The sequence below is a fragment of the Cupriavidus sp. NPDC089707 genome (genome assembly GCF_044748965.1).
Classification (GTDB): Bacteria; Pseudomonadota; Gammaproteobacteria; order Burkholderiales; family Burkholderiaceae; genus Cupriavidus.
Map to the genome: position 1 here is coordinate 112,261 of NZ_JBIVHB010000004.1, position 56,119 is coordinate 168,379.

The following is a 56,119-nucleotide window of genomic DNA, read 5'->3' on the forward strand; positions in this document are numbered from 1 at the left end:
CAAGGTCGAGTTCGGCCAGCGTATCGGCGTCGCGGCCCGGATGCGCCAGTTGCGCCAACGCGGCGGCGGCCAGTTGGTCGATCAGCTCGCTGGCCTGCGCGAAATGCGCGGCGGCCTGGACCACGCTGGCGCGCAGCGCGGGAAAGGCCGACACCAGCGCCGGCAGGTGTGCACGCAGGGCGTTGCGGGCATAGCGGGCGTCGGCATTGGAAGGATCGTCGATCCAGCGCAGCGCATTGGCAGCGCAGTAGACATCGATCTCGTCGCGGCTCACGTCCAGCCACGGCCGCAGCAGCATTACGCCGCTGTGCGCATCGAGCCGCCGCATGGCTGGCATGCCGGCCATGCCAGCCACGCCCGCGCCGCGAAACAGCCGCAGCAGCACGGTCTCGACCTGGTCGTCCTGGTGATGCGCGAACAGCAGCAGGCGCGCCCCGCTGTCGGCGCACATCGCCGCCAGCGCGGCATAGCGCGCGCGGCGCGCGGCAGCTTCCACGCCCTCGCCCGCCGCCCGCTGTACCGCGACCCGGCGCACGAAATAGCCGACCTGCCACTGCGCGCACAACGCCTCGCAGAAGCGGTCCCATTCGTCGGCGGCATCCTGCAGGCCGTGATGCACGTGCAGCGCCACCACGCGCGCCGCCGTGCCCTGCGTGGCGGCGCACGCGGCATGCAGCAGCGCGACTGAATCCCGACCGCCCGACAGCGCCACCGCGATCACCGGCGCGCCTTCTCCAGAAACAACAAAGGCCGCACCGCCCTGCAGGGCCTGTGCGACCTTGTCGGTCAGCCGGGCGGACGGATCATTCCGGGGCGCCGGTTTCCTTGAACTTGCCATAGGCCAGCAGGCGCTCGTAGCGGCGCGCCTGCAGCTCCTTCACGCTCATGCCCTGGAACTGGCGCAGCGACTCGGCCAGCGTGCGCTTGAGCAGCGCCGCCATGGCCTTGTGATCGCGGTGCGCGCCACCGAGCGGCTCGTTGACGATCTTGTCGATCAGGCCCAGCGCCTTCAGGCGGTGCGCGGTCAGGCCCAGCGCCTCGGCGGCTTCCGGGGCCTTCTCGGCGGTCTTCCACAGGATCGAGGCGCAACCTTCCGGCGAGATCACCGCATAGGTGGCGAACTGGAGCATCTGCACCACGTCGCCCACGGCGATCGCCAGCGCGCCGCCCGAACCGCCTTCACCGATGATGGTGGCGATCAGGGGCACCTTCAGGCCGGCCATCACGTACAGGTTGTGGCCGATGGCCTCGGACTGGCCGCGCTCTTCCGCGTCGATGCCGGGGAATGCGCCCGGGGTGTCGACGAAGGTGAAGATCGGCAAGCCGAACTTGTCGGCCAGTTCCATCAGCCGCTTGGCCTTGCGATAGCCCTCGGGCTTGGGCATGCCGAAATTGCGCAGGGCGCGCTCTTTCGTGTCACGGCCCTTCTGGTGGCCGATCACCATGCACGCCTGGCCGTTGAAGCGCGCCAGGCCGCCGACGATAGACAGGTCGTCGGCAAAATTGCGGTCGCCGTGCAGTTCGTGAAAATCGGTGAAGATCTCGCGCACGTAGTCCAGCGTGTAGGGACGCTGGGGATGGCGGGCGATTTGCGCAACCTGCCACGGGGTCAGGCTGGCATAGATGTCTTTGGTCAGCTGCTGGCTCTTGCCGGCCAGCCGCGAAATCTCTTCGGAAATATCGACAGCCGAATCGTCCTGCACGAAGCGCAGTTCTTCGATTTTTGCCTCGAGCTCGGCAATGGGCTGCTCAAAATCCAGGAAGGTGGTTTTCATAAAATCACACGTACCTGTCTGTGAAGGGGCGCATTCTACCGGAAATTGGCCGCTATCTTAGCGCCTGCCAGATAGCGTGCAATGCACCTGCTTCGGATTTTTATTGTTCCGATGCCTAGTACGTCACAGGCAGCGGGTCCAGACTACGCCACATATACCAGGTTGCCACTGTCCGCCACGGCTCCCAGTTTGCTGCCACCTCGCGCGCCTCGCTGCGCGTGACCGGCTCGCCACTGAAATAGTTGGTGGAAATCGCATTGATCAGGCCGATGTCGTCGAGCGGCAGCACGTTGGGCCGCATCAGGTTGAACATCAGGAACATCTCGGCAGTCCAGCGGCCGATGCCGCGGATCTGCGTCAGCTCCGCGATCACCGCTTCGTCGTCCATCTGCGCCCATTCGGCCACGTGCACCCGGCCCGCCTTGAAGTGATCGGCCAGGTCGATCATGTACTCCGCCTTGCGCTTGGACAATCCGCAGCCGGCCAGCTTCTCGGTGCCCGCGCGCAGAAACTGTGCCGGCGTCAGCTTGGGGCAGGCCGTGTGCAGGCGCTCCCACACCGACTGCGCCGCCTTGACCGAGATCTGCTGGCCCACCACCGCGCGCGCCAGCGTGACGAACGGATCGCCGCGCGACACCAGGTGCGCCGGGCCATAGCTCGGGATCATCTTGCGCAGGATACGGTCGCGCTTCATCAGGTCGGCGCAGGCTTCATCCCAATAGGCGGGACGAACCGCGTCGATGACGGTCTCGACCGGCAGCGGTACCACGTCGGCCTCGGGCAGTACCGCCTTGGCGTTGCGCGTGGCCTTGGCCGCCGCCTTGCCGTCGGGCAGGGGTGCCTCGCTGGCGCCCGCCTTGGCCGGACGCGGGCCGGCCGCCTTCGACCGGTCGGCGGCTGCCGGCGCGGTGGCGTTGGCGGGCTTGCGCGCGGCAGCGTTCAAGCACGCCTCCACTCGGTCGCACCACCCGGCTTGTCCTCCAGCACGATGCCGGCCGCAAGCAGTTCGGCGCGGATGCGGTCGGCTTCGGCAAAGTTGCGCTCGGCCTTGGCCGCCTTGCGCGCGGCGATGCTGGCTTCGATTTCCTCGGCGCTGGGGCCGTCTGCGGACTTGCCGCCTTGCAGGAAGGTATGCGGATCGCGTTCGAGCAGCCCCAGCGTGCCGGCCAGCCCCTTGAGCTGGCGCGCGGCCGTGGTGGAGCCGGTGCGGTTGATCTCGCTGGCCAGGTCGAACAGCACCGACATCGCGATCGGCGTGTTGAAGTCATCGCCCATGGCTTCGGCGAAGCGCTTCGCGTGCGGCTCAGCCCAGTCGACCGCGCAGCCGCCGGGCTGCGTGTCCTTCAGCGCGGTGTACAGGCGCGTCAGCGCATGGCGCGCGTCGTCCAGGTGCGCGTCGCTGTAGTTGAGCGGGCTGCGGTAGTGCGCGCGCAGGATGAAGAAGCGCACGACCTCGGCGTCGTACGCCTTCAGCACTTCGCGGATCGTGAAGAAATTGCCGAGCGACTTGGACATTTTTTCGTCGTTGATGCGCACGAAGCCGTTGTGCATCCACATGTTGACGAACGGCTTGCCGCTGACCCCTTCCGATTGCGCGATCTCGTTCTCGTGGTGCGGGAACTGCAAATCCGCCCCGCCGCCATGGATGTCGAAATGCTCGCCCAGCAGCGCGCAGCTCATGGCGGAGCATTCAATGTGCCAGCCCGGGCGGCCGCTGCCCCACCTGGAGTCCCACTTGGTCTCCGGCGGCTCGCTGGCCTTGGCGGATTTCCACAACACGAAGTCGAGCGGGTCCTGCTTGGCGTCGTTGGCGCTGACGCGTTCGCCCGCGCGCAGGTCTTCCAGCGACTTGCCGGACAACTTGCCGTAGCCGTCGAATTTGCGCACCGAGTAGTTCACGTCGCCATCGCTGGCCTGGTAGGCCAGGCCCTTCGCCTCCAGCTTGCCGATCATGTCGAGCATCTGCGGCACGTAGTCAGTCGCGCGCGGCTCGTGGTCGGGACGGATCACGCCCAGCGCGGCGGCGTCTTCATGCATGTACTGGATGAAGCGTGTGGTCAGCGCGCCGATGGTCTCGCCATTCTCGGCGGCGCGGCGGATGATCTTGTCGTCGATATCCGTGATGTTCTGCACATACGTCACCTCGTAGCCGGCGGCACGCAGCCAGCGATGCACCATGTCGAACACCACCATCACGCGAGCGTGGCCGACGTGGCAGTAGTCGTACACCGTCATGCCGCAGACATACATGCGGACCTTGCCGGGTTCGATGGGCACGAATGGCTGCTTCTCACGCGCGAGCGTGTTGTAGATGTTCAGAGGCTGCATGAAACGAAGTGAATGGTCAGGGGAGGCGGCACTGGCGCAATTCCGCCGCGCCCCATATCTTACCGGAAGGCGATGTGCCGGTAGGCCGCGCGCCGGGGGACTTGCCGCGGCCGCCCGCGCTTGCCAACGCTTGCCCGGGCCATGGCTTTAGTGCCGGCCGTGCCGCTTTGCTAGAATGCCGCCGAGTATAATGGACCAGTCTTCAATGAGCCTGCTGCTGCCCTCCTCGCCTATTTCCGCGCTCGCCGCCGCGCTCCCCGCCGCGTCGACCGGCGCGCCTGCGCGCCCGCTCCGCCCGCGTCCCGCACTGGCCGCCGCGGCCGCCCTGGCCCTGGTCGCGGCGCTCGCCGGCCCCGCGCAGGCACAGCACGGACCGCTGTCGCTGCCAGCGCCGACGTCGCCGACGGATGGCATCCGCTCGACCGACCCCGGCATGACCGATGCCCAGCAGGCCGCCAACGCGCGCCGCTATGACGAAGCCATCAAGGGTTTCGACCGCGTGATCGCGGCCAATCCACGCAACGCCCAGGCCCGCTTCCAGCGCGCCTGGGCGCTGGCGCAGTCCGGGCGCGAGGACGCCGCCATCCAGGCCTTCACGGAAATGGCCGCGGACTTCCCCGAACTGCCCGAGCCCCACAACAACCTGGCGCTGCTCTATGCCAAGCGCGGCGACCTGAAGCGCGCCGAGGCCGAACTGCTGTTGGCCACCGAGGTCAAGCCGGCGTTTGCCATCGCCTACACCAACCTGGGCGACGTCTATCGCCGCCTGGCCGAGCAGGCCTACACCGAGGCGCTGCGCCGCAATCCGGCCGATACCCGCGCCAGCGCCGCCCTGCGCCAGCTGCGCCCGGAGGCAGCCACCGGCACGCCTGCGGCGACGGGCACGACCGGGACCTCCGCTGCACCGGCCGGCAACCGTAAGCCGGCTCCGGCACAGCGCCCGGCCCCGGCGAGCGCCCCGGCAGCCAACTGACGCCTGCCAATCATGTCCGGGCGCGCTTGTGTCCGGGCCGTTTGCATCCCGACTCACCGGAGTTCCATCCATGATCCGTTCCCGTCGCATCGCCCTGGCCGCGCTGACCGCAGGCGCACTCGCCTTGTCGTCATTCAGCGCGCTGGCGCAGCAGAAGGCCGCCGAGCGCGTCCAGTTCGTCACCAGCGCCGGAAAGTTCACGGTCGAGCTGTACCCGGACGCGGCGCCCAAGACCGTGGCCAACTTTCTGGAATATGTGAAGAGCGGTTTCTATAGCGGCACCATCTTCCACCGTGTAATCAACGGCTTCATGGTGCAAGGCGGCGGCTTCGACCGCGACATGAAGGAAAAGCCCACGCGCGCGCCGATCCCGCTGGAAGCCCGCGGCGGCCTGAAGAACAAGGCCGGCACGCTTGCCATGGCGCGCACCAGCGACCCCAATTCGGCCACCGCGCAGTTCTTCGTCAATGTGGTGGATAATCCGAATCTCGACTACCCGCAGCCGGACGGCAACGGCTACGCAGTCTTCGGCAAGGTGGTGGAAGGCATGGACACGATCGACAAGATCAAGAGCGTGCCGACCACGGCCTACGGCCCCATGCGCAATGTGCCGGCCTCGCCGATCGTGATCGAGTCGGCCACTGTCGTCAAATAACACACCGTACAGAGGAAACCATGTCCAAGGTCCAGCTCCAAACCAACCAGGGTGTCATCACCATCGAACTCGACGCCGAGAAGGCGCCGAAAACGGTCGAGAACTTCCTGTCGTACGTCCGCAAGGGCCACTATGACAACACCATCTTCCACCGCGTGATCAAGAACTTCATGGTCCAGGGTGGCGGCTTCGAGCCCGGCATGAAGCAAAAGGGCACCGACGCGCCGATCGAGAACGAAGCTGGCAACGGCCTGAAGAACGACCGCTACACCGTGGCCATGGCACGCACCAACGCGCCTCACTCGGCCACCGCGCAGTTCTTCATCAACGTGGTCGACAACGACTTCCTGAACTTCACCTCGCCGACGCCGCAGGGCTTCGGCTACGCCGTGTTCGGCAAGGTGGTGGAGGGCACTGACGTGGTGGACCAGATCAAGGGCGTGCGCACCGGCAGCTCGGGCTTCCACCAGGACGTGCCGCTGGAAGACGTGGTGATCGAGAAGGCCACCGTCGTCGAATAATCGTCGAGCAAGCCATGCACCCCGATTGCGGTTACGCGCGCCCGGCCCTGCCGGCATCTCCCTCCCGACCCCGCGCATGACCGCAATCCCCCACACGCCGGTGGCCGGTCCTCTCGAGGTACAGGCGCCGGCGTGGTTCATTTCAGACCTCCACCTCACACCCGGCATGCCACGTACGCTGGCGGCCTTCGAGCGCACGCTCGAGCGCGCCGCGCACGGCGCTCGCACGCTGTTTATCCTGGGCGATTTCTTTGAGTTCTGGATCGGCGACGAGGAAACCGACTCGCCGTTCGCACAACACGTGGCCGGCGCCCTGCGTGCGCTGGCCGCGCGCGGTGTTGCCGTCTACCTGATGCACGGCAATCGCGACTTCCTGCTCGGCGCGCGCTTTGCCGCCGCCGCTGGCGCGAAGCTGCTGCCCGACCCCATGCTGATCGATTGTGCAGGCCAGCGCGTGGTGCTCAGCCACGGCGACATGCTGTGCATCGACGACGAGCGCTACAACCGTTTCCGCCGCTGGACGCGCAAGGGATGGGTGCAGCGGCTGTTCCTGGCGCTGCCGCTGCGTACGCGATTGGGGATTGCACGCAAGCTGCGTGCGGACAGCGAAGGCAACCGCGCGCGGCAGGCCGCCGAAGGCAACGGCGTACCGATGGTCTACGGTGACGTGGCGCCCGCTGCCGCGGCCGAACTCTTCGGCATGGCCGGGGCCAGGCTGATGGTGCATGGCCACACCCATCGGCCGGCGCGCCACGAACACGCTGCGGGCGTGCGCTGGGTGCTGACTGACTGGGACCTGGACGGGCGCCATCCGCGCGCCGCTGTGCTGCAGCTCGACGGCGACGGATTCCGGCTGCTGCCGCAGACGGACTGAGATCTCGCTTCAAAAAAAAGCGGCCGTTGCCGGCCGCCTTCTTTCATTACTTCATCAGCTTGCGCAACTCGCTCGCATCGAAGCGGTCGTTCGGCGTGTTCTCCAGGTGTTCGCCGAGCCGGTCAAGCGCCGCCAGCACGGTCTCGATGCGCTCATGCTGGCGCGCCGCATTGTCGATCAGGCTCTTGAGCGCCAGCGACACCGGATCGTCCGCATTGGGCGTGATGCCATAGGCCGAGAACTCCTGCTTGGCCCCCTGCTGCTCCGCCGGCGCATCGGGCAGGATGATACGGGCCGGCACGCCCACGGCCGTCGCGCCCGGCGGCACCGGCTTGAGCACCACCGCATTCGAACCCACGCGCGCGCCGTCGCCCACCACGAAACCACCCAGCACCTTGGCGCCCGCGCTCACCACCACGTTGGCACCCAGGGTCGGGTGCCGCTTCTGGCCCTTGTACAGCGAGGTGCCGCCCAAGGTCACGCCCTGGTAGATGGTGCAATCATCGCCGATCTCGGCGGTCTCGCCGATCACCACGCCCATCCCGTGGTCGATAAACACCCGGCGCCCCAGCTTCACCGCCGGATGGATCTCGATGCCGGTCAGGAAGCGCGACCAGTGCGAGATCCAACGTCCCACCCAATGGAAGCCCCCGTTCCAGCAAGCGTGTGCAAAGCGGTGGAAGACCACGGCATGCAGGCCGGGGTAGCAGGTCAGGACTTCCAGGCGGCTGCGCGCGGCGGGATCGCGCAGCATGATCGTGTCGATATCTTCCTTAAGGCGAGAGAACATCTTGGTCGTGTCGTGTTGCCGCGCCGTGCGCCGCGCCACGCAAGGCTTGCGCCTGGGGCTGGGTCGCCGGCGAGGTCGGTGGCCGGTGAGGACGGGATCAGGGAGTGTAAGTGATTTGCGGCCGGCACTCTGGCACCGGCCATTGGCCCTTGATCCGTCAGGGATTTTGCAGCGGCAGTGCGACGATCAACATCGCCCCGGCACGCGCCAACCCGCATCGACGGGCCGACAGCGTGCGCGCTTGCCGCTTGCGCCTGCGTCGTCCAGCCTCGAAATGCTGCGGGTTGCTGCCACTGTGCTTGCTCCTCTACTCGCTTACTCTTTCCGGCCCGGCCCAGGCCGATGCTGCGTCATCAGCATGTGCTTGGCGATGCCGCGCAGGATGTTCACTTCCTCGCGCTCCAGGCCGCTGCGGGCCAGCAGCCGGCGCAGCCGCGACATCAGCCTGCGCGGATTGGCGGGATCGAGAAAGCCGATCGCTTCCAGGCCTGACTGCAGGTGTCCGAACATGGCCTCGACCTGCTCGGCCGTGGCGGGCTCACCAGCATAGCCGATCTTGGCGCCCGCGTCCGGCGCCGCCGCGCCGGCTGGAGCGGCATCCAGCAGCGCCAGCCGCATCTCGTAGGCGACCAGTTGCACCGCCTGCGCTAGGTTGAGCGAGGTATATGCGGGGTTGGCGGGGATATGCGTGACCGCCATGCAGCGCTCGACCGCTTCGTTAGGCAAGCCGTAGCGCTCGTTGCCGAAGACAAAGGCGATGTCGCCGCTGCCGGCCAGCGTCTGGCAGGCGCGCGCTGCCGCGGCGCGCGGCAGCAGCCGGGGCGGTCCGAACTCGCGCTGGCGCGCGGTCATGGCGACGGTCAACGCCGCGCCGGCCAGCGCCGCGTCGATCTGGTCGACGATGACGGCACCAGCCAGCACATCGTCTGCGCCGCTGGCCATGGCGATGGCATCGGCATGCCGCAGCACGTCAGGCTCGCGCGGCGAGACCAGCACCAGGCTGCCGAAGCCCATGGTCTTGATCGCGCGCGCCACCGAGCCGACGTTGCCCGGATGGCTGGTCTCGACCAGCACGAAGCGCACGCGGCCGAAGGCATCGGCGCCGGCCGTGGGTGACGCATCAGGCCGGCCGGCGGGCTGGCTCGTATCATTTGCCGGGTTCATATACAATTCGGGATTCTTCTTTGGCACGGCGCCAGGTTTTTGCTCGCCTGCGAGATTTTCGCGGCACATTTTGCACAAGACCGGCGACGGGCCGACGTTCTTCTACAATCCGTTGTGTTGTCAGCTGCCCATGGGCGGGCGCGCGGTGCCATGAGCACCCCACCGCTTCGTCGTGGACGGCCTGGAGAGATTCATGCATCCGATGCTCAATATCGCCGTCAAGGCGGCCCGCAAGGCGGGATCCATCATCAACCGCGCGTCGCTCGACGTCGATCTGGTACGCGTCTCGCGCAAGCAACACAACGATTTCGTTACCGAGGTCGACCGCGCCGCCGAAGCCGCGATCATCGAGGTCATCCGCACCGCCTACCCGGAACACGCCATTCTAGCGGAAGAGTCCGGCCAGTCCTGGGCCGAAGGCGAAGACGCCCACGAATACACCTGGGTCATCGATCCGCTCGATGGCACCACCAACTTCATCCACGGCTTCCCGCAGTACGCGGTCTCGATCGCCCAACTGCACCGCGGCACGCCGGTGCAGGCCGTGGTCTACGATCCGACCCGCGACGAGCTGTTCACCGCCAGCAAGGGCGCCGGCGCCTTCCTGAACAACCGCCGCATCCGCGTGACCCGCCGCGACAAGCTGGCCGACTGCCTGATCGGCACCGGCTTCCCGTTCCGCGACCTGGAAGGCGTGGATGAATACCTCGAGGTCTTCTCGCTGATGACGCGCAGCTGCGCCGGCCTGCGTCGTCCGGGCGCCGCCGCGCTGGACCTGGCCTATGTCGCCTGCGGCCGCCTGGATGGCTTCTTCGAGCGCGGCCTGAAGCCGTGGGACATGGCCGCCGGCATGCTGCTGATCACCGAGTCGGGTGGCCTGGTCGGCAACTACAACGGCGAGCCGCGCCAGATGGAACAAGGCGAAGTGCTGGCGGGCAACCCCAAGGCCTTTGCCCAGATGGTGCGCCTGCTGTCGCCGTACTCGCTCGACAACGTCAAGCCGGCTACCAACTGAGTCCGCAGCATGGCCTGAAGGCCACGGAACGACCGGAACGCCCGCCCGTAACCGGCGGGCGTTTTTGCTTTCCGGCACCCGCATTCGCCGGCGCGCAGAGACTCTTCCTATTCTTCCGCCCGCCCCGGCCGGCCATGATTTACATCAAGGTCTTGTCGCCCCGCCCTCTCCAGAATGAATCCATGCGCCACGCCCCGTGCGCGCGGATCAAGCCGAGGAGAGCCCGCATGTTTCCCGAATATCGCGACCAGATCTCGCTCCTGAAGACGCAGGACGCCCACTTTGCCCGCCTGTTCCATCGCCACAATGCGCTGGACCAAGAGATCCAAAATATGGAGTCCGGACTGGTCCCGTCTTCGGGCTTCGAGATCGAGCGGCTGAAGAAGGAGAAGCTGCAGATCAAGGACCAGCTCTATCAGATCCTCCGCCGGCACGCAGCCTGAACGGAGGACCGCACATGACAGATCGCGACACGCCTGCCGCAAAGTCCCACACCTCTTCGCAAGCCCGTACTTCGCAAGCCCGTACTTCGCAGGCCCGTAGCCGCCCTGCCGCACGCGGCGATGTACTGCCGACCAACACGGCCCTGTCGGCCGAGCGCAATGAAGTCAGCGGCGCCGTTGACGCTGCCGTGCAGGTGGCCGCCAGCAGCATGCAGGACATTCTCGCCAGCCGCGCCGGCCAGGGCGCCGGCATGCTCGACGCCATGCGCACGCTGCTCGATGGTCTGGCACCGGATGAGGCCGCCCAGTTGCGCAGCCTGATCCTGGAGGGCGATCCCGGTGCCTGGCAGGCTGGCCACCGGCGGCATCCCGACGACGAGCTTGCTGCCAACTGGCGCGACGGCGCCTACCCATATCAGAACCTGATGTCGCGCCGCAATTACGAAAAGCAGAAATACCGTCTGCAGGTCGAGTTGCTCAAGTTCCAGGCCTGGGTGCGCGAGACCGGGCAACGCGTGGTGATCCTGTTCGAGGGCCGCGATGCCGCCGGCAAGGGCGGCACCATCAAACGCTTCATGGAACACATGAACCCGCGCGGTGCCCGCGTTGTGGCGCTGGAAAAACCGACCGAATCCGAACGCGGCCAATGGTATTTCCAGCGCTACGTGCAGCACCTGCCGGCCGCCGGCGAGATCGTGCTGTTCGACCGCTCCTGGTACAACCGCGCCGGCGTCGAACACGTGATGGGCTTTTGCTCCTCGCGCGAGTACCAGGACTTCCTGCAGCAAGCCCCGGAGTTCGAGCGCCACCTGGTACGCAGCGGCATTCACCTGTTCAAGTTCTGGTTCTCGGTCAGCCAGAAAGAGCAGCGTCGCCGCTTCCGCGAACGCGAGATCCACCCGCTCAAGCAGTGGAAGCTCAGCCCGGTCGACATTGCCTCGCTCGACAAATGGGATGAGTACACACGCGCCAAGGAGGCAATGTTCGCGCATACCGACACCGCCGACTCGCCATGGACGGTGATCCGCTCCGATTGCAAGAAGCGCGCGCGGCTCAATGCGCTGCGCTACATCCTGTCGCGCTTTCCCTATGCAAACCGGGACACCACCGCCATCGGCCAGGCCGACCCGCTGATTGTCGGGCGTGCACTGGCCAACTGACTCCCAGGCGGCAACGCAGGACGCCGCCTTATCCCTGTCGACTCACTCACCAGTAAAGGACCCAATGTTCAAGCACATCCTGCTCCCCGTCGACGGCTCCGAGCTTTCGCACAAGGCCGTTTCCGCCGCCATCCAGTTTGCCCGCACCACGGCGGCGCGGCTGACGCCCTACATGTGCGTGGAGAACTATCCGTATGTACTGTCCAGCGACAGCTCGCACGAAAAGCGCGAGGTGTACCAGCAGCGCGTGGAAGCCGAGGCACGCCAGGAACTCGCCAAGGTCGAGGCCGCTGCAGCGCTGGCAGGGGTGCCCTGTTCCGGCCACGTCTCCAGCGCCTCGGTGCCGTACCAGGGCATCATCCACGCCGCCAAGGAGCTGGGCTGCGACGTCATCTTCATGGCCTCGCACGGTCGCAAGGGGCTCAGCGGGCTGCTGCTGGGTAGCGAAACGCAGAAAGTGCTGACCCATAGCGACATACCTGTGCTGGTGTTCCGCTGATCCAGGGCCGGCACGCCCGTTTGCCGCACATCCGCGGCGGCACCGTGCTGTACCATATCGCCCATATTCGAAAACGCCCCTTCGTGCCGCGGCCACAGGCCGCCGGACCAGCGCCCGGCCGCTCCCGCGGGGGCGCTTTTCCGCAACACGCAAGGCGGCGCTCCGAGCGGATCGGGCGGCACAATGCAGGCCCACCGCCAGACAGGCTAAATGGCAATGGGATTGCAGAAGAAAACCGACCCTGAACAGACACAGGCAGACGCCGCAGGCAGCCGCCACACGCCCATGATGCAGCAATACCTTCGCATCAAGGCAGACCACCCCGACACCCTGCTGTTCTATCGCATGGGTGACTTCTACGAGCTGTTCCACGACGACGCCGAAAAGGCCGCGCGCCTGCTCGACATCACGCTGACCGCGCGCGGCGCCTCGAATGGCGTGCCGATCCGGATGGCCGGCATTCCGTTCCATTCGGCGGACCAGTACCTGGCCCGCCTGGTGAAGCTGGGCGAGTCGGTGGCGATCTGCGAACAGATCGGCGATCCCGCCACCAGCAAGGGGCCGGTGGAGCGCAAGGTGGTGCGCATCGTTACGCCGGGCACGCTGACCGACGCGGCGCTGCTGCCGGACAAGGTAGACACTTTCCTGATGGCGGTGCACCAGCAGACGACGCGCCGCGGCATCAGCAAGACCGGGCTGGCGTGGCTGAACCTGGCCAGCGGCGAGCTGCGCTTGATGGAGTGCGAGGTAGCGCAACTGGGCCGCGAGCTGGAGCGCGTCCGCCCCGCCGAACTGCTCTATGCCGACGGCATCGACCTCCCGGCACTGGCTTGCGCGCGCACGCGCCTGCCCGAATGGCATTTCGACCAGGATGCCGGCTCGCGCCGCCTGCGCGAGCAGCTGGGTGTGGCCAGCCTCGATCCATTTGGTTGTGCCGGGCTGGGCGCGGCGATCGGCGCCGCCGGCGCGCTGCTGAACTACGCCGCTACCACGCAGGGCCAGTCGCTGCGCCATGTGCAGGGCCTGAAGGTCGAACGCGAGTCGGAATACATCGGCCTGGATTCGGCCACGCGCCGCAACCTGGAACTGACCGAGACGCTGCGCGGCGGCGAATCGCCGACGCTGTTCTCTCTGCTGGATACCTGCTGCACCACGATGGGCAGCCGCGCGCTGCGCCACTGGCTGCATCATCCGCTGCGCGACCCGGCCGTGCCGCAGGCGCGGCAACAGGCCATCGGCGTGCTGATCGACCAGGGCACAGATACGCTGCGTGCCGCGCTGCGCCGGCTGGCCGATGTCGAGCGCATCACCTCGCGCCTGGCGCTGCTGAGCGCGCGCCCGCGCGACCTGTCCTCGCTACGCGACACGCTGCGCGCGCTGCCCGACGTGCAAGCCTGCATCCGCGACGAGCAGGACAGCCCGCTGCTGGTGCAGACGCTGCAGGACCTGGCAGTACCGCAGGCGTCCCTGGACCTGCTGGTGCGCGCGGTCGCCGAAGAACCCGCGACCGTGGTGCGCGACGGCGGCGTGATTGCGCGCGGATACGACACCGACCTGGACGAGCTGCGCGATATCTCCGAGAACTGCGGCCAGTTCCTGATCGACCTGGAAGCGCGCGAACGCACGCGCACCGGCATCGCCAACCTGCGCGTCGAGTTCAACCGCGTGCATGGCTTCTATATCGAGGTCACCAACGGCCAGGCCGACAAGGTGCCCGACGACTACCGCCGCCGCCAGACGCTGAAGAATGCCGAGCGCTATATCACGCCCGAGCTGAAGGCGTTCGAGGACAAGGCGCTGTCGGCGCAGGACCGCGCGCTCGCGCGCGAGAAGCAGCTCTACGACGGCCTGCTGCAGGCGCTGTTGCCGCATATCTGTGAACTGCAGCGCGTGGCCGGCGCGCTGGCGCGCCTCGACGTGCTGGCGGCACTGGCCGAGCGCGCGCAGACGCTGGACTGGTCCGCGCCCGAGCGCGTGCGCGAGAACGTGGTCGATATCGTGCAGGGCCGCCACCCGGTCGTGGAAGGCCAGCTGGCGGCGGAATCCGTGGCGTTTATCGCCAACGACAGCCAGCTCAATGAAGCGCGCAAGCTGCTGCTGATCACCGGCCCCAACATGGGCGGCAAGTCGACCTTCATGCGCCAGACCGCGCTGATCGTGCTGCTGGCCTGCGTGGGCGCCTACGTGCCGGCGCGGCGCGCCGTGATCGGCCCGATCGACCGCATCTTTACCCGCATCGGCGCGGCCGACGACCTGGCGGGCGGGCGCTCCACCTTCATGGTGGAAATGACCGAAGCCGCCGGCATCCTGCACCACGCCACGCCGTCTTCGCTGGTGCTGATGGACGAGATCGGCCGCGGCACGTCCACCTTCGATGGGCTGGCGCTGGCGTGGGCGATCGCGCGCCACCTGCTGTCGCACAACCGCAGCCATACGCTGTTCGCGACGCACTACTTCGAGCTGACGCAGTTGCCGCAGGAATTCCCGCAGGCCGCCAACGTACACCTGTCCGCAGTGGAGCACGGCGACGGCATCGTCTTTCTGCATGCGGTGCAGGATGGCCCCGCCAGCCAGAGCTATGGCCTGCAGGTAGCGCAGCTGGCCGGCGTGCCGCAGCCGGTAATCCGCGCCGCGCGCAAGCACCTGGCATGGCTGGAGCAGCAATCGGCCGATGCCACGCCGACGCCGCAGCTCGACCTGTTCGGCGCGCCAACAGTACCGGACGCCGATGACGACGAGGGCGACAGCCGTACCCCAGCCACGCCGCAGCCGGCCGCACTGGCGCCGGAGCATGCCGCGCTGATCGACACGCTGGCCGACCTGGACCCGGACAGCCTGACGCCGCGTGCCGCGCTCGATGCGCTGTACCGCCTCAAGGCGCTTGCAGGCGAGGCGATCGGCACGGCATGAACGCCAGGCGCCGGCACGCCGGCCGGATCCTCGCCACGGCATTGCTGCTGTGCGCGGCCAGTACCGGATGGCCGGCACCGGCCGGCCGCGGGGGCAAGGCCGCGCCCAAGCCGAAGCTGATCCGCGTCGCGCTGATCGCCGACCTGCCGCAATGGCCGGCCGCCGAAGCCAACACCACCGCCCTGCTCGACAGCTTTGCCGAACGCAGGCTCGACCTGGTGATCCACGCCGGCGGCATCAAGGGCGATACCGAATCCTGCAGCGACACCGTCCTGACGAGCCGCCAGCAGTTGCTCGCCCAGTCGCCGTTGCCGCTGCTCTACGTGCCGGGCGAGACCGACTGGGCCGAATGCAGGCTCCCGGTCAACGGCAATTTCGACTCGGTCGAGCGGCTGAACCGCCTGCGCGAGCTGTTCTTCCCTGAGGACGCCACGTTGGGCCAGCATCCGCGCCCGGTGGTGCGGCAGTCCGACCAGGCCCTGTTCCGTACCTTCCGCGAGAACGCTCGTCTCACGCTGGGCGACGTCCTGATCGTCGGCCTGAACGTGCCTGGCGACAACAACCACTACCGCAACGAGGGCGGGCGCAACAGCGAGTTCGAAGACCGGCGGGAGGCCAACCGCCAGTGGCTGGCGCGCGCGTTCTCGCTGGCGCGGCAGCGCGACATGAATGGCATCGTCGTGGTGGCCCATGCCGACCCGCACTTCGCCAACGGCTGGGAGAAGAAAGGCCGCCCGACGCTGCTGGACGGTTTCATGCGCCATCGCACGCGCGACGGCTACCTTGAGTTCAAGCGCCAACTGCGCGACCTCAGTGCGCGCTTTCCCGGCCAGGTGCTGCTGGTGCATGCTGGCGAAAGTGGCTTCCGCATCGACAAGCCGCTGCGCGACAGCGCCGGCAAGGTGCTGCAGAATTTCACGCGGGTTTCGCTGCCGAACAACGCTGTGGCGCAATGGGCCGAACTGGTGATCACGCCGAACGCGGCGGCACCGTTTTCGGTTTCGCTAAAGGACGCGCCGACCACGCCCTGAGCCGCTTGTCCGCCCATGAAAAAAGCCGGCTAAGCCGGCTTCCTTCATGGGCCACGGAGGGCGCGGGATCAGTGCAGCGTGCGCGGGGTATCGTCGTCCTCGTCCTCGTCCACCACCTCGACGCCCGAGGCGCCGTGGGCGTGGCCGTGCTCGATTTCCTCGGCGGTGGCCTCGCGCACTTCGGAAACCTTCAGCCAGAAGCGCAGCGCCATGCCGGCCAGCGGGTGGTTGCCGTCCAGCACCACTTTGTCTTCGGCAACGTCGGTCACGGTGTAGATGACGGAGTCTTCTTCATCGCCGTCCTCGGGCATGCCTTCGAACTGCATGCCGACTTCCAGCGGCTCGGGGAAACGGTCGCGCGGCTCGACCTTGACCAGGTCGGCATCGTAGTCGCCGAAGGCATCGTCTGGCTCGAGCTGCAACTGGGTCTCGAAGCCGGTGTCATGGCCGTCGAGCGCTTCCTCGATCTTGGGGAACGTGCCATCATACCCGCCGTGCAAATAGACCATGGCTTCATCTGACTCCTCGATCAGATTGCCTTGCGCGTCCGACAGCTTGTACATCACGGACACTACCGTGTTCTTAGCGATTTTCAATTCTTGACTCCATGAACGATTCCGCATTATACGCGCAGGCCCTGCCCCCTGGCCCCGTCGATCCAGACACTCCGCTCGACCTGCTTGGTGGCATGACGCCTGCTGCATTCATGCGGGATGTCTGGCACCGCAAGCCACTGCTGATTCGACAGGCGGTACCCGGAATCGTGCCGCCTGTGTCGCGCGATGCGCTTTTCGACCTTGCCGATCGCGACGAAGTTGAATCGCGCCTGGTGACGCACTTCCGCAATCGCTGGAAGCTCGAACATGGTCCATTTGCGCGCGAAAACCTCCCTGCCGTCAAGACCCGCCAGTGGACTTTGCTGGTGCAGGGCGTGAACCTCCACGATGCCGCCGCGGCTGAGTTGATGGGCCGCTTTCGCTTCGTGCCCGACGCGCGCCTGGACGACCTGATGATCAGCTACGCGTCCGATGGTGGCGGCGTCGGCCCGCACTTCGATTCCTACGACGTGTTTCTGCTGCAAGTCTCGGGCCGGCGCCGCTGGCGCATCTCGTCGCAGGCCAGCCTGCAACTGGTCCCTGACATGCCGCTGAAGATCCTTGCCGATTTCAGCGCCGAGGAAGAATGGGTGCTGGAGCCGGGCGACATGCTGTACCTGCCGCCGCAATACGCCCACGACGGCGTGGCCGAAGGCGAATGCATGACCTGCTCGATCGGCTTCCGTGCACCGGCCTACCGCGAACTGGCGGGTCACTTCCTGGCGTGGCTTTCCGAGACGGTAGAGGACAACGAAGACTTGGGCGGGCGTTACGCCGATGCCGGCGAACGTGCGGCGACCAGGCCCGCGCAACTGCCCGCCGGCATGGCCAAAGCAGTGGCCGAGCGGCTCAAGGCATTGCAATGGAATTCGCAGATGGTGTCGGAATTTCTTGGCTCACATCTGTCGGAACCGAAGCCGGGGGTCGAATTCGCCGAGATATCCGACCTGCCGCAGCGCCGTTATGAGAAACTTGCGGCCCAGCTTGGCGTCGTTCTTGCCTCTGCCTCGATTGCACTTTACGACCGGAACAATTTCTTCCTCAATGGGGAAGCCTATGAGCCCCCGGCCGAACTGATGCCTTGGCTGAAGAAACTGGCCGATAATCGCCACCTTAGTGGCAATGATATTGCGGCATGTGCCGCTCTGCCTGACCTGATGGATACTTTTCATCACTGGACGCAGGAGGGATGGCTACAATTGGGACCCCGGCTGTAATAATGCGTAACAATGCAATTCAGCAAATTTCGATGCTACACAAGCCGGGAAAACGCGGATATAATCGTTGGCTGGCTAGTACTGTGGACCACTGCATTTGTCGGCACCCGGGAGGGCCTCTATTTTGCAGTTCAAGAGCGATAATTACCGGTAATTATTCATCGCCTGTTTTTCGTTATTACAAGTTAAAGGACGAACAATGAAGAAGTCTCTCCTGATCGCATCGCTGCTGGCCGCTGTTGCTCTCGCCGCTTGCGGCAAGAAGGAAGAACCGGCTGCTCCGGCCGCTGACACGGCTGCTCCGGCTGCTGCCGCTCCGGCTGCTGAAGCTTCGGCTCCGGCTGCTGAAGCCCCGGCTGCTGCCGCTGCTGACGCATCGGCCCCGGCTGCTGACGCTTCGGCTCCGGCTGCTGACGCTTCGGCTCCGGCTGCCAAGCAGTAATCGGTTTCGACCAATAAAAAAACCGGCCTTCGGGCCGGTTTTTTTATTGGGCGCCGCATAGGCGCGTCGTGCGCGGCTCAGGCTCGCACCGCTTGCCAGTCCAGCCCCATTTCCTGATCGGCCACTAACACCTCCGAAGGCAACGCGCCCAACGCCGCAGCCAGCGCGCCCGTGGCCAGTTCACGCGTGTTGTTCTGCTTGCTCAGGTGCGCCGCAACGACGCGGTTCAGACCGGCATGCGCGATCTGCCCCAGGATGCTCGCCGCCACCTCATTGGCCAAATGGCCGAAATCACCGCCAATCCGCCGCTTCAGCGACGCCGGGTAGACTGAGTTGCGCAGCATCTCGCGGTCGTGATTGCACTCCAGCACCAGCGCATCGACACCTGACAGGCGCGCCGTCACATAGGGCGTTTCCATGCCGGCGTCGGTCAGCACGCCCAGACGCGCCTGTCCATCGGACAGCACGAACTGAAGCGGCTCGCGCGCGTCGTGCGGAACCGTGTACGGCATCACCTGGAGGCCGCCGATGACAAAGGCGTGGTCCGCAGCGCAGACGCGCACATCGGCGACGTCGGCGCCGCGCATGTGCGAGGTCGCCAGCCAGGTGCCGTGGCTGGTGTAGACCGCCAGCCGGTGCCGTGCCGCAAAGGCGTAGGCCGAGCCGACATGGTCGCCATGCTCGTGCGTGACCAGCACGGCGTCGAGCTGGTCCGGCGTGACGCCAAGCCGCTCCAGGCGACGCGCGGTCTCGCGGATGCCGAAGCCGCAGTCGAGCAGCACACGCGTGGTGGTAGTGTCTTCGCGGGATTCGATCAGCAGCGAGTTGCCCTCGCTGCCGCTGCCGAGGAAGGCGAAGCGCATCATGGGCGCGCCCTCCCCGCCGTGCAGTTGGCAGGCCGGCCAGGACGGCCGGTGGTTGAGCCGGTCACCGCCGGCTCAGTGCAGTTGCTCGTCGAGCAGCGACAGGATGCGCTTGCCGATTTCGCCGTTCTCCGGCTGGCCGGCGTCGTTAAGCACCGTCACCAGCGTGCCGCTGCCAGTGCCCTTGAGCGCCACGCGGTATTTCTTGGCGGTCTTGGGATCTTCCGGCTTGGTGAACAGCTTGGAGAAGAAGCCACGGTTGTCGACGCTGGTGCGCGGATCGACGTAGCGCACGTAGTACAGGCCCTGGGCACGGTCGCGGTCTTCGATGGTGAAGTTGACGCGATCCAGCGACAGACCGACCGAACGCCAGGCGCGGTCGAACGGCTCCGGCAATTGCAGCGCCGGGGCGCCATTGACCTGGGCCAGGTAGGACTTCTGGGTTGCACCGCCGGCTGCGGCAGCCGTGGTGCCGGCTGCGCCAGCCGCCGCCGCTTCAGCCGCCGCCGCGTTGTTGCCAGCCGGCGCCGGGTTCTTGGCCATGCGGTCGGCCTGTTCCTTCTGCACGCCCAGGCGTTGCGCCAGGCGCGACAGGAATTCGGCCTCCAGCTCGGGATCGGCCGGACGCGGGGTCCAGACGGTGCTGGACTTGTCGATGCCGGTCAGTTGCTCCTGCGCGCCGCGGTGGCTGATGAACACTTCCAGCGTGCCGTTCTGCGCGCGTTCGACGCGGGTGCGGAACTTGTCGCGCTCGGAGGTCGAGTACAGGCCGTCGAACACCTTGCCGATGGTATTGCGGATGATGTCCTGCGGGATCTTGGCGCGGTTCTCGGCCCAGTCGGTTTCCATGATGCCGGTCTCGGGCGAGTCCTGCACCAGCAGGAAACCGCTTTCCTGCCAGAAGCCGCGCAGTTGCTGCCACAGCTGGTCGCCGCGCATGCCGTTGCTGATCACCAGCCAGCGCGTGTTGCCGTCGCGCTCCATGCGAATGCCCTGCGCCGAGGGCAATACGTTCTCGGTCGGGGATTGCTCGCGCACCTTGGTTGCCTGGCTGTAGGTCGACAGCGTCGAGGTGCCGTTGGCATCAGGCACGGAGTAGCGGCGGTCGCCTTCCAGCTTGGTCAGGTCCGGCGGAATGTCCAGCGTGGGCGTGCGCTTCGACGCCGACGACTTGTAGTCGATCTTGTCGGGCTGCATCGCTTCGTTGATGCTGCTGCAGCCGGTGATCACGCCCGCGGCCAGCACGGGCACAACCAGGGCGGCGCGGCGGACTTGCGTCGCGCCGCGGCGGTTAAGCTTCGATTTCATTGACACGCAATCCTAGTTGAGGGAGCGACAGCAAGACGCCGCGGTAAATCAGGCCAACAGGCCGGCGGCGGCCAGTGCCTTGCGTACGGTTTCGTGGTTGGCTTCGGACAGCGGGGTCAGCGGCAGGCGGATGCCGCCTTCCATCTTGCCCATCTGCTGCAGCGCCCACTTGACCGGGATCGGATTGGCTTCGATGAACATAGCCTTATTCAGTCCGATCAGTTCCATGTGCAGGCGGCGCGCGGTGACGACGTCGCCCTTGAGTGCCGCCGCGCACATCTCGTGCATCTTGCGCGGTGCCACGTTCGCGGTGACCGAGATATTGCCCTTGCCGCCCAGCAGGATCAGCGCGACCGCGGTGGGATCGTCGCCGCTGTAGATGGCAAAGCCTTCCGGCGCATCGTTGATCAGTTGCGCGGCGCGGTCGATATTGCCCGTGGCTTCCTTGACGCCGACGATGCCCGGCACCTGCGCCAGGCGCAGGATGGTGTCGTTGCTCATGTCGGCAACGGTGCGGCCCGGCACGTTGTACAGCAGCACCGGCAGCTCCACCGCTTCCGCGATGGTGCGGAAATGGCGGTACATCCCTTCCTGGGTCGGCTTGTTGTAGTACGGCACGACCTGCAGCGATGCATCGGCACCCACCTTCTTGGCGAAGGCGGTCAGCTCGATGGCCTCCTTGGTGGAGTTGCCGCCGGTACCCGCGATGATCGGGATGCGCTTGCCGGCCTGTTCCACGGCCACGCGGATCAGCTCGCAGTGCTCCTCGACGGAGACCGTCGGGGATTCACCGGTCGTGCCGACGATCACGATGGCGTCGGTACCCTCGGCGACGTGCCAGTCGACCAGTGCGCGCAGGGCCGGGAAGTCCAGGCTGCCGTCCTCATGCATCGGGGTGACAATGGCGACGATGCTGCCGGTAATCTGTGTCATATCGTTAGGAATTCGGGATGCGAATAACGGGATTGTACCGGAACCGCAGGCGGCTTCGACCGCCGGCGGGTAGCTGGTTGATTCGGGGTTGATACCAACTGTTTCAACGTGTGCAGCGGCATTCTCGCCGACAGCGCACATGCACTTTCAGGGGTCCAGGCGATAGCGTGCCGGGGTGGTCGCATGCGGCGCGGCGGCGGCCTCGCGCACCGCACACAGGCGCTGCACAAAGGCCGTTTTCGGCACTTTCTGCACGCCGTCCTCATAAGCGATGACGCGCAGGCCGTGCGCGCGCGCCACTTCGAGCAATTCACCGGGGCGCAGCAGAAAATCAGGCCGCGACGGCTTGCCAACGGTCTCGTTGCCTGCCGCGAAGGTCTCGTACAGCCACACGCCACCCGGCGCCAGCGCCGCGGCCAGGTGCGGCCACAGCGGCCGGTGCAGGTAGTTGGTGACGACGATGGCGTCGAACGGCGCCTCGTCGGCCAGCGGCCAGGTACCCTGCTCCAGGTCGGCCACGCGGCCGGTCACGTTGGACGGCAACGCGGCGATGGCGGCGGCATCGCGGTCAACTGCCAGCACCGCATGGCCGCACGCGGCCAGCCAGGCGGCATGGCGGCCGCTGCCACAGGCCAGGTCGAGCACGCGGGCGCCGGGGCGCAGCAAGTGCGCCCAGCGGATAACCCACGCGGACGGTGCGGACAGGCCGGCATGCGGCGCAACTTGGACGTCGATCATAACGCCCCCGTCAGTGCAGCAGCATCACGATCGGGCGCAGCATCAGCTCGATCAGCGACATCAGCACGTTGACCACCGGCGTCATCCAGATAGTCGTGATCACGCCCGCGGCGACCAGCGCCAGCACCACGAAAATCCCGTAGGGCTCGATGCGCGACACCGCGCGCGCCACGCCCTGCGGCAGCAGCGCGGTCAGCACGCGGCCACCGTCCAGCGGCGGCACCGGGAACAGGTTGAAGGCAGCCACTACCAGGTTGACGCGCACGCCCGCCAGCGCCATTTCGCCAAAGAAGGGTTCGCGCACGCCGCCCCAGGTCATGCCGATCGCCAGCAGCACCCAGACAAAGGCCTGCACGACGTTGCTGGCGGGGCCCGCCAGCGCTACCCACATACCATGCCAGCGCGGATTGCGCAGGCGCTCGAACACCACCGGCACCGGCTTGGCATAGCCAAACACGAACTGGCCGCTGGTCATGATGTACAGCAGCAGCGGCACTGCCACGGTGCCGATCGGGTCGATATGGCGGATCGGGTTCAGGCTGACCCGTCCGAGCAAATAGGCCGTGTTGTCGCCAAACACTTTGGCCACATAACCGTGCGACGCCTCGTGCAGCGTGATGGCGAACAGCACCGGCAGGGCATAGACCGCGAAGGTCTGGATAAGGGAGGAATCCATGACGGCTATTGTAACGGGCCGCCGGCTTGCCAGGCGCACGGCGGCGCACCTGTGGTGGCGGCGCAGCGCGGGTTAGCGCCGAGGTTCGGAGCCCCGGGGTTCAGAGCCCGAAGAGCGAAATGTCGCCGCGGCCAGCGCGCACCAGCTCGGGCTCGCCGCTTGTCAGGTCGATCACCGTGGTCGGCTGCGCCGGCGCGGGCCCGCCACAGACCACCAGGTCAAGCTGCTTTTCCAGCCGGGCGCGGATTTCCGCCGGGTCATTGAGCGGCTCCTCGTCGCCGGGCATCTGCAGCGTGGCAGAGATCAGCGGCTCGCCGGTTTCGCCCAGCAGTTCCAGCGGGATGGCGTGGTCGGGCACGCGCATGCCGATGGTCTTGCGCGCCGGGTGCGACAGGCGCCGCGGCACTTCCTTGGTGGCTTCCAGGATAAAGACGTACGGCCCGGGCGTGGCACCCTTGATCCAGCGGTACTGGCGGTTGTCGACGCGGGCGAAGTTGCCCAACTCGGACAAATCGCGGCACATCAGCGTCAGGTGGTGGCGATCGTCGATGCCGCGCAGCCGGCGCAGGCGCTCGACCGCGTGCTTGTCGTCGAGCTGGCAGGCGAGCGCGTAGCTGGAATCGGTCGGCAGCGCGATCAGTCCGCCCTTCTGCAGGATCTGTGCGGCCTGCTTGATCAGGCGCGACTGCGGGTTGAGCGGATGGATCTCGAAGTACTGGGACATGCAGGGCGCCTTTCGTGTGGCTGGCTGGTTACCAGTCGTGCCAGACCGGCGTGACCGTGGACGGCAGGGGTGGCAGCGTGCCGAGTTCGACCCGGCCTTCGCCGGGCCCATGAAAATCCGAGCCGCGCGACGCCAGCAGCCCGTAGTGGCGCGCCACGTCGGCATAACGGCGGTACTGGTCCGGCGTGTGGCTGCCGGTCACGACCTCGACGGCGCCGCCGCCGAGCGACTTGAACTCGTCGAACAGGGCATCGTGCTGGGTGTCGGTGTAGTGGTAGCGGCCGGGGTGGGCGATTACTGCGATGCCACCGGCGGTGCGGATCCAGCCAACCGCCTCGGCCAGGCTGGCCCAACGGTGGCCGACATAACCGGGCCGGCCTTCCGACAGGTATTCGCTGAACACGTCGCCGATGGTGGCGCAGTGGCCCTGGTCAACCAGCCAGCGCGCGAAATGGGTGCGCGAGATCAGGTCGGGATTGCCTACGTACTTCAATGCACCGGCGTAGGCGCCCTCGATGCCGGCCCTGGCCAGCGCCTCGCCGATGTCGCGCGCACGCCGGGCACGTCCGCAACGGGTGTCGGTCAGGCCATCGATCAGTTCGGGACAGAACGGGTCGATCTGCAGGCCGACGATATGCACGGTCTGCCCGGCCCAGGTCACCGAAATCTCCACGCCCGGCACATAGCGCATGCCGAATTCCTCGGCTGCGGCGCGCGCCGCGGCTTGCCCGCCTACCTCATCGTGGTCGGTCAATGCCCAGTACGCGACGCCCGCATCGCGCGCGATTTCCGCCACCGCGCGGGGCGACAGCGTGCCGTCGGACACGGTGGAATGGCAGTGCAGGTCAGCGTTGATGGCGTGGGCGTTTAGCATGGGGCTCATTCTACTCCGGTCGCCCTTCGCCTGCGTGGCGCCGGCGCCGTGCCGGAGGTGGTTTGGCGCCCATGGCAAAGCCCTGCCGGCAACGCTGGCGTCGCCGGGAAGCGGGCTCGCGCGGGGTATAGTCGGGCTTTGCACCATCTTCCGCGGGCCGTCCGTGCCCGCCTTGCCTGCCATGTCTACCGACACCACCACCGCCACGCCCGCCGTCACCACCACAGATGTCCTGATCGTGGGCGCCGGCCCGGTCGGGCTGTTCGCCGCCTTCCAGGCTGGCGTGCTCGGCCTCAAATGTGAACTGATCGACGTGCTCGATCGCGCCGGCGGCCAGTGCACCGAGCTGTATCCCGAAAAGCCGATCTACGACATCCCGGCCGTCCCCGGCTGCCTGGCGCAGGACCTGGTGGACCGGTTGCTGGAGCAATGCGCGCCGTTCGCCTTCCCGATGCATTTCGGCCAGCGCGCAGAAAGCGTGTCCGAAATCCCCGGCGCGCCTCCGCAGCACGGCCAGCCGGCCCACGAGCGCATGCAGGTCACCACCGATGGCGGCAAGCGCTTCGATGTCGCAGCGGTGCTGGTCTGCTCCGGCGCGGGCGCGTTCGCGCCGCAGCGCGTTGCGGTGCCGGAAGCCGCGGCGTTGGAAGGCCGCCACGTGCACTACGCCGTGCGCGATGTATCGCGCTTTGCCGGCAAGCGGGTAATCGTCGCCGGCGGCGGCGACTCGGCGCTGGACTGGGCGCTGGCGCTGCGCAAGGTGGCAGCTCGCGTGACGCTGCTGCACCGGCGCGAGGGCTTCCGCGCCGCTGATGGCACCGTGGCCGAGATGCGCGCCGCGGTGGCGGCCGGCGAGATGGATTTCGTGGTCGGCATGCTAGGCACCCTGCGCACCGATGGCGATGCACTGGCCGAAGTGGAAGTGCGCACCCGCGACGGCAGCCAGATGCTGCCCGCCGATGAGCTGGTGGCGCTATACGGCCTGGTGTCCGAGCCCGGCCCGATCGCGCAATGGGACATGGACATGCGTGCCGGCCGCATCCTGGTCGACACCACCACGTATGAAAGCTCGCGCCGCGGCATCTTTGCCGCGGGCGATATCGCCTTCTATCCCAACAAGCAGAAGCTGATCCTGTCCGGCTTCCACGAAGCCGCGCTGGCGCTGCGCAAGGCGTATCACTACGCCTTCCCGGAGAAGGCGCTGGTGCATGTCCACACCAGCAACAACGCCGCGCTGAAGGAAAAGCTCACCCACGCCTGAGAGCGGGCGTCGCACAGCGGGGCCCGCACTACAGGCAGAACGACTCGACCAGCTCGGCCACCGCGGCCGGCTGGTCGTGGTGGAGCATGTGGCCGGCGTCGTCGATCACCGCTTCACGGAAATCGCGGAAGGCGCGGAAGCGCTGCTTGAATTCGTCGATGCTCTGCTTGTGGGCGATATTACGCAGCGTCTCCGAATCGCGCGCCTCCACATGCAACACCGGTGCGCTGACCTGTTCCCAGATCGCCATCACCTCATCAAGCCGGTACAGCATCGGATTGACCAGTTTGTGCGCCGGGTCGCCCAGGATTTCCCAGCGGCCGTCTGCACTCCGGCGCGACCAGTGCGCGGCCAGGAACGCGGCGCGGTCGTCGGGCAAACGCGGATTGGTCTTCTGCAGGCGCGCGGCCACGCCGTCGACACTGTCGTAGGTTCTCAGCTCGGCGCCTGTGCGCATGTCGTCCAGCCAGCGCGCGTAGCGCTTGGGGGCGTGCACCGGCCGTGTCGCCGTCATGCCGAAGCCTTCCAGGTCCACCACGCGGCGCACGCGTGCGGGGCGGATGCCGGCGTACAGGCAGATCACGTTGGCGCCCATGCTGTGGCCGACCAGGTCTGCCTGCCCTTCCGGCTGGTAGTGATCGAGCAGCGCCTCCAGGTCGGCGATGTAGTCGGGGAACCAATAGGACTGCGTGCCGGGATAGCGCGAAGGCCAGTCGGTCTCGCCAAAGCCGCGCCAGTCGGGGGCGATCACGTGCCAGTCGCCGCGCAGGTGGTCGACCAGAAACTGGAACGAGGCGGCCACGTCCATCCAGCCATGCAGCATGAACAGCTTGCGCGCGCCGGGCGAGCCCCAGTGGCGCACGTGGTAGCGCAGCCCGCGCAACGTGATAAATTCAGACCGCGAAGTTTCCTTGATTGTCATTGTCTCCACCCTGGCGTCGGGTCTTCCTGCCGCCAGGGCTGGCGAAGGGAAGCCTCGACAAAATAGAACGATCGTTCGCTTGCAGGCATTATAGCGGCCAGTGCCATTAGCAGCTTGCCGCGCCGGCGAACGGACAGGAGACCTTCAGGAGATCTTGGATGGCCGCAGCTGCCTTGCCGGCAAACCGGCGCGACGACTACCGCGCGCTGTACGAATCCTTCCGCTGGGAAATCCCCCCGAATTTCAACATTGCCGAAGCCTGCTGCGGCCGCTGGGCGCGGGATCCGGCAACCATGGACCGCATCGCCGTCTATACCGAGCATGAAGACGGCCGGCGCAACGCGCATACCTTCGCCTACATCCAGGCCGAGGCCAACCGGCTCTCGGCGGCACTGCGCGACCTTGGCGTGGCGCGCGGCGACCGCGTTGCAATCGTGATGCCCCAGCGGATCGAGACCGTGATCGCCCATATGGCGATCTACCAGCTGGGCGCGATCGCGATGCCGCTGTCGATGCTGTTCGGGCCGGAGGCGCTGGCCTACCGCATCGCGCACAGCGAAGCCAGCGTGGCGATCGCCGACGAAACCTCGATCGACAACGTGCTCGCCGCGCGACCGGAATGCCCGGCGCTGGCCACCGTGATCGCCGCCGGCGATACGCACGGCCGCGGCGACCATGACTGGGACGTGCTGCTGGCCGCGCAGTTGCCTGCCTTCACCGCTGAGCAGACCAAGGCCGACGCGGCCGCCGTGCTGATCTACACCAGCGGCACCACCGGACCGCCCAAGGGCGCGCTGATCCCGCACCGCGCGCTGGTCGGCAACCTGACCGGCTTTGTCTGCTCGCAGAACTGGTATCCGCAGGATGACGATGTGTTCTGGAGCCCGGCCGACTGGGCCTGGACCGGCGGGCTGTGGGATGCGCTGATGCCGGCGCTGTACTTCGGCAAGCCCATTGTCGGCTACCAGGGCCGCTTCTCCGCCGAGCGCGCCTTCGAGCTGCTCGAGCGCTACGCCGTCACCAACACCTTCCTGTTCCCGACCGCGCTCAAGCAGATGATGAAGGCCTGCCCCGAGCCGCGGCAGCGCTATGACATCAGGCTGCGGGCATTGATGAGCGCCGGCGAAGCGGTTGGCGAGACCGTGTTCGGCTGGTGCCGCGACGCGCTCGGCGTGATCGTCAACGAGATGTTCGGCCAGACCGAGATCAACTACATCGTCGGCAACTGCACCGCGCAGAACGACAACGAGCGCCTGGGCTGGCCGGCGCGGCCCGGCTCGATGGGCCGCCCCTACCCCGGCCATCGCGTGCAGGTGATCGACGATGAAGGCCGCCCCTGCGCGCCGGGCGAGGACGGCGAGGTCGCGGTCTGTGCCACCGATGTCTCCGGGCATCCGGACCCGGTGTTCTTCCTCGGCTACTGGAAAAACGACGCGGCGACCGCGGGCAAGTACGTCGAGCGCGACGGCCTGCGCTGGTGCCGCACGGGCGATCTCGCGCGCATCGATGCCGATGGCTACCTTTGGTACCAGGGCCGTGCCGACGATGTGTTCAAGTCCTCGGGCTACCGCATCGGGCCGAGCGAGATCGAGAACTGCCTGCTCAAGCATCCGGCGGTGTCCAACTGCGCGGTGGTGCCTTCGCCCGATCCCGAGCGCGGCGCGGTGGTCAAGGCCTTTGTGGTGCTGACGCCGTCGGTGGCGCGTTCGTTCGACGGCGACGCGGCACTGGTGGCTGCGCTGGTGGCTGAATTGCAGGCGCACGTGCGTGGCCAGCTGGCGCCGTATGAATACCCGAAGGCCATTGAGTTCATCGACCAGCTGCCGATGACCACCACCGGCAAGATTCAACGGCGCGTGCTGCGCTTGCTGGAGGAAGAGCGCGCAGGCAAGCGCGCCTAGGCTCACCCTCGCCGCGACAGCGCCGGCAGGCGTCGGGCTGGCCCGCGCCTGGCCGATGCCGCCGACGCCGCCGACGCCGCCACATCGGCGGGAAAGACCCGCGCGCAGAGGAAATCCACCAACGCCCGTACCTTGGGCGAAGGATGCTTGCTCGCCGGCCAGAGTACGTGAAAGGCTTTGGCCGGCCCCACATGATCCGGCAGGACATGGCACAGGCTGCCATCGGCCAGTTGCTCACGGATCGAGAAATCCGGCAGGCAGGCAATGCCCAGGCCGCGCAGCGCAAAACACAAGCGCGTCTCGATGTTGTTGCAGATCATCGACGTCGGCAACACCGGCTCGGGATCCCCCGGCGCGTGCCGCAGGGGCCATGCCTCGAGCTTGCCGGTGTTCGGAAAGCGGTAGTGCAGGCAAGCATGGCCGGCCAGGTCGCCAGGGACCTTAGGAGTGCCATGCTGCGCCAGGTACTCGGGCGAGGCAACCAGCATGGCGTGGAACGCACCCAGCCTGCGCGCCGACAGGCGCGAGTCGGTAGGCGCGCCGGTCCGGACGACCGCATCGAAGCCTTCTTCGATGACATCGACCAACTGGTCGGTGAAATCCAGGTCCAGCTTGATGTCCGGATACTCGCGCATGAAATCGCCGAGCACGGGCAACACCAGTGAACTGACCAGCGGCAGGCTGACCCGCAGGCGGCCGCGCGGCGCCGCGGTGGCTTCGGCCAGTTCCAGTTCCGCCGCCTCGATTTCGGCGAGGACGCGGCGGCTGCGCTCCAGGAACAGCGCGCCTTCGGCGGTCAGCGTGACGCTGCGCGTACTGCGATGGAACAGGCGTACGCCGAGCCTTTCTTCCAGCCGCGCCACGCTCTTGCCGACGGCAGAGGCCGACACCCCGAGCAAGCGGCCGGCCGCGACAAAACTGCGCGTCTCGGCCACCTGCACAAACACGGCGAAGCTACTGATGCTATCCATAACGCCACCCGATTGCGGACACAAAGTTCCGGAGAAAAAGGAACTGTAGCCCACTTTTTCATTAATGGTGGGTTCCTTATCGTGGGCAGGTCACTTATCGAAAAAGGAATCCGCTGTGTCACTCCCCGCGATTGCATCACGCCCGGATGCGTCCCCTGCATCCCCCGCGTCCCTGAATGCGCGTATCGACGCCGTTATCCGGCAGGCGCTGGACCAGCAGCGACTGGTCGGCGCCGTCGTGCTGGTCAGCTGTGACGGCGTACTGGTCCACCAGAAGGCGGCTGGCCTGACCGACCGGGAAAACGGGCGGCCGATGGCGCTGGATGCCGTCTTCCGCCTGGCTTCCGTGAGCAAGCCCATCGTTTCCGTGGCCGCGCTGGTGCTGGTGGCACAGGGCCGGCTTGACCTTGACCAGGGCATCGACCATTGGCTGCCGGAATTCCGCCCGAGCCTGGTTGATGACCGACCGGCACGGATCACGGCGCGGCAACTGCTCAGCCATACCGCCGGGCTGGGCTATCGCTTCTTCGAGTCCGGCGAAGACGGACCCTATGCCCGCGCCGGCGTCTCCGACGGCATGGACGAGGCCACCATCAGCCTGGCCGAGAACCTGCGGCGCATCGCCAGCGTGCCCTTGCTGTACGAACCCGGCAACGCGTGGGGCTACTCGCTCGCGACCGACGTGCTGGGCGCGCTGATCGAGCGCATCCATGGCACGCCGCTGGACACCGCCGTGCGACAACTGGTCACCGGCCCGCTGGGCATGGCCGACACCGGCTTCGTGGCACGCGATGCGCATCGCGTGCCGACCCCATATGTGAATGACAGCCCTCGCCCGCACCGCCTGCGCGAAGGCGAAACCGTGCCTGTGGTAGAAGGCACGGTCGGCATTCCCTACAGCCCTGCCCGCATCTTCAATGCGCGGGCCTTCCCCTCCGGCGGCGCGGGCATGGCGGGCACCGCACAAGACTTCCTGCGACTGCTGGAGACCTTGCGCCAGGGCGGCGGCGCATTGCTGCCATCCGCTCTGGTCGACGACATGGCGCGCGACCAGACCGGTGGCCAGGATCTGCCCGATGCGCCGGGAACCGGCTTCGGGCTGGGCTTCTCGGTGCTGCGCGACCCGCGCCTGGCGGGTTCCCCGGAATCCGCCGGCACCTGGCGCTGGGGCGGCGCCTACGGCCACGCCTGGTTCGTCGACCGCAGCCAGGGACTTAGCGTGGTGGCGTTCACCAACACGCTGTACGAGGGCATGTCCGGCCGCTTCGTCACCGACCTGCGCGACGCGGTCTATGGCGTCGGCCCAACTACCGTGCAGTCATCCACACGCAACGCATGACCCATTCCCAAGGCGCCAACATGACCATAGCCACCAACACGCTTGCGAACGATGCACACCTGGGCGCGCAGCCTGCACGGCTACCGCTTCCGGCACTGCTTGCGCTTGCCGTCGCAGGCTTCATCACCGTCCTGACCGAGGCCTTGCCGGCAGGGCTCCTGCCGCAGATCGGCGCGGGCCTTGCCATCTCCGAGCCGCTTGCCGGCCAGCTCGTCACCATCTACGCCTTCGGTTCGCTGGTCGCCGCCATTCCACTGACAGCCGCCACGCAAGGCCTGCGGCGGCGACCGCTGCTGTTGCTTGCCATCGCGGGTTTCGCCATCGCCAACGCGGTGACGGCCGCATCCGGCAGCTATACGCTGACCATGGCTGCGCGCTTTCTCGCCGGCGTATCCGCCGGGCTGCTGTGGGCGCTGCTCGCCGGCTATGCCGCACGCATGGTTCCCGATCACATGAAAGGGCGGGCCATTGCCGTCGCGATGGTGGGCATCCCCCTTGCCTTGTCGCTGGGTGTGCCATCCGGGACATTCCTCGGTGCGATCATGGGTTGGCGCACGTGCTTCGGCATCATGAGCGTAATGACGCTGGGCCTGATCGCCTGGGTACGGGCCAGCGTGCCGGATTTCGCCGGCCAGCCCGCCAGCCAGCGCCTGCCGGTCGCGCGCGTGCTCACCATGCCGGGGGTGCGCCCCGTCCTCTTCGTGACGCTAGCCTTCGTGCTGGCGCACAACATCCTCTACACCTATATCGCGCCGTTCCTGCGTGAAGGAAATGCCGGGGCACGGCTTGATCTTGTCCTGCTTGTGTTTGGCGTGGCCTCGCTCGCCGGCATCTGGATCACCGGCATGCTGATCGACAACTGGCTGCGGGCACTGACGCTGGCCAGCACGCTGATGTTCGGGCTTTCGGTGCTGGCGCTTGGGGTCGGGGGCGAGCACCCTGCCGTGATCTATGCCGCGGCCGGAATCTGGGGCCTGGGCTTTGGCGGTGTCGCCACGCTGTTCCAGACTGCGCTGGCGAAGACCGCCGGCAACTCCGCAGACGTGGCCCAGTCGATGCTGGTCACGGCATGGAACCTCGCCATTGCTGGCGGCGGTGTCATCGGCGGGGTGCTGCTCGATGGGTTCGGGATCGGCGCCTTCCCGCCCGTGCTGGCGGCCTTGCTCACGGCAACCTGGCTGGCGGCCTGGTCGGCGCGCAAGCATGGTTTCCCGCCGCGCGGATGATCCCCGCCAGTGCCGGGCGCGGGCCCGGCTCAACCAGGCTCAACCGGCCGAGGCCTCCAGCCAGGCCAGTTCGTCCTCGTCAAAACCAGCCGCGCGGCGGGCTTCCAGGTTGAACGGTCCGCGCAGCTTCGGCGCGCGGTACTGCTCGGCCAGCTGCGCGTAGGTGGCAACGGGGTCCAGCCCGCGCTGCGCGCACAGCCAGCGGTACCAGTGGTTGCCGATGGCCACGTGGCCGACCTCATCGCGCAGGATGAGGTCGATGATGGCTGCGGCGGCATGGTCGCCGGCACCCGCCAGCCTCGCACGCACCGGCGGCGAGGCATCGAGCCCGCGCGCCTCGAGCGTGCGCGGCACCAGGGCCATGCGCGCCAGCACATCGCCAGCGGTCTTGTCGGTCATCTCCCACAGGCTGTTGTGGGCCGGGAAATCGCCGTAGGCCGCGTCCAGCGTGCCGAGGTGGTCGGCCAGCAGCGTGAAATGCAGCGCCTCTTCGTCGGCCACGCGCAGCCAGTCGCGGTAGTAGCCGGGCGGCATGCCGGCAAAGCGCCAGGCCGCGTCCAGCGCCAGGTTGATGGCGTTGAACTCGATATGGCACAGCGCATGGATCATCGCCGCGCGACCGGCGGCGGTATGCAGCGAGCGGCGCCGCTCCACGGCTTGCGGCGCCACCAGCGGCGGCCGCGCGGGGCGGCCGGGAATGGCCTGGGCGGCATCGGCCTGAATCGCCTCGCCAGCGGCCAATGCCTCATCCGGCAGCAACATCGCCAGGCGATAAAGTGCGCGCGCCGCCGTGGCCTTCTCTCGGGCGTCCGTCATGCACAGCACCGCCAGCGCCTGGTGGCGCGGCGAAAGTGACGAATCAGGCGAAGCGGCGGCGGGTGTTTTTTCTGGCATGGGCGTAAAATCCGGTCTGCCGCCATTGTAGGGCCTCGCCGGCACCCGACTGCCGTGCAAGCGGCGCAATCCCGTGGCGCCTCGCGCCCGCATCCCGCCCTGGCCCTTTAAAGTCCGGCGGCAACCCCCACTTCAACATATGCCTTTCGTGCAGGAGACCTCATGGCGCTTTACCAGCTCGGCGACGTCAAGCCCAATATCGACAGCGAAGCCTACGTGGCCCCGGAAGCCACCGTCATCGGCAACGTGACCCTCAAGTCCCGCGCCAGCGCCTGGCCCGGTGTCGTGATCCGCGGCGACAACGAGCCGATCGTGGTGGGCCATGACACCAATATCCAGGAGGGCTCGGTGCTGCACACCGACCCGGGCTGCCCGCTGACCCTGGGCGACAAGGTCTCGATCGGCCACCAGGCCATGCTGCACGGTTGCACTGTCGGCGAAGGCTCGCTGATCGGCATCCAGGCCGTGGTGCTGAACCGTGCCGTGATCGGCAAGGAATGCCTGGTCGGCGCGGGCGCCGTGGTCACCGAGGGCAAGGTCTTTCCGGACCGCTCGCTGATCCTGGGCGCGCCGGCCAAGGTGGTGCGGCAGCTGACCGACGAGGACGTCGCCAACCTGTACCGCAACGCCGAAACCTACGCCTCGCGGCAGGCCATGTACAAGCAACAGCTCAAGCGGATCGGCTGAACCCGGCCGGCGCCGCGGCGGCATCCATCGCATTACTCGACAGACAACGTGACCCAGACTACCCCCACCACCCCCGACACCCTGCAAAAGTTCCTGTTCGACGCCGCTCCCGTGCGCGGCGAACTGGTGCGCATGGAGGCCACCTGGCAGGAAGTGCTGGGCCGCCACAGCTACCCCACGCCGGTGCGCCGGCTGCTGGGCGAGATGATGGCCGCCGCGGCACTGCTGTCGGCCAACCTGAAGTTCAATGGCGCGCTGGTGATGCAGCTGCACGGCGATGGCCCGGTGCGGATGCTGGTGGTGGAATGCCTGTCCGACCTGTCGATGCGTGCCACCGCCAAGCTGGCCGAAGGCGCGGAGATTGCCGGCGACGCCACGCTGGCCGACCTGGTCCATGCGCACGGCCACGGCCGCTTTGCCATCACGCTCGACCCGAAGGACAAGCTGCCGGGACAGCAGCCGTACCAGGGCATCGTGCCGCTGGCGGACGAGCACGGCCCGCTGCCGTCGATCAGCGCGGTGCTGGAGCACTACATGAAGGCCTCCGAGCAGCTCGACACGCGCCTGTGGCTGGCCGCCGACGACCGCGTGGCCGCCGGCATGCTGCTGCAGAAGCTGCCTTCCTACGGCGGCACTGCCGACGTTGGCGAGACCGGCGCACCGCTGGCCAGCCATGCCAAGGCCCAGGACCTGGATACCTGGGATCGCGCGGTGCAGCTGGGCAACACGCTCAAGACCGAAGAACTGCTGGCCGAGGCGCCCGAGACGCTGCTGCGCCGCCTGTTCTGGGAAGACCTGCAGGACGCCGGCCTGCGCGTGTTCGAGCCGATCACGCCGCATTTCCATTGCTCGTGCTCGCGCCCCAAGGTAGCGGGCATGCTGCAGTCGCTGGGGCGGGAAGAGATCGAGGGCATCATCGCCGAGCGCGGCAACGTGGAGATCCATTGCGATTTCTGCGGCCAGCGCTATGAGTTCGACCCGGTCGACTGCGCCCAGCTGTTCTCGGCCACGCACATCGCCACCGGGGCTGGCGCGCACCAGCACCACTGAGGCGGCGTTCCACGGCTTGCTCCGTGGCGGCAACCGGAGCGGCGTAACGGAAACATCCGGCGCGCCGCCCTGTCCAACGGCTGTACGATCGCTGTACTCGCGAGACCGAGAACCGCCATGTCCGCCGAAGCCTCCCGCCCCTTACCCGAATCCAGCGCCACGACAGCGGCCGCCACGCGCGGCCAGCTGCGTGGCGCTTTTGCCTTGGCCGCGGCAGGCGCCCTGCTGCTGGCCGCCGGCTGCGCGCAGATCCCGCGCGACGCCAACGGCTCGCCCCCGACGGCGCGGCTCGCCCCGAACACCATGCCGCCGGCCCGGCTGACGCCCGAAGCTCGCCAAAAGCTCGATGCCTTGAACCAGGAGGTGCTGCGAGAACAGGCTGACGCCATTGCTCGGCAGCAACAGGCCGAGGCCTATGCGCGTGCGGCATATGCCTATCCCAATACCAGCTGGAATCTGTTTTACGGAGGATGGGGAGGCGGCCACTGGGGTGGCGGCGTCAGCGTGGGAATGCCCGGCTACTGGGGCGGCTATCCGTACTGGTGGTGACGGCCAGGGTGCCGCCGGCAGGAAACAGATTGGTCAGTGAGAACGTGGTCAGTGTCCGCCGCGACCGGCGACGGAATTCGCCGGCGGCGGCAGCGGCGGCGTAGCGCTGACCTTTGGCGCCGGTGCCACGAACTGCACGAACACCTCGCCTTCCCTCACCATGCCCAGCTCATAGCGGGCACGTTCCTCGATTGCGCCGGTGCCGTCCTGCAGGTCGGCAACTTCCCCTTCCAGCTTGGCGTTACGCAGCTTGAGCGTCTGGTTGCGGGTACCTTGCTCGGTCAGCTGCCGGTTCAGGTCCCAGACGCGCAGCCAGCCACCCTTGCCCAGCCAGAGCGGATACTGGACCGCGAGCAGCAGCACGAACAACAGCAGCGAAATCAGACGCATGAAAGGTTGCGGACGAGAAATTCCGCACAATGATCTGCGAAGTCAGCCCGGAAGGCAATTGCCAGGCAGATTTCGATACAAAAACGGCGGTGGCCGGATGTTATCCGTGCCACCGCCCTTTTACAGCCACTTCGTCACGCCCGCACTGACGGGCGCGACGGGCAAGGATCAGCGCAGATTGTAGAACGCGCCCTTGCCCGGATAGCTGGCGATATCGCCGAGGTCTTCCTCGATCCGCAGCAGCTGGTTGTACTTGGCCATGCGGTCCGAGCGCGACAGCGAGCCGGTCTTGATCTGACCGGCGTTGGTGCCCACGGCGATGTCGGCAATGGTGCTGTCTTCGGTTTCGCCCGAACGATGCGAGATCACGGCGGTATAGCCGGCGCGCTTGGCCATCTCGATGGCGGCGAACGTTTCGGTCAGGGTGCCGATCTGGTTGATCTTGATCAGGATCGAGTTGCCGATGCCCTTCTCGATGCCTTCCTTCAGGATCTTGGTGTTGGTGACGAACAGGTCGTCCCCCACCAGTTGCACGCGCTTGCCCAGCTTGTCGGTCAGCGTCTTCCAGCCGTCCCAGTCGCCTTCGGCCATGCCGTCCTCGATCGAGACGATCGGGAACTTGTCGCACAGGTTGGCCAGGTAGTCGGCGAACTGGGTCGACGACAGCTTGAGGCCTTCGCCCTCCAGCTGGTACACGCCTTCGCCTTCGTGGTAGAACTCGCTGGCGGCGCAGTCCAGCGCCAGCAGCACGTCTTCACCGGCGCGGTAGCCGGCCTTCTCGATGGCTTGCACGATGGTGTTCAGGCACTCCTCATTGGACGAGAAGTTCGGGGCGAAGCCGCCCTCGTCGCCCACCGCGGTGGACATGCCCTTGTCAGCCAGGATCTTCTTCAGCGCGTGGAAGATTTCGGCGCCGCAACGCAGCGCTTCGCGGAAGCTGGTCTGCGACACCGGCATGACCATGAATTCCTGGATGTCCAGGCTGTTGTTGGCGTGCGCGCCGCCGTTGACGATGTTCATCATCGGCACCGGCAGTTGCATCGCGCCCGAACCGCCGAAGTAGCGGTACAGCGGCAGGCCGGCTTCCTCGGCGGCGGCCTTGGCCACGGCCATCGACACGGCCAGCATCGCGTTGGCGCCCAGGCGGCCCTTGTTCTCGGTGCCGTCGAGGTCGATCAGGGTGCGGTCCAGGAAGGCCTGCTCGGAGGCGTCCAGGCCCATGATGGCTTCGGAGATTTCGGTATTGATGTGCTCGACGGCCTTCAGCACGCCCTTGCCCAGGTAACGCGACTTGTCGCCGTCACGCAGTTCAATGGCTTCGCGCGAACCGGTCGACGCGCCCGACGGCACCGCCGCACGGCCCATTACGCCGGATTCCAGCAGCACGTCGCATTCGACGGTGGGGTTGCCGCGCGAGTCGAGAACCTCGCGACCGATGATATCTACGATTGCACTCATGAATTCCTCTCTGACTGTTGATTCTTGCTGCTGCTGATTACTTCAACCTGTGCCCGTGTCAGGCGCATGTCAAACTGCCCGACAACCCTCAGGCAGCGCCTTCCACCACGATCATGTTCATCTTTGCCGCATGCTCGCGCGCCTTGCGGGCGGCGCGATAGGCTTCGCCGTCGTGGAACGACTTGGCGGCTTCATAGCTGGGGAATTTCAGCACCACGACGCGGGTCGGCGCCCACTCGCCCTCCAGCGGCTCGGTCTTGCCGCCGCGCACCAGCACCTCGGCACCATGGATCTGCATGGCCTGGCTCGAGAGCACTTTGTATTCTTCATACTGCTGGGGGTCGGTCACGTCGACGTAGGCGATGATATAGCCCGCGGCCATGGAGAATCTCCCGATTTTTTGTATTGTCTTTCGATATGGTTTGTCACCACCGGCGCCCGGGATAGGCGCGGTGGTGACAAGCCCTGGCCTGCTCAGGCGCAGGCCGGCCAGCCGAAGTTGTCTTCCAGGAAGCCGGCGCGCTTGACCAGCGTGTCGAGTTCCTTGAGCACGGCCAGCAGTTCCTTCATGCGCGACAGCGGCACCGCATTGGGGCCGTCGGACATCGCCTTGTTCGGGTCCGGATGCGTTTCCATGAACAGACCCGCCACGCCGGTGGCGACGGCCGCACGCGACAGCACCGGCACGAACTCGCGCTGGCCGCCGGAGCTGGTGCCCTGGCCGCCCGGCAGTTGCACCGAATGGGTGGCATCGAACACCACCGGGGCACCCGTCTCGCGCATGATCGCCAGCGAACGCATGTCGGACACGAGGTTGTTGTAGCCGAACGAGACGCCGCGTTCGCAGGCCATGAAGACGTCATCCGGCAGGCCGGCGTCGCGCGCAGCGTCGCGGGCCTTGTCGATCACGTTCTTCATGTCGCCCGGCGCCAGGAACTGGCCCTTCTTGATGTTCACCGGCTTGCCGCTCTGGGCGCAGGCGCGGATGAAATCGGTCTGGCGACACAGGAAGGCCGGTGTCTGCAGCACGTCCACCACGGCGGCGACGGGCTTGATCTCGTCGATCTCGTGGATGTCGGTCAGCACCGGCACGCCGACCTCGCGCTTGACGGTCGCCAGGATCTCCAGCCCCTTCTCCATCCCCAGGCCGCGGAATGACTTGCCGGAAGAACGGTTGGCCTTGTCGAACGACGACTTGTAGATGAACGGGATACCCAGTTCGGCAGTGATGGCCTTGAGCTCGCCGGCAGTATCCAGCGCCATTTGCTCGGACTCGATCACGCACGGACCGGCGATCAGGAAGAACGGCTTGTCGAGGCCGACCTCGAATCCACAGAGTTTCATGACAGACTCCTCTCTTGCCGCCTGGCCTCAGGCACCCTTGCGCTGCTGGCTGGCCAGCGCGGCTTCGACGTAGGCCTTGAACAGCGGATGGCCGTCACGCGGCGTCGAGGTGAATTCCGGGTGGAACTGCACGCCGACGAACCACGGGTGCATCGGCTCCGGCAGTTCCATCATTTCCGGCAGGTTCTCGGTCGGGGTTCGGGCCGAGATCACCATGCCGGCGTTTTCCAGCGTCGGCACGTAGTGGTTGTTGACCTCGTAGCGGTGGCGGTGGCGCTCGTTGACCTCGGCGCCGTAGATGGCGTTGGCCTTGGTGCCGTCCTTGACCGGCACGCGCTGCGCGCCCAGGCGCATGGTGCCGCCCAGGTCGGAATCGGCCGAGCGCTGCTCGACCTTGCCTTCGCGGTCGACCCACTCGGTGATCAGCGCGACCACCGGGTGTTCGGTTTCGAGGTTGAATTCGGTCGAGTTGGCGTCAGCCATATTGGCCACGTGGCGGGCAAACTCGATCACGGCCAGCTGCATGCCCAGGCAGATGCCCAGGTACGGCACCTTGTTTTCGCGGGCGTACTGGATCGCGCGAATCTTGCCTTCCGTGCCGCGCTTGCCGAAGCCGCCCGGCACCAGGATGGCGTCGAGCGGCGCCAGCACTTCGAGGTGGCCCGATTCCAGTTCCTCGGAATCGATGTACTCGATGTTGACGCGCGTGGCGGTGTGCATGCCGGCGTGGCGCAGCGCCTCGATCAGCGACTTGTACGACTCGGTCAGGTCGACGTACTTGCCGACCATGCCGATGGTGATATCGTGCTCGGGATTTTCCTGGGCGTTGACCAGCTTCTGCCACATCGCCAGGTCGGCCGGCTTCGGGTCCAGGCGCAGTTCCTCGCAGATCAGGCGGTCGAGGCCCTGCTCGTTGAGCATCTGCGGGATCTTGTAGATACTGTCCGCATCCCACACCGAGATCACGGCGTCTTGCGGGATATTGGCGAACAGCGAAATCTTGGCGCGCTCGTCGTCCGGGATCGGGCGGTCGGCGCGGCACAGCAGCGCGGTCGGCGAGATGCCGATTTCACGCAGCTTCTGCACCGAGTGCTGGGTCGGCTTGGTCTTCAGCTCGCCGGCGCTGGCAATGAACGGCACCAGCGTCAGGTGCACGAAGGCAGCGTGGTTGCGTCCCATGCGCAGGCTCATCTGGCGCGCGGCTTCCAGGAACGGCAGCGATTCGATGTCACCCACGGTACCGCCGATTTCCACCAGCGCCACGTCGGCCTTGCCGTCGTGCGAGGCAGCGGCGCCGCGCTCGATGAAGGCCTGGATCTCGTTGGTGATATGCGGAATCACCTGCACGGTCTTGCCGAGGTACTCGCCGCGGCGCTCCTTGCGGATCACCGATTCGTAGATCTGGCCGGTGGTGAAGTTGTTCGACTTGCGCATCTTGGCCGAGACGAAACGCTCGTAGTGGCCGAGATCGAGGTAGGTTTCCGCACCGTCTTCCGTAACAAACACCTCGCCATGCTGGAAGGGGCTCATCGTGCCGGGATCGACGTTGATGAAGGGATCGAGCTTGAGGAGGGTGACTTTGAGGCCGCGCGACTCAAGAATGGCCGCGAGCGAGGCAGCAGCGATGCCCTTGCCGAGAGAAGAGACGACGCCACCGGTGACGAAGACGAATTTAGTCATAAACCGAGCTTGCCGGGGAAATCGGGATTATACATGAGAGCCCGATCCGCGCCGACCCGGAAATTGTGACAACCCCGAGCGCCAGCGCCGGTGCGCGCGTGGCTTGCCGGGGCCTTCCAGCCCCCGGCAACAAGGGCTGCGGCGCATGCGCCGCATGCCCGTTCAGCGTTCGTCGCGGCGCATCGCTGCGATCAGGTCGCGCACCAGTTGCGCCGTTTCCTGCGGCCGCTCCATGGGGTACAAATGGCCGCCCTCGATAAAGCGCAGGTTTTCGCCCACCAGCCTGCGGGTCGCCGCGAGGCCGCACTGGCGTACCTCGCGCGAGCGCGTACCGGCGACAAAGCCAACCGGCACTGGCGCGCCCCGCCTGAGCTTGCGTCCCAGGCTGGTCGGCAGCGTGCGGTAGATCCAGTACTCGACCTCGCGGTCGAAGCGCAGCCGGCGCTCGCTGTCCTTGCCGGTCGGCTCGGTGCCGTGGAACGCATAGTCGCGCAGCACCTCCTGATCCCACACGGCGAAGTTCGGCTTGCTGCGGAAGTGCTGCCACACAGCCTCCGCGTCGGGCCAGTGCGTACGCCGGTTCTTGGTCACAGCCGCCGGACCGGGCTTTTCATCCATGCCAAGCGCCTGCGCCGTCTTCAGCAGCGAAGCGCGCCAGCCGGCAATGATCGGGGAATCCAGCATCACCACGCCTCGCACCCATTCGGGCCGGCGCAGCGCCGCCATCATCGACAGGAAACCGCCCAGCGAATGGCCCACCAGCCAGACCGGTTCCCGGTACTGGCGCCCCACTTCCTCGAGCAGTTCTTCCACCAGGTGCGGCCAGCCGCGCGTGACCGGAAACTGTGGCCGGTGGCCATAACGGTCCACGGCGCGGAACTCGAATTCGCCGTCCAGTTCGCCAAACAGCTTGCGGTACGTCGTGACCGGAAAGCCATTGGCATGCGAAAAATGGATGATCTCGCGCATCGACGCCCCGCCCCTCATTCCTGGGTGCGCGAGGGATTGCGCCTGGCCCGCACGGGCTGCCCCCAGCAGTCGCCCTCGCCGCTGCGCGCGAGCGGGAAATCGGCCTGCTGGGCCGGATCCCATTCTGGATTATGGATTTCGCCAAACACCTGCCGCAGCCGGTGGCCCCAGGTATCGCGGATCATGCGGAAATAGGCGTTGCGTTCATCGATATTGACGAACCGGGTCACGCGCAGCGAATCCGCCTCGTAGACCAGCAGATCCAGCGGCAAACCCACCGAAATATTCGACTTCAGCGTCGAATCCATCGAGATCAGCGCGCATTTCGCGCCTTCTGCCAGCGGCAACGAAGGATGCACGACGCGGTCGATGATGGGCTTGCCGTACTTGGCCTCGCCGATCTGGAAGTAACAGTTTTCCGGTGTGGCTTCGACGAAGTTGCCGGCGGCATAGATGTTGAACAGCCGCACCCGCTCGCCGCGGACCTGGCCGCCGAAGATCAGGCTGACATTGAATTCGATGCCGGCATCGCGCAGGGCGTGCGCGTCGCGCTTGTGCACCTGGCGCACAGCGTCGCCGACGATGGACGCGGCTTCAAACATGTCGCGCGCATTCCACAACGAGCGCTTGTCGTCGTGGTTCTCCGCCAGAATCTGGCGCACTGACTGGCTGATGGCTAGGTTGCCAGCCGTCATCAGTACCATCACGCGGTCGCCGGGCTCTTCGAACACCGTCATTTTGCGTGCCGTCGAGATGGCGTCTACTCCGGCGTTGGTGCGGGAGTCGGACAGGAATACCAGGCCGGCGTCGAGCCGCATGGCTACACAATACGTCATGGTCTTGTTCTGGTGTTCTTGTGGGACGGCCGGGAGTGGCCGGCCGGAGGCCTGCATTAACGGATTCTAGCGCCGCTGCCGCATGTCGGTGCCGGTTCTGGAATGTGGCACCTAATTGGCGCGACCGGGAATTAGGCCGGGTCGGCAAGCGGCGTGATCAAAACATTGACTTCGAGCGTCTCCCCGGCACCGCCCTCCAGGATGCCCCGGACCGGTGCAGCGGACTGATAGTCGCGCCCCACGGCAAGGCGGACATGGCGCTCGTCAGTGAGGCAGCCGTGGGTGATGTCGACGCTGCACCAGATCTCGCGTTGCGGGTCCAGGCAAACGTCGGCCCACGCATGGCTGGCCAGTTCGGTGGCGGCGGGATCGTAGAAGTAGCCGCTCACATAGCGCGCCGGGATGCCGAGCGCGCGGCACGCCGCCACCATCACCTGCGCCTGGTCCTGGCACACGCCGCTGCCCAGGCCGAACGCCTCGGCGGCCGAAGTTCCGACATCGGTGGTGTTGGGCTTGTAGCGCACGCGTTCGCCGATGGCCTGGGCCAGTGCCAGCAGCGCGGGAATCTCGTGGCCCGAGGCCAGGAACGGCGCGGCGAAGGCCTGCATCTCGCGCGGCGCCGTGGTCAGCGGCGTGCTGCCGAGGAAGTACAGCGGCGACACGCGCGATTCGCCGGCCGGCGGCGCATCGCAGAAGGCATGGTGGCCGTCGCGGTCAAGGTCGCCATGCGGCGGCAGCACTTCCACTTCGCCGCTGGCTTCAATAGCGATGGTTTCCGCCGGGCCCGCCACGGTGAAGTTGTGCACGATGTTGCCGAAGCCGTCGCGCGCCGCCGACGGGTTGCCCGGCGTGCTCAGTTGCCAGCTGTGCACGGTCTGCAGCGGGCCCGAGCGCGGCTCAAGCCGCAGTTCGTGCACGCTGCGGCGCACGGGCTCGGCATAGCGGTAGACAGTGTGGTGATGGATCTTGTATTTCACGGTATCAGGGCGCGGCGCGGCGGCGGCAGCACATGGTCGCCACCGGCGTGCCCATGTCAGGCCGCCTGCAGCGGCACCAGGAAATCCCGGCTGATGCCATTGCCGAGATCGCCGATGCGCTCCAGGAAGCTGGTCAGGTACGCGTGCAAGCCGACGGCAAAGATATCGTCGATGCGCGCGTACTTCAGGTCGGCGTGGAGTTTACCAGCCTGCCGCTCGGTCTCCGCCGACTGCTGGTTGCGCACCATGGCCAGGATCGTCACTACCTCGTCCATGCTCGACACCAGCGAGCGCGGCATGTCGGGGCGCAGCACCAGCAGTTCGGCCACGCGCTGCGGCGTGACCACCGCGCGGTAGACCTTGCGGTAGACCTCGAAGCCGGACACCGAGCGCAGCACCGCTGCCCAGTGGTAGAAGTCGTTCTGCTCGCGGTTGGCATCGCCGTTGTCGCTGCCCGAGGCCTGGAACTTGACGTCGAGGATCCGCGCGGTATTGTCGGCGCGCTCCAGGAAGGTGCCCAGCCGCATGAAGTGGAAGGCATCATCCTTGAGCATGGTGCCGAACTGCACGCCACGAGCCAAATGCGAGCGGAACTTGACCCATTCAAAGAAGCGCGACGGGTCTTCCCTGAGCATCCCGTCGGCGATCATGCGCTGCACGTCGAGCCAGGTGGTGTTGACGGTTTCCCAGACTTCGGTGGTCAGTGAGCCGCGCACCGCGCGCGCGTTCTCGCGGGCCGCGCGCAGGCAGCTCATGATCGACGACACATTGGTCATGTCGCGGACCATGAAATCGATCACGTCGTCGCGCGACAGCAAGCCGTACTTGTGGTCGAAGGCGTGCGTCAGCTCCGAGATATCCAGCATGGCCCACCAGCCCTGCTCGGCCACCTCGGCCGATTGCGGCAGCAGCGAGGTCTGGTAGTTGACGTCGAGCATGCGCGCGGTGTTTTCCGCGCGCTCGGTGTAGCGGGCCATCCAGAACAGGTGGTCGGCGGTACGGCTCAGCATGTGGGCTCTCCTCGCAAGGCAGCGGGGTTGTTGCCGGTCTCGGTCGCGTGATGGGCTGTCGTCGTCATCGTTCGAGCACCCAGGTGTCCTTGGTGCCGCCCCCCTGCGAGGAATTGACCACCAGCGAACCTTCGCGCAGCGCCACGCGCGTCAGCCCGCCGGGCACCATGCGCACCTCCTTGCCCGACAGCACGAACGGGCGCAAATCGATATGGCGCGGCGCGATGCCCGATTCCACATAAGTCGGGCAGGTCGACAGCGCCAGAGTCGGCTGTGCGATGTACTGCTCGGGCCTGGCCTTGACCACCTCGCGGAAGGCATCGATCTCGGCGCGCGTCGCGGCCGGTCCCACCAGCATGCCGTAGCCGCCGGCGCCGTGGGTTTCCTTGACCACCAGCTCGTGCATATGCTCGAGCACGTATTGCAGGTCGTCGGGGCGCCGGCACATATACGTGGGCACGTTGCTGAGGATGACCTCCTCGCCGAGGTAGAAGCGGATCATGTCGGGCACGTACGGATAGATCGACTTGTCGTCCGCCACGCCGGTGCCGATCGCATTGCAAATGGTCACGTTGCCGGCACGGTAGACCGACAGCAGCCCGGCCGCGCCAAGCGCGGAATCGTGCCGGAACACCAGCGGGTCGAGGAAGTCATCGTCGACGCGCCGGTAGATCACGTCGATGCGCTGCGGCCCCTGCGTGGTGCGCATGAACAGGTGGTCGTCCTCGACGAACAGGTCGCTGCCTTCGACCAGTTCCACGCCCATCTGCTGCGCCAGGAAGGCGTGCTCGAAGTACGCCGAGTTGTACATGCCCGGGGTCAGCACCACCACCGTGGGATCGGCGATCGCCTGCGGCGATACACCGCGCAGCATGTCGAGCAGCAGGTCCGGATAGTGGGCCACCGGCGCGACGCGGTTGCGCGCGAACAGGTCCGGGAACAGCCGCATCATCATCTTGCGGTTTTCCAGCATGTACGACACGCCCGAGGGCACGCGCAGGTTGTCCTCCAGCACGTAGAACTCGCCCTCGCCGGCACGCACCACGTCGATACCGGCGACATGCGCATAGATGTCGTGCGGCACGCTGACGCCGAGCATCTCGGGCCGGTACTGGGCGTTGTTGTAGATCTGGTCGGGCGGGATCACGCCGGCGCGGATGATGTCCTGGCCGTGGTAGATGTCGTGGATGAACCGGTTCAACGCGGCCACGCGCTGGCGCAGGCCTTTTTCCAGCAGCGCCCACTCGCTGGCCGGGAAGATGCGCGGGATCACGTCGAACGGGATGGTGCGCTCGGTGCCGCTGTTGGCTTCATCCTTGTCGCCATAGACGGCAAAGGTAATGCCCACGCGCCGGAAGATCAGGTCCGCCTCGGCCCGCTTGTTGTCCATGGTGCTGCCGGACTGCCGCGCCAGCCAATCTGCGAAATGCCGGTAATGCGGGCGTACCGCCCCGTCGGGCAATGCCTGCCCTGCCTGGATGACCGTGGGCGCCCCGTCGGCGCGCCAGTCCAGCATCTCGTCGAAAAACCGCCCCGCCATGATGGCCGTTCCTCCATATAGTGGGCGTCGGGTGCTGCCACTTGCCCGCATCCGGCCGCCCTGGTTTGACCTGGCTGTCCTGCCACAAGCCCACCGCGCGTTGTTCGGGATGGTCTCCGATGGCTTTGGCGCGGCGATGCTGTCGAGTCACTGGCCCTTTCAGCATACCTGTACCGGAGAAAGCCGCAAGCGGGCGATTCGTGGCCGGCACGGAAAGTGAACTAGCAAGATGTCTGCCAGCGCACGCAAAAACGGCCGCCAGCGGGGCTGACGGCCGTCATGGAATGGAGCGGACGAGCGCGGACGAAAAACTCAGCGCGCGGGAGCCTGCAGGATGCTGTCCACCAGGACTTCGGGCGGCTGGCGGATATCGAGTTCCAGCGCGTCGCGCGGCGCTTCCAGCGTATCGAACTGGCTCTGCAGCAGTTCGGGGTTGAAGAAGTGGTCGGTGCGGGCGGACAGGCGCCCGGCGATCAGTGCGGCATCGCCCTTCATGTGGACGAAGGTCACGCCGCCGTCGGGAGGCGTCAGACGGTCGCGGTACGCCTGGCGCAGGGCCGAGCAGGTGAACACGTGGGTCCGGCCTTCGGCGCGCGCCGTGTCGATGGCGGCGCGCATCGCCGCCAGCCAGGGCCAGCGGTCTTCGTCGGTCAGCGGGATGCCCGCGTGCATCTTGGCCTTGTTGGCCTCGCTGTGGAATTCGTCCGCGTCATGGAAGCCGCAGCCCAGGCGCTGCGCCAGCAGCTGGCCGACCGTGGTCTTGCCGCTGCCGGAAACGCCCATCAGGATATAGATCATGTCTGCTCCGTCGGTCTTGGTATCGTGTTGCTGTGTTGCTGTGTTGCTGTGTTGCTGTCTTGCTTTCGGGTTGGAGTCGCTGCCTGCGGCCCGCTCCCGTCGTTGCCGCGCCGGCGCCAACGGCGGGCTGAGTGAGGCTAGTAAGTGAGGCTATTGTGCGACGGTTTGCGCCGCCACGGCAGCCGCGGATGCGCCTGGCGCGGCGTCGGCATCCGCTTCGGACAGATCGAGTGCGCTGCCCCCCTCTTCCGCGATGCGCGCGTGACGCCGGAACGAGCCGAACAGCCCGCGCCCGAGGCTGAACCGGGCAAAATCGTCGGCCGGGGCCGGCGCCAGCTCGCGCGCCGCGAACTCGCCCTCGTCGCCCAGCCATTGCAGCACGCCGGCCACCGCGTCGACGCGGATGCGGTCGCCGTCGCGCACGCGGGCGAGCGCGCCGCCAGCCAGTGCCTCAGGGCCGACGTGGATCACCGCAGGCACCTTGCCCGATGCGCCCGACATGCGGCCGTCGGTCACCAGCGCCACCTTGTGGCCGGCGTCCTGCAGCGCGCCCAGTACCGGCGTCAGACGGTGCAGTTCGGGCATGCCGTTGGCGTTCGGACCCTGGAAGCGGACCACGGCGACCAGGTCGCCGTTCAGTTCGCCGGCCTCGAACGCCGCTTGCAGCGCTTCCTGCGCATCGAAGACGCGCACCGGCGCTTCGACTACGCGGTGCTCAGGCGCCACGGCCGAGACCTTGATCACACCGCGGCCCAGGTTGCCCTGCATCAGCCGCAGCCCTCCTTCGGGCGAGAACGGCGTCGCGGCGCTGGCAACGACCTGGGCGTCGCCGCTTGCCTTCGCCCCTTCGCGCCATTGCAGGACGCCATCGCTCATCACCGGTTCCTGCGTGTAACGTGCCAGGCCCGGGCCCGCGACGGTCTGCACGTCCTCGTGCAGCAGCCCGGCCTGCAGCAGCTCGCGGATGATCAGCCCGGCGCCGCCGGCGGCATGGAAGTGGTTGACGTCGGCGGAGCCGTTCGGATACACCCGCGCCAGCAGCGGCGTGATGCGCGACAGGTGGTCGAAGTCGTCCCAGTCGATGATGATGCCGGCCGCGCGCGCCATCGCCACCAGGTGGATGGTGTGGTTGGTGGAACCGCCCGTCGCCAGCAGGCCGACCATGGCATTGGCCACGGCGCGCTCGTCGACGATGCGCGCCAGCGGCAGATATTCGCTGCCGCGCGCGCTCAGTGCGATCGCGCGCTGAGCCGCCGCGGCCGTCAGCGCGTCGCGCAGGCCGCTGTCCGGGTGTACGAAGGCCGCGCCGGGCAGGTGCAGGCCCATGATTTCCATCAGGAACTGGTTGCTGTTGGCGGTGCCGTAAAAGGTGCAGGTTCCGGCGCCGTGGTAGGCCTGGCATTCGGCCTCGAGCAGCGCATCGCGGCCGACCTGCCCGGTGGCGTAAAGCTGGCGCACGCGCGCCTTCTCCTTGTTGGACAGGCCGGTGGCCATCGGGCCCGCCGGCACGAACACGACCGGCAGGTGGCCGAACTGCAGCGCGCCCATCAGCAGGCCCGGCACGATCTTGTCGCACACGCCCAGCATCAGCGCCGCATCGAAGGTGTTATGCGACAAGGCGATAGCCGTGCCCATGGCAATCGCATCGCGCGAGAACAGGGACAACTCCATGCCCGCATTGCCCTGCGTGATGCCATCGCACATCGCCGGCACGCCACCCGCCACCTGCGCCACGGCCCCGACCGCGCGCGCGGCTTCGCGGATCACGCCGGGGTAGCGCTCATAGGGCTGGTGGGCCGACAGCATGTCGTTGTACGCGCTCACGATGCCGAGGTTGGGCGCATGGTCAACGCGCAGCTTCAGCTTGTCGTTGGCTGGCAACGCGGCGAAGCCGTGCGCCAGATTGGCGCAGGACATGCCGCGCAGCGGTCCCAGTTCGGCTTGCGCGCGCTCGCATCGCGCGAGGTAGGCGGCACGGCTGGCGCGGCTGCGGGCAACGATGCGTTCAGTGACGGCCAACAACTCGGCATGGACGGCAATAGGCATGGCGGAGACGTTCCTTTTGTCGGGGTGTAGCACCAAAGCGGCGCGATCGCGTGTAGATTTTCTACATTATTACCGATAGCAATGCCGCCGTCGACTGGACCATGCATCACAATGGCGCCAGAACCTGCTGAGATTCCCGGGTTACGGGCAAACCCTGACAGCCAGGCATGCACGATTCCGGGCATGATGCCGCGCCAACGGATGTAGAATATCTACATTCAAAGAATCCCGAACCAACCTGATATCCGCCCGCCGCCATGCGCGACCGAATCCTTGCCGTCTACGACACGCTCCGCCCATCCGAACGCCGACTGGCGGACTACGTCGCCGAGCACGGCGCCGCCGTGATCCGCCTGTCGATGCCCGAACTGGCCGAGCGCGCAGGCGTGTCGCAGCCCACCATCGCACGGTTCTGCGCCGCGCTGGGCTACGATGGTTTCCGCGAGTTCAAGCTGCAGTTCGCACAGAACGTTGGCGGCGGCATGCCCTTCGTGCACCAGGACGTTGAGGCTCACGATCGTCCCGCCGACATCGCCGGCAAGGTGTTCGACCGCACCATCGCCACGCTGATGAGCGTGCGCAACGCGCTGTCGGCCGATCAGATCGAACACGGCATCCACCTGCTGGCCCGCGCCCGCCGCATCGAGTTCTATGGCTGCGGCAACTCCGGCATCGTCGCCCTCGACATCCAGCACAAGTTCTTCCGCCTCGGCATCCCGACCGTCGCCTATTCCGACCCGCATGTATTCAGCATGTCCGCAGCACTGCTCGGCGCCGGCGACGTGGCGGTACTGGTGTCCAACAGCGGCCGCACCTGGGACATGCTGACCGCCGCCACGCTGGCGCGCAGCAGCGGCGCCAGCGTGCTGGCGATCACCCACAGCGGCTCGCCGCTGGCCAAGCTGGCCGACATCTGCGTGTTCTCCGACGTCGAAGAAGACAGCGAGGTCTATACGCCGATGACCTCCCGCATCAGCCACCTCGTGCTTGGCGACGTGCTGGCCGCAGGCGTGGCGCTGGAGCGCGCGGAATCGGTCGCCGCCGGCCTCCAGCGCGCCAAGGCCCACCTGCGCGAGCGCCGCATCGCGGGCGCCGAACCGGCACGCACGCTGCCGCCTGCCCGAGGCCGCGCCACGGCCCAGCCGGATTCCGGGGACACGCAGCCTCCCCCGGCGGCCACCCGCGCGCGACGCCGCAAGCCCCGCTAGCGCGGCGCATCCGTCCGGGCGCGCCAATAGCGCGGCTCGGCTTGCCGAAACACCGACAGCGCATAACCCGCCGGCGCAGTGGCCATGGTCACCGCGCCGGTTTCGTCAGTGCGGTAGCGCGCGATGCCGGCGCGCCCGTAGCGTTCCCACACGTCGGCACGCGGGTGGCGGTAGCGGTTGGCATAGCCAAGCTGGAATACCGCTGCCTGGGGCCGCACCGCCTCCAGCCAAGCCGCACCGGACGACGTGCCGCTGCCGTGGTGCGCCGCCACCATGACGTCGGCACGCAGCGCCTCCGGCGGCAACCTGTCTATCATCGCCCGCTCCTCGGCCACGCCGATATCGCCCGTCAGCAGCAGGCGATGCCGCGCGGTTGCCACCAGCAACACACAGCTGCGGGCATTGCTGGCGATCGCCGTCCGTTGCGATTGCGATGGCAGCGGATGCAGCACCGTGAAATGTACGCCTTCCCAGTCCCATTGCTGCCCGGCCGCGCACGGCGCCCAGCCAGATGGCGCCGGCCCGAGCAGGGCATGGTCCGGTGGCGCGCCGGTACTGCGTGCCGCAATGCTCACCGCCGCTTCCACGTCCGCCACACCGCCGGCATGGTCGGCGTCTTCATGGCTGACCATCAGGTGGTCGAGCCGGCCGAGGCCCAGGCCACGCAGCAGTGGCACTACCACCTGCGCACCCGCGCTGGCGCCCGATGCATAGCCAGGCCCCGCGTCGTACAGCAACGCATGCGCGCGCGTCTGCACCAGCACCGCGGTTCCCTGCCCCACATCGAGCATCACCGCGCGGAACTCGCCATGCGCCACTGGCGGCCCGCGCGCTAAAAGCAGCGGCAGCACCAGCAGGCCGCCGTGCAGGCGCACCACGGCGCTGGCCGGCGGCGCCAGCAACAGCGCAATGCCGAGCCCGGCCAGCAGCAACGGCAACGGGCCCGAGCCCGGCGCTTCCCACATGGCCCAAGGCAGGCCGGAAAGCCAGCCCAGCAGCGCCGCCAGCCACACCATCGCCTGGTGCGCGACGGCCAGCAATGGCACGGCCAGCCTGGCCGGCACGGCGGCTGCAGTCAGCGACAGCGGCGTCACCAGCAGGCTGACCACTGGAATGGCGACCGCATTGGCCAGCGGCGACACCACCGACACCTGCTGGAACATCAGCAGCGTCAGCGGCACCAACCCGGCCGTCACCGCCCATTGCGTGCGCGCAGCGGCGGCAAGCGCGGATCGCAAGCGTTGCCAGCGGCCTTCCGGCGAACGGCCGCGTTCGGACCGGGCAGCGTAGAAGATCACGGCCACCGCGCCGAAAGACAGCCAGAAACCGGGCGACATCACTGCCCACGGATCCAGCAGCAATGCCGCCAGCGCGGCCGAGGCCAGTACCACCGAGGCCGGCGGCGCGCGCGCGCCCCATACCGCCACCGCGGCTATGCTCAGCATCGCCACGGTGCGCAATGCCGGGATCTGCATACCGGCCAGCAGCCCATACACCAGCGCGCTGGCCACCGCCGCCGCCAGCGCCGCGTGCCTGGCCGGGAGCCATAGCGGCAACGGGCGGCGCAGCCTGCGCCCGAGCCCGAACGAATGCCGCCACAGCATCCCGGCGAGCGACCCCGCCATGCCCGCAATCATGGTGATGTGCAAACCGGAAATACTGACCAGGTGGCTGATGCCGGTACGCCGGAACAGTTGCCAGTCCTCCGTATCGATGCCGCGCTGGTCGCCGATCACCAGCGCGATCAGCACTGGGCCATAGCGCGCATCGGCCGGCAGCGCCGCGCGCAGGTGATCGCGCACGGCCGCGCGCCACGCTTCGATGCGCCATGCGAGCCGTTCCCGAGTTGCTTCCTGCGGCGGACCATGTGCGCGTCGTACGTAGCCTGTCGCGCCATAGCCCTGCGCCAGCAGCCAGTAGGCATAGTCGAAGCCGAAGGGATTGGCCAGTCCGCGTGGGCGCCGCAGGCGTATGGTCAGGGTGTAGCGCTGGCCGGGGTACAGGTCAGGCGGCGCGTCGCGCCAGTGGAGAAGCAACCGGCCAGGTAAATTCGCCCCCGGTTCATCCGGCCCATCCGGCATGGCGCGCTCGACGGCCAAGGCAAAGCGGACGCCGCCCGCTGATTCGGACGGCAATCCGGAAACCACACCCTGCACATCGAGATCGCGCGATTCAAGCGGGACAGGCAACCAGTCGCGCAAGCGCATGTCGGCGCGCCATGCCGCCCAGCAGATCGCGGCGCCAAAGGCCAGGACGGCCAGCACAAGGGCTCGCCACGCGGGATGCAGACGCCTGCCACACACCAGCATTGCAATGCCAGCCAGCGCCAGTCCGGCGGCGGCCATGCGCACGACGTCCTGACGCGGCAGCGTTGCCTGCTGCTGCAGCACCCAGCATCCCGCGACGAACGCCAACACGAACACGCGCACGGCACCTCCCCGGCTGATTGCACACAGCCAGAGTTGTAACCGCGCGACGCAGCGGAAAGCTTGTCAGGTTGTCAGGATGTCGTGGAAGTTGTGTGTCCGGCCGGTGCCATGGATTCGGCGAAGGCCGCCAGCCGCGGCAGTGCCTCGACGGCGTTGCGCCAGGTGGCCTGCGCCAGCGACGCGGCATCCAGGCCGCGCAGTTCGCCTAGCACGCGCGCCACGCCGGCGACTTCGGCGGGGGTATTGCGCACCTTGTGCTGCTCGCCGAACTGGTCATCGGAATGCCACGCCGGTGCGATATCGGGCGCGTCGGTTTCCAGCACCAGCGCCTCCAGCGGCATGTCCGCAGCCAGCCGGCGGATCTGGCGCGCGCGGCTGAAGGTCAGGTTGCCGCCGAAGCCGAGCTTGAAACCTTGCTCGACAAAGCGCCGCGCCTGCTCATGGCTGCCGTTGAACGCATGGGCAATGCCGCGCTTCACGCCCAGCTTGCGCAACTGAGCGCCGACCTGGTCCTGCGACTTGCGCACATGCAGCAGCACCGGCAGGTCGAATTCGCGTGCGATCTTCAGCTGCTCGGCATAGAGCCAGGTCTGGTGACTACCATCGAGACCGGCGACAAAGAAGTCGAGCCCGATCTCGCCGATGCCGACGAAGCGAGGATCGCCCATGCTGGCCGCGACCTCGCGCCGGAGCGCATCGATATCGGCCTGCCCTGTACCGGGCGAACAGAGCGGATGGATGCCGAGTGCGTAGACACAGCGCGAGTCCTCGTGCGCCAGCGTGCGCACCGCCTCGAAATTCCACACCGCCACCGCCGGCACGACGATGCCGCGTACGCCGGCGGCCTCGGCCGCGTCGGCGACCTGGCGCCGGTCAGCGTCGAACTCGCGCGCGTCGAGATGGCAGTGGGTGTCGATCCACATGGTGCAATGCCGGGCTCAGCGTTCCAGGTGCAGGTGGCCGTCGCGCAGGCGCAGCACGCGGTCGCAACGGCCCGCCAGATCGAGGTCGTGGGTGACGATGACGAAACTGGTGCCAAGCGTGCGCGACAGTTCGAGCATCAGATCGTAGACGCCGCCGGCGGTATGGTCGTCGAGGTTGCCGGTCGGTTCGTCGGCCAGCACGCAGGCCGGCTGCCCCACCAGCGCGCGCGCGATCGCCACACGTTGCCGCTCGCCGCCGGACAGTTCGCCAGGCCGGTGCTTTGAGCGTCCGCCCAGCCCCACGCGTTCCAGCATCGCCTGCGCGGTGCCGCGCGCATCGTGCTGTGTCATGCCGCGAATACGCATCGGCATCGCCACGTTGTCGAGCGCGGTGAATTCCGGCAGCAGGTGATGGAACTGGTAGACAAAGCCCAGCGAGCGGTTGCGCACCACATTGCGCTCGCGCTCGCGCAACGCCGTGAACGGCTTGCCGAGCAGCGCAACGCGGCCCGAGTCGGGATTGTCGAGCCCGCCCAGCACATGCAGCAGAGTGCTCTTGCCCGAGCCGGACGCCCCGACGATGGCGACCTTCTCGCCGGCATTAACGCACACGTCCACGCCGCGCAGCACTTCGACATCGAGTCCGCCCTGGCGGAAACGCTTGGTCAGGCCCTCCGCCACCAGCACCGGCGAACCGCTGCCCGGCTGGCCCGCCGCGTTGGGGGCGGTATCCGCTTGCAGCACGGCTTCACTCATAGCGCAGCGCCTCCGCGGGATTGACGCGGGCGGCACGCCAGCTGGGATAGAGCGTGGCCAGCGTGGCCAGCACGAAGGAAATGATGCCGATGGTGACGATGTCGTTCACGCGGGGGTCCGAAGGCAATTCACTGATGAAATAGATGTCGCGCGGCAGGAACTGCACGCTGAGCACGCGCTCGATAAACGGCACGATCACGTCGATATTGGTTGCGATCAGCGTTCCGCCGGCCACGCCCAGGATGGTCCCGATAAAGCCGATGGCGATGCCCTGCACGATAAATATCTTCATGATCGAGCGAGGCTGCGCGCCCATGGTGCGCAGGATGGCGATATCGGCCTGCTTGTCGGTCACGGTCATCACCAGCGTCGACACCAGGTTGAATGCCGCCACCGCGATGATCAGCGTCAGGATGATGAACATCATGCGCTTCTCGGTCTGCACCGCGGCGAACCAGTTGCGGTTCTGCTTGGACCAGTCGCGCAGGTAAAGCTCGCCCGACATGGTGCCGGCAAGCTGCTGCGCCACCTGCGGCGCGCGCTGCATGTCCTGCAGTTTCAGCCGCACGCCGGTAGGGCCGCTCAGGCGGAACAGGGTCTCGGCATCGTGCATGTTGACCAATGCCAGCGCGCTGTCGAATTCAAAGTGGCCCGACGAGAAGATGCCGGTCACGGTGAACTGCTTGAGCCGCGGCAGCACGCCGGCTGGCGTGATGGTGCCCTGTGGCGCCAGCAGCGTGACCTTGTCGCCGACCTGCACGCCCATGGCATTGGCCAGCTCATTGCCCAGCGCAATGCCGAATTCGCCCGGCGCCAGCGCATTCATGCTGCCGGCCTTGAACTGGCTGCCGATATCCGAGACCTTGGGCTCCTGCGACGGCTCGACGCCGCGCAGCAGCACGCCGCGCACGGCATCGTCGCGGGTCAGCATGGCCTGCGCCGCCACATAGGGCGCGGCGCCGACCACTTCCTTGTTCTGCATCGCCTCGGCCGCGGTGTGCTGCCAATCGGGCAGCGACGACGGGCCGATGACCTCGATATGCGACAGCACCGACAGCATGCGGTCGCGCACCTCTTTCTGAAAGCCGTTCATCACCGACAGCACCACGATCAGCGCGGCCACGCCCAGGGCGATCCCAAACATCGAGATCATCGAGATGAACGAAATGAAGGTGTTGCGGCTGGCGCGCTTGCTTGCGCGGGTGTATCGCCAGCCGATCTGCCATTCGTAGGGAAAGTTCAAGAGGATTCCTGTTGTTTCGGGAAATCGCCGCGGCCCTTGCGAGGGACGCCGGCGGCACTCATGCGAGCCGTGGCAGGCGCCGTCCACCATACTCGGGAGCGGCGCGGGACTGGCATCGGCCAGCCGGAAGTTTACAATCTCGCCACCATGATGACGCACCTGACCCTGATTGTGCCCTTTTCCGTCCCGCCGGGCGCCGGCGACGACGGCCGCGACGACGTCATTCCCGGCGCGCTGCTGCGGCAGTTGGAGCTGCCCGCGCTCGGAAAGTTGCTGACGCGGGCCACGCCCGGCCCGCGCGAACGGCATGACGATCCGTTCCTGCGCAGCCTGCCGCAGGAGCGCTGGCTGGCTGGCAAGACGGGGCTGGACACCGGCCGGGTGCCGTCGGCGCCTTATATGAGGCTGGCCGACAGCAGCGCAGCCGCCCCGGCGCCGGACGGCCAACCGTGGGCCTGCCTGCAGCCTGTGCATATCCACGCGGCGCGCGACCACCTGGTGCTGATGCCGCCGGCGCATCTCGCCATCCGGCCGGATGAGGCGGCCGCGCTGCACGCAGCCATCGATCCGCTGCTGAAGGAATCCGGTATCGCGCTGGAGACGCCCTGCCCTGTGCGCTGGTACCTTCCCGAGTCCGTATTCGGCCCGCTGGAAGCGACCACGCCGCTGCGCGCGGCCGGGCGCAACATCGATATCTGGATGCAGGCTGGCGCGCGCGCGCGCGACTGGCGCCGGATACAGAACGAGATCCAGATGACCTGGTTCGACCACCCGGTCAACCAGGCCCGCGAGGGGCGCGGCGAGTTGCCGGTGAACTCGGTCTGGCTGTATGGCGGCGGCGCGCTGCAGACCGTGCCGCGCCTGGCCGACACGGTACTGAGCGACGACCCGTTCCTGGCCGGGCTGGCGCTGGCCGCCGGCAGCGGCGTACGCCCAGTGCCCGCGGGACTGGCCGGGGTGGACGCGCCGGACGGATCGGTGCTGGCGATGCTGGAACTTGCCACCGAAGCCCATATCACGGAGGACTGGGGCCTGTGGATCGAGCGCATGCATGCGCTCGATGCCGACTGGTTCGCGCCTGCGCTGGAGGCGCTCGCTGCTGGCGGTATCGGCGGCGTGACGCTGGTGCTGGGCGGCGAGAACCACTTTGCCGAGTTCACCGTGACCCGCGCCGACCTGCGCAAGTTCTGGCGCGGCATGGGC

54 protein-coding genes (2 of these 54 running past the window's edge) are annotated in these 56,119 nt (G+C 67.1%); 21 read left to right on the plus strand and 33 right to left on the minus strand.

Annotated features, from left to right (window positions below; all coding sequences use genetic code 11):
* The 4 genes from tilS to cysS all read right to left on the minus strand — a co-directional run.
* On the minus strand, positions 1 to 838 hold the 5' portion of the coding sequence (tilS, locus tag ACIP1U_RS09065) for a tRNA lysidine(34) synthetase TilS (protein WP_400314106.1). It extends 599 nt beyond the left edge of the window; 838 of the gene's 1,437 nt are visible here — the first part of the coding sequence; it begins with the start codon at positions 836 to 838; its stop codon lies beyond the left edge, outside the window.
* A complete protein-coding gene (locus ACIP1U_RS09070) occupies positions 804 to 1,775 on the minus strand; it encodes an acetyl-CoA carboxylase carboxyltransferase subunit alpha (RefSeq protein ID WP_400314107.1) in 972 nt (323 codons plus the stop codon). Before ACIP1U_RS09070 ends, tilS begins: the two co-directional genes overlap by 35 nt.
* 115 nt (positions 1,776 to 1,890) lie before the next feature.
* The gene (locus ACIP1U_RS09075) at positions 1,891 to 2,718 is read right to left on the minus strand and encodes a DNA-3-methyladenine glycosylase family protein (protein WP_400314109.1); all 828 of its coding nucleotides are present in this window, start codon (positions 2,716 to 2,718) and stop codon (positions 1,891 to 1,893) included.
* Positions 2,715 to 4,103: a cysteine--tRNA ligase gene (gene cysS, locus ACIP1U_RS09080; RefSeq protein ID WP_400314110.1), complete on the minus strand. Its 1,389-nt coding sequence runs from the start codon at positions 4,101 to 4,103 to the stop codon at positions 2,715 to 2,717. Before cysS ends, ACIP1U_RS09075 begins: the two co-directional genes overlap by 4 nt.
* Before the next feature lie 190 nt (positions 4,104 to 4,293).
* Here cysS and ACIP1U_RS09085 point away from each other — a divergent pair, with 190 nt between their 5' ends.
* The 4 genes from ACIP1U_RS09085 (at position 4,294) to ACIP1U_RS09100 (ending at position 7,126) form a co-directional block, all read left to right on the plus strand.
* Positions 4,294 to 5,076 carry a tetratricopeptide repeat protein gene (locus ACIP1U_RS09085; protein ID WP_400314112.1) on the plus strand — a complete coding sequence of 261 codons (783 nt, stop codon included), beginning with the start codon at positions 4,294 to 4,296 and terminating at the stop codon, positions 5,074 to 5,076.
* A 70-nt stretch (positions 5,077 to 5,146) separates the two neighbouring features.
* Positions 5,147 to 5,731: a peptidylprolyl isomerase gene (locus ACIP1U_RS09090; protein WP_400314114.1), complete on the plus strand. Its 585-nt coding sequence runs from the start codon at positions 5,147 to 5,149 to the stop codon at positions 5,729 to 5,731.
* A gap of 20 nt (positions 5,732 to 5,751) precedes the next feature.
* Positions 5,752 to 6,252 carry a peptidylprolyl isomerase gene (locus tag ACIP1U_RS09095; RefSeq protein WP_400314115.1) on the plus strand — a complete coding sequence of 167 codons (501 nt, stop codon included), beginning with the start codon at positions 5,752 to 5,754 and terminating at the stop codon, positions 6,250 to 6,252.
* 76 nt (positions 6,253 to 6,328) lie between these two features.
* Positions 6,329 to 7,126, plus strand: a complete 798-nt coding sequence (locus ACIP1U_RS09100; protein ID WP_400314116.1) for a UDP-2,3-diacylglucosamine diphosphatase — start codon at positions 6,329 to 6,331, stop codon at positions 7,124 to 7,126.
* A gap of 46 nt (positions 7,127 to 7,172) precedes the next feature.
* On the opposite strand, the gene cysE is transcribed toward ACIP1U_RS09100, so the two are convergent.
* Positions 7,173 to 7,916: a serine O-acetyltransferase gene (gene cysE / locus ACIP1U_RS09105; protein ID WP_400314118.1), complete on the minus strand. Its 744-nt coding sequence runs from the start codon at positions 7,914 to 7,916 to the stop codon at positions 7,173 to 7,175.
* A 315-nt stretch (positions 7,917 to 8,231) separates the two neighbouring features.
* Positions 8,232 to 9,149 carry an RNA methyltransferase gene (locus tag ACIP1U_RS09110; protein ID WP_400314120.1) on the minus strand — a complete coding sequence of 306 codons (918 nt, stop codon included), beginning with the start codon at positions 9,147 to 9,149 and terminating at the stop codon, positions 8,232 to 8,234.
* Between the two features lie 124 nt (positions 9,150 to 9,273).
* Between ACIP1U_RS09110 and ACIP1U_RS09115 the strand changes: the two genes are divergently transcribed.
* From ACIP1U_RS09115 to ACIP1U_RS09140, 6 genes are all read left to right on the plus strand, one after another.
* Entirely contained in the window at positions 9,274 to 10,095 is an 822-nt protein-coding gene (locus ACIP1U_RS09115) for an inositol monophosphatase family protein (protein ID WP_400314121.1), read from the plus strand.
* A gap of 227 nt (positions 10,096 to 10,322) precedes the next feature.
* A complete protein-coding gene (locus ACIP1U_RS09120; RefSeq protein ID WP_400314122.1) occupies positions 10,323 to 10,538 on the plus strand; it encodes a YdcH family protein in 216 nt (71 codons plus the stop codon).
* 14 nt (positions 10,539 to 10,552) lie between these two features.
* Positions 10,553 to 11,698, plus strand: a complete 1,146-nt coding sequence (ppk2, locus tag ACIP1U_RS09125) for a polyphosphate kinase 2 (protein ID WP_400314124.1) — start codon at positions 10,553 to 10,555, stop codon at positions 11,696 to 11,698.
* Positions 11,699 to 11,762: 64 nt separating this feature from the next.
* The gene (locus tag ACIP1U_RS09130) at positions 11,763 to 12,197 is read left to right on the plus strand and encodes a universal stress protein (protein WP_400314125.1); all 435 of its coding nucleotides are present in this window, start codon (positions 11,763 to 11,765) and stop codon (positions 12,195 to 12,197) included.
* 216 nt (positions 12,198 to 12,413) lie between these two features.
* Positions 12,414 to 15,107, plus strand: a complete 2,694-nt coding sequence (mutS, locus tag ACIP1U_RS09135) for a DNA mismatch repair protein MutS (RefSeq protein WP_400314399.1) — start codon at positions 12,414 to 12,416, stop codon at positions 15,105 to 15,107.
* A complete protein-coding gene (locus tag ACIP1U_RS09140) occupies positions 15,104 to 16,138 on the plus strand; it encodes a hypothetical protein (RefSeq protein ID WP_400314127.1) in 1,035 nt (344 codons plus the stop codon). Before mutS ends, ACIP1U_RS09140 begins: the two co-directional genes overlap by 4 nt.
* Before the next feature lie 68 nt (positions 16,139 to 16,206).
* Here ACIP1U_RS09140 and ACIP1U_RS09145 read toward each other — a convergent pair whose 3' ends face one another.
* Positions 16,207 to 16,734, minus strand: coding sequence for a peptidylprolyl isomerase (locus tag ACIP1U_RS09145; protein ID WP_400314128.1), 528 nt, complete (start codon positions 16,732 to 16,734; stop codon positions 16,207 to 16,209).
* A gap of 11 nt (positions 16,735 to 16,745) precedes the next feature.
* On the opposite strand from ACIP1U_RS09145, the gene ACIP1U_RS09150 reads away from it, so the two are divergent.
* Both ACIP1U_RS09150 and ACIP1U_RS09155 read left to right on the plus strand, forming a co-directional pair.
* Entirely contained in the window at positions 16,746 to 17,951 is a 1,206-nt protein-coding gene (locus ACIP1U_RS09150) for a JmjC domain-containing protein (RefSeq protein WP_400314130.1), read from the plus strand.
* A 199-nt stretch (positions 17,952 to 18,150) separates the two neighbouring features.
* A complete protein-coding gene (locus ACIP1U_RS09155; RefSeq protein WP_245179608.1) occupies positions 18,151 to 18,393 on the plus strand; it encodes a hypothetical protein in 243 nt (80 codons plus the stop codon).
* 77 nt (positions 18,394 to 18,470) lie between these two features.
* On the opposite strand, the gene ACIP1U_RS09160 is transcribed toward ACIP1U_RS09155, so the two are convergent.
* From ACIP1U_RS09160 to ACIP1U_RS09190, 7 genes are all read right to left on the minus strand, one after another.
* Positions 18,471 to 19,259 (minus strand): MBL fold metallo-hydrolase, encoded by a 789-nt coding sequence (locus ACIP1U_RS09160; RefSeq protein ID WP_400314131.1) that lies wholly within the window; start codon positions 19,257 to 19,259, stop codon positions 18,471 to 18,473.
* Between the two features lie 72 nt (positions 19,260 to 19,331).
* Entirely contained in the window at positions 19,332 to 20,564 is a 1,233-nt protein-coding gene (gene bamC / locus ACIP1U_RS09165; RefSeq protein ID WP_400314133.1) for an outer membrane protein assembly factor BamC, read from the minus strand.
* A gap of 48 nt (positions 20,565 to 20,612) precedes the next feature.
* Positions 20,613 to 21,497, minus strand: coding sequence for a 4-hydroxy-tetrahydrodipicolinate synthase (gene dapA / locus ACIP1U_RS09170; RefSeq protein WP_400314135.1), 885 nt, complete (start codon positions 21,495 to 21,497; stop codon positions 20,613 to 20,615).
* Between the two features lie 147 nt (positions 21,498 to 21,644).
* Positions 21,645 to 22,235 (minus strand): class I SAM-dependent methyltransferase, encoded by a 591-nt coding sequence (locus ACIP1U_RS09175; protein ID WP_400314136.1) that lies wholly within the window; start codon positions 22,233 to 22,235, stop codon positions 21,645 to 21,647.
* Positions 22,236 to 22,245: 10 nt separating this feature from the next.
* Complete coding sequence (locus ACIP1U_RS09180) at positions 22,246 to 22,911, minus strand: site-2 protease family protein (protein WP_400314138.1); 666 nt, start codon at positions 22,909 to 22,911, stop codon at positions 22,246 to 22,248.
* A 100-nt stretch (positions 22,912 to 23,011) separates the two neighbouring features.
* A complete protein-coding gene (locus ACIP1U_RS09185) occupies positions 23,012 to 23,635 on the minus strand; it encodes an L-threonylcarbamoyladenylate synthase (RefSeq protein ID WP_400314140.1) in 624 nt (207 codons plus the stop codon).
* Between the two features lie 28 nt (positions 23,636 to 23,663).
* Positions 23,664 to 24,509, minus strand: a complete 846-nt coding sequence (locus ACIP1U_RS09190) for a 3',5'-nucleoside bisphosphate phosphatase (RefSeq protein ID WP_400314401.1) — start codon at positions 24,507 to 24,509, stop codon at positions 23,664 to 23,666.
* A 181-nt stretch (positions 24,510 to 24,690) separates the two neighbouring features.
* Here ACIP1U_RS09190 and ACIP1U_RS09195 point away from each other — a divergent pair, with 181 nt between their 5' ends.
* A complete protein-coding gene (locus ACIP1U_RS09195; protein WP_400314142.1) occupies positions 24,691 to 25,770 on the plus strand; it encodes an NAD(P)/FAD-dependent oxidoreductase in 1,080 nt (359 codons plus the stop codon).
* Positions 25,771 to 25,798: 28 nt separating this feature from the next.
* Here ACIP1U_RS09195 and ACIP1U_RS09200 read toward each other — a convergent pair whose 3' ends face one another.
* The gene (locus ACIP1U_RS09200; RefSeq protein ID WP_400314144.1) at positions 25,799 to 26,692 is read right to left on the minus strand and encodes an alpha/beta fold hydrolase; all 894 of its coding nucleotides are present in this window, start codon (positions 26,690 to 26,692) and stop codon (positions 25,799 to 25,801) included.
* A gap of 158 nt (positions 26,693 to 26,850) precedes the next feature.
* Between ACIP1U_RS09200 and ACIP1U_RS09205 the strand changes: the two genes are divergently transcribed.
* Positions 26,851 to 28,593: an acyl-CoA synthetase gene (locus ACIP1U_RS09205; protein ID WP_400314146.1), complete on the plus strand. Its 1,743-nt coding sequence runs from the start codon at positions 26,851 to 26,853 to the stop codon at positions 28,591 to 28,593.
* A gap of 2 nt (positions 28,594 to 28,595) precedes the next feature.
* Here the strand turns inward: ACIP1U_RS09205 and ACIP1U_RS09210 are convergent, their stop codons facing one another.
* The gene (locus tag ACIP1U_RS09210; protein ID WP_400314147.1) at positions 28,596 to 29,564 is read right to left on the minus strand and encodes a LysR family transcriptional regulator; all 969 of its coding nucleotides are present in this window, start codon (positions 29,562 to 29,564) and stop codon (positions 28,596 to 28,598) included.
* A 115-nt stretch (positions 29,565 to 29,679) separates the two neighbouring features.
* Here ACIP1U_RS09210 and ACIP1U_RS09215 point away from each other — a divergent pair, with 115 nt between their 5' ends.
* A complete protein-coding gene (locus tag ACIP1U_RS09215; protein ID WP_400314148.1) occupies positions 29,680 to 30,903 on the plus strand; it encodes a serine hydrolase domain-containing protein in 1,224 nt (407 codons plus the stop codon).
* A 20-nt stretch (positions 30,904 to 30,923) separates the two neighbouring features.
* Entirely contained in the window at positions 30,924 to 32,129 is a 1,206-nt protein-coding gene (locus tag ACIP1U_RS09220) for an MFS transporter (RefSeq protein ID WP_400314403.1), read from the plus strand.
* A gap of 39 nt (positions 32,130 to 32,168) precedes the next feature.
* On the opposite strand, the gene ACIP1U_RS09225 is transcribed toward ACIP1U_RS09220, so the two are convergent.
* On the minus strand, positions 32,169 to 33,023 hold the full coding sequence (locus ACIP1U_RS09225) for a ferritin-like domain-containing protein (protein ID WP_400314150.1): 855 nt from the start codon (positions 33,021 to 33,023) through the stop codon (positions 32,169 to 32,171).
* Positions 33,024 to 33,185: 162 nt separating this feature from the next.
* On the opposite strand from ACIP1U_RS09225, the gene ACIP1U_RS09230 reads away from it, so the two are divergent.
* The 3 genes from ACIP1U_RS09230 to ACIP1U_RS09240 all read left to right on the plus strand — a co-directional run bounded on the left by ACIP1U_RS09230 (position 33,186) and on the right by ACIP1U_RS09240 (position 35,309).
* On the plus strand, positions 33,186 to 33,710 hold the full coding sequence (locus ACIP1U_RS09230; RefSeq protein WP_063238435.1) for a gamma carbonic anhydrase family protein: 525 nt from the start codon (positions 33,186 to 33,188) through the stop codon (positions 33,708 to 33,710).
* Positions 33,711 to 33,758: 48 nt separating this feature from the next.
* The gene (locus ACIP1U_RS09235) at positions 33,759 to 34,760 is read left to right on the plus strand and encodes an Hsp33 family molecular chaperone HslO (protein ID WP_400314152.1); all 1,002 of its coding nucleotides are present in this window, start codon (positions 33,759 to 33,761) and stop codon (positions 34,758 to 34,760) included.
* A 117-nt stretch (positions 34,761 to 34,877) separates the two neighbouring features.
* Positions 34,878 to 35,309 (plus strand): hypothetical protein, encoded by a 432-nt coding sequence (locus ACIP1U_RS09240; protein WP_400314154.1) that lies wholly within the window; start codon positions 34,878 to 34,880, stop codon positions 35,307 to 35,309.
* A gap of 48 nt (positions 35,310 to 35,357) precedes the next feature.
* On the opposite strand, the gene ftsB is transcribed toward ACIP1U_RS09240, so the two are convergent.
* From ftsB to edd, 12 genes are all read right to left on the minus strand, one after another.
* Entirely contained in the window at positions 35,358 to 35,699 is a 342-nt protein-coding gene (gene ftsB, locus ACIP1U_RS09245) for a cell division protein FtsB (protein ID WP_029046895.1), read from the minus strand.
* 168 nt (positions 35,700 to 35,867) lie between these two features.
* A complete protein-coding gene (gene eno, locus ACIP1U_RS09250) occupies positions 35,868 to 37,157 on the minus strand; it encodes a phosphopyruvate hydratase (protein WP_209757015.1) in 1,290 nt (429 codons plus the stop codon).
* Positions 37,158 to 37,245: 88 nt separating this feature from the next.
* Positions 37,246 to 37,539, minus strand: a complete 294-nt coding sequence (locus ACIP1U_RS09255) for a DUF1330 domain-containing protein (RefSeq protein ID WP_400314156.1) — start codon at positions 37,537 to 37,539, stop codon at positions 37,246 to 37,248.
* 92 nt (positions 37,540 to 37,631) lie between these two features.
* Entirely contained in the window at positions 37,632 to 38,501 is an 870-nt protein-coding gene (gene kdsA, locus ACIP1U_RS09260; protein WP_400314157.1) for a 3-deoxy-8-phosphooctulonate synthase, read from the minus strand.
* A 27-nt stretch (positions 38,502 to 38,528) separates the two neighbouring features.
* Positions 38,529 to 40,181 carry a CTP synthase gene (locus ACIP1U_RS09265; protein WP_400314158.1) on the minus strand — a complete coding sequence of 551 codons (1,653 nt, stop codon included), beginning with the start codon at positions 40,179 to 40,181 and terminating at the stop codon, positions 38,529 to 38,531.
* Between the two features lie 162 nt (positions 40,182 to 40,343).
* Entirely contained in the window at positions 40,344 to 41,150 is an 807-nt protein-coding gene (locus tag ACIP1U_RS09270) for an alpha/beta fold hydrolase (protein WP_400314159.1), read from the minus strand.
* Positions 41,151 to 41,164: 14 nt separating this feature from the next.
* Positions 41,165 to 41,986, minus strand: a complete 822-nt coding sequence (locus tag ACIP1U_RS09275; RefSeq protein WP_116386765.1) for a peptidase — start codon at positions 41,984 to 41,986, stop codon at positions 41,165 to 41,167.
* Positions 41,987 to 42,117: 131 nt separating this feature from the next.
* Positions 42,118 to 42,963, minus strand: coding sequence for a transglutaminase N-terminal domain-containing protein (locus ACIP1U_RS09280; protein WP_400314160.1), 846 nt, complete (start codon positions 42,961 to 42,963; stop codon positions 42,118 to 42,120).
* A 56-nt stretch (positions 42,964 to 43,019) separates the two neighbouring features.
* Positions 43,020 to 43,973: an alpha-E domain-containing protein gene (locus ACIP1U_RS09285; RefSeq protein WP_400314161.1), complete on the minus strand. Its 954-nt coding sequence runs from the start codon at positions 43,971 to 43,973 to the stop codon at positions 43,020 to 43,022.
* 64 nt (positions 43,974 to 44,037) lie between these two features.
* Positions 44,038 to 45,513, minus strand: a complete 1,476-nt coding sequence (locus ACIP1U_RS09290; RefSeq protein ID WP_400314162.1) for a circularly permuted type 2 ATP-grasp protein — start codon at positions 45,511 to 45,513, stop codon at positions 44,038 to 44,040.
* A 312-nt stretch (positions 45,514 to 45,825) separates the two neighbouring features.
* Entirely contained in the window at positions 45,826 to 46,311 is a 486-nt protein-coding gene (locus ACIP1U_RS09295; protein ID WP_400314164.1) for a gluconokinase, read from the minus strand.
* A gap of 150 nt (positions 46,312 to 46,461) precedes the next feature.
* Positions 46,462 to 48,357, minus strand: a complete 1,896-nt coding sequence (edd, locus tag ACIP1U_RS09300; protein WP_400314166.1) for a phosphogluconate dehydratase — start codon at positions 48,355 to 48,357, stop codon at positions 46,462 to 46,464.
* 257 nt (positions 48,358 to 48,614) lie between these two features.
* Here edd and ACIP1U_RS09305 point away from each other — a divergent pair, with 257 nt between their 5' ends.
* A complete protein-coding gene (locus tag ACIP1U_RS09305) occupies positions 48,615 to 49,565 on the plus strand; it encodes a MurR/RpiR family transcriptional regulator (protein WP_400314167.1) in 951 nt (316 codons plus the stop codon).
* Here the strand turns inward: ACIP1U_RS09305 and ACIP1U_RS09310 are convergent.
* The 4 genes from ACIP1U_RS09310 to ACIP1U_RS09325 form a co-directional block, all read right to left on the minus strand.
* Positions 49,562 to 51,994 (minus strand): DNA internalization-related competence protein ComEC/Rec2, encoded by a 2,433-nt coding sequence (locus ACIP1U_RS09310; protein WP_400314168.1) that lies wholly within the window; start codon positions 51,992 to 51,994, stop codon positions 49,562 to 49,564. The two genes, ACIP1U_RS09305 and ACIP1U_RS09310, sit on opposite strands and share 4 nt — an antisense overlap.
* A gap of 71 nt (positions 51,995 to 52,065) precedes the next feature.
* Positions 52,066 to 52,917 carry a TatD family hydrolase gene (locus ACIP1U_RS09315; protein ID WP_400314170.1) on the minus strand — a complete coding sequence of 284 codons (852 nt, stop codon included), beginning with the start codon at positions 52,915 to 52,917 and terminating at the stop codon, positions 52,066 to 52,068.
* A gap of 15 nt (positions 52,918 to 52,932) precedes the next feature.
* On the minus strand, positions 52,933 to 53,673 hold the full coding sequence (lolD, locus tag ACIP1U_RS09320) for a lipoprotein-releasing ABC transporter ATP-binding protein LolD (RefSeq protein WP_400314172.1): 741 nt from the start codon (positions 53,671 to 53,673) through the stop codon (positions 52,933 to 52,935).
* The gene (locus ACIP1U_RS09325) at positions 53,666 to 54,916 is read right to left on the minus strand and encodes a lipoprotein-releasing ABC transporter permease subunit (RefSeq protein ID WP_400314173.1); all 1,251 of its coding nucleotides are present in this window, start codon (positions 54,914 to 54,916) and stop codon (positions 53,666 to 53,668) included. The genes lolD and ACIP1U_RS09325 overlap by 8 nt, the downstream gene beginning before the upstream one ends.
* A 147-nt stretch (positions 54,917 to 55,063) precedes the next feature.
* On the opposite strand from ACIP1U_RS09325, the gene ACIP1U_RS09330 reads away from it, so the two are divergent.
* Positions 55,064 to 56,119: the 5' portion of a hypothetical protein gene (locus tag ACIP1U_RS09330; RefSeq protein WP_400314404.1), read on the plus strand. Its footprint extends 51 nt past the window's final position; only the first 1,056 of its 1,107 coding nucleotides appear in the window; it begins with the start codon at positions 55,064 to 55,066; the stop codon falls past the right edge of the window.

Bases quoted from the DNA above. Each gene is read 5' to 3' on its own strand.
- ACIP1U_RS09070 (WP_400314107.1), bottom strand. From the start codon at position 1,775: ATGAAAACCACCTTCCTGGATTTTGAGCAGCCCATTGCCGAGCTCGAG.
- cysS (WP_400314110.1), bottom strand. From the start codon at position 4,103: ATGCAGCCTCTGAACATCTACAACACGCTCGCGCGTGAGAAGCAGCCA.
- ACIP1U_RS09085 (WP_400314112.1), top strand. From the start codon at position 4,294: ATGGACCAGTCTTCAATGAGCCTGCTGCTGCCCTCCTCGCCTATTTCC.
- ACIP1U_RS09090 (WP_400314114.1), top strand. From the start codon at position 5,147: ATGATCCGTTCCCGTCGCATCGCCCTGGCCGCGCTGACCGCAGGCGCA.
- ACIP1U_RS09095 (WP_400314115.1), top strand. From the start codon at position 5,752: ATGTCCAAGGTCCAGCTCCAAACCAACCAGGGTGTCATCACCATCGAA.
- ACIP1U_RS09100 (WP_400314116.1), top strand. From the start codon at position 6,329: ATGACCGCAATCCCCCACACGCCGGTGGCCGGTCCTCTCGAGGTACAG.
- cysE (WP_400314118.1), bottom strand. From the start codon at position 7,916: ATGTTCTCTCGCCTTAAGGAAGATATCGACACGATCATGCTGCGCGAT.
- ACIP1U_RS09110 (WP_400314120.1), bottom strand. From the start codon at position 9,149: ATGTGCCGCGAAAATCTCGCAGGCGAGCAAAAACCTGGCGCCGTGCCA.
- ACIP1U_RS09115 (WP_400314121.1), top strand. From the start codon at position 9,274: ATGCATCCGATGCTCAATATCGCCGTCAAGGCGGCCCGCAAGGCGGGA.
- ACIP1U_RS09120 (WP_400314122.1), top strand. From the start codon at position 10,323: ATGTTTCCCGAATATCGCGACCAGATCTCGCTCCTGAAGACGCAGGAC.
- ppk2 (WP_400314124.1), top strand. From the start codon at position 10,553: ATGACAGATCGCGACACGCCTGCCGCAAAGTCCCACACCTCTTCGCAA.
- ACIP1U_RS09130 (WP_400314125.1), top strand. From the start codon at position 11,763: ATGTTCAAGCACATCCTGCTCCCCGTCGACGGCTCCGAGCTTTCGCAC.
- mutS (WP_400314399.1), top strand. From the start codon at position 12,414: ATGGGATTGCAGAAGAAAACCGACCCTGAACAGACACAGGCAGACGCC.
- ACIP1U_RS09140 (WP_400314127.1), top strand. From the start codon at position 15,104: ATGAACGCCAGGCGCCGGCACGCCGGCCGGATCCTCGCCACGGCATTG.
- ACIP1U_RS09150 (WP_400314130.1), top strand. From the start codon at position 16,746: ATGAACGATTCCGCATTATACGCGCAGGCCCTGCCCCCTGGCCCCGTC.
- ACIP1U_RS09155 (WP_245179608.1), top strand. From the start codon at position 18,151: ATGAAGAAGTCTCTCCTGATCGCATCGCTGCTGGCCGCTGTTGCTCTC.
- ACIP1U_RS09160 (WP_400314131.1), bottom strand. From the start codon at position 19,259: ATGATGCGCTTCGCCTTCCTCGGCAGCGGCAGCGAGGGCAACTCGCTG.
- bamC (WP_400314133.1), bottom strand. From the start codon at position 20,564: ATGAAATCGAAGCTTAACCGCCGCGGCGCGACGCAAGTCCGCCGCGCC.
- dapA (WP_400314135.1), bottom strand. From the start codon at position 21,497: ATGACACAGATTACCGGCAGCATCGTCGCCATTGTCACCCCGATGCAT.
- ACIP1U_RS09175 (WP_400314136.1), bottom strand. From the start codon at position 22,235: ATGATCGACGTCCAAGTTGCGCCGCATGCCGGCCTGTCCGCACCGTCC.
- ACIP1U_RS09180 (WP_400314138.1), bottom strand. From the start codon at position 22,911: ATGGATTCCTCCCTTATCCAGACCTTCGCGGTCTATGCCCTGCCGGTG.
- ACIP1U_RS09185 (WP_400314140.1), bottom strand. From the start codon at position 23,635: ATGTCCCAGTACTTCGAGATCCATCCGCTCAACCCGCAGTCGCGCCTG.
- ACIP1U_RS09190 (WP_400314401.1), bottom strand. From the start codon at position 24,509: ATGCTAAACGCCCACGCCATCAACGCTGACCTGCACTGCCATTCCACC.
- ACIP1U_RS09195 (WP_400314142.1), top strand. From the start codon at position 24,691: ATGTCTACCGACACCACCACCGCCACGCCCGCCGTCACCACCACAGAT.
- ACIP1U_RS09200 (WP_400314144.1), bottom strand. From the start codon at position 26,692: ATGACAATCAAGGAAACTTCGCGGTCTGAATTTATCACGTTGCGCGGG.
- ACIP1U_RS09205 (WP_400314146.1), top strand. From the start codon at position 26,851: ATGGCCGCAGCTGCCTTGCCGGCAAACCGGCGCGACGACTACCGCGCG.
- ACIP1U_RS09210 (WP_400314147.1), bottom strand. From the start codon at position 29,564: ATGGATAGCATCAGTAGCTTCGCCGTGTTTGTGCAGGTGGCCGAGACG.
- ACIP1U_RS09220 (WP_400314403.1), top strand. From the start codon at position 30,924: ATGACCATAGCCACCAACACGCTTGCGAACGATGCACACCTGGGCGCG.
- ACIP1U_RS09225 (WP_400314150.1), bottom strand. From the start codon at position 33,023: ATGCCAGAAAAAACACCCGCCGCCGCTTCGCCTGATTCGTCACTTTCG.
- ACIP1U_RS09230 (WP_063238435.1), top strand. From the start codon at position 33,186: ATGGCGCTTTACCAGCTCGGCGACGTCAAGCCCAATATCGACAGCGAA.
- ACIP1U_RS09240 (WP_400314154.1), top strand. From the start codon at position 34,878: ATGTCCGCCGAAGCCTCCCGCCCCTTACCCGAATCCAGCGCCACGACA.
- ftsB (WP_029046895.1), bottom strand. From the start codon at position 35,699: ATGCGTCTGATTTCGCTGCTGTTGTTCGTGCTGCTGCTCGCGGTCCAG.
- eno (WP_209757015.1), bottom strand. From the start codon at position 37,157: ATGAGTGCAATCGTAGATATCATCGGTCGCGAGGTTCTCGACTCGCGC.
- ACIP1U_RS09255 (WP_400314156.1), bottom strand. From the start codon at position 37,539: ATGGCCGCGGGCTATATCATCGCCTACGTCGACGTGACCGACCCCCAG.
- kdsA (WP_400314157.1), bottom strand. From the start codon at position 38,501: ATGAAACTCTGTGGATTCGAGGTCGGCCTCGACAAGCCGTTCTTCCTG.
- ACIP1U_RS09265 (WP_400314158.1), bottom strand. From the start codon at position 40,181: ATGACTAAATTCGTCTTCGTCACCGGTGGCGTCGTCTCTTCTCTCGGC.
- ACIP1U_RS09270 (WP_400314159.1), bottom strand. From the start codon at position 41,150: ATGCGCGAGATCATCCATTTTTCGCATGCCAATGGCTTTCCGGTCACG.
- ACIP1U_RS09275 (WP_116386765.1), bottom strand. From the start codon at position 41,986: ATGACGTATTGTGTAGCCATGCGGCTCGACGCCGGCCTGGTATTCCTG.
- ACIP1U_RS09285 (WP_400314161.1), bottom strand. From the start codon at position 43,973: ATGCTGAGCCGTACCGCCGACCACCTGTTCTGGATGGCCCGCTACACC.
- ACIP1U_RS09290 (WP_400314162.1), bottom strand. From the start codon at position 45,513: ATGGCGGGGCGGTTTTTCGACGAGATGCTGGACTGGCGCGCCGACGGG.
- ACIP1U_RS09295 (WP_400314164.1), bottom strand. From the start codon at position 46,311: ATGATCTATATCCTGATGGGCGTTTCCGGCAGCGGCAAGACCACGGTC.
- edd (WP_400314166.1), bottom strand. From the start codon at position 48,357: ATGCCTATTGCCGTCCATGCCGAGTTGTTGGCCGTCACTGAACGCATC.
- ACIP1U_RS09305 (WP_400314167.1), top strand. From the start codon at position 48,615: ATGCGCGACCGAATCCTTGCCGTCTACGACACGCTCCGCCCATCCGAA.
- ACIP1U_RS09315 (WP_400314170.1), bottom strand. From the start codon at position 52,917: ATGTGGATCGACACCCACTGCCATCTCGACGCGCGCGAGTTCGACGCT.
- lolD (WP_400314172.1), bottom strand. From the start codon at position 53,673: ATGAGTGAAGCCGTGCTGCAAGCGGATACCGCCCCCAACGCGGCGGGC.